This window comes from Kaistella jeonii, assembly GCF_000812865.1.
GTDB classification, from domain to species: Bacteria; Bacteroidota; Bacteroidia; order Flavobacteriales; family Weeksellaceae; genus Kaistella; species Kaistella jeonii.
Genome location: NZ_JSYL01000013.1, coordinates 1 through 57,671 on the forward strand (window position 1 = coordinate 1; position 57,671 = coordinate 57,671).

The 57,671-nt window shown below is 34.9% G+C and carries 53 protein-coding genes and 1 pseudogene (1 of these 54 running past the window's edge); 24 read left to right on the plus strand and 30 right to left on the minus strand.

Annotation, left to right across the window (positions count from 1 at the left end; genetic code table 11):
* From OA86_RS16045 to OA86_RS13295, 3 genes and pseudogenes are all read left to right on the plus strand, one after another.
* A pseudogene (locus tag OA86_RS16045) lies at positions 1-151 on the plus strand (IS982 family transposase); the annotation flags it as partial.
* Positions 152-193: 42 nt separating this feature from the next.
* On the plus strand, positions 194-565 hold the full coding sequence (locus tag OA86_RS13290; RefSeq protein WP_039354278.1) for a hypothetical protein: 372 nt from the start codon (positions 194-196) through the stop codon (positions 563-565).
* Positions 562-1,053 carry a hypothetical protein gene (locus OA86_RS13295; RefSeq protein WP_052257529.1) on the plus strand — a complete coding sequence of 164 codons (492 nt, stop codon included), beginning with the start codon at positions 562-564 and terminating at the stop codon, positions 1,051-1,053. The genes OA86_RS13290 and OA86_RS13295 overlap by 4 nt, the downstream gene beginning before the upstream one ends.
* Positions 1,054-1,090: 37 nt before the next feature.
* On the opposite strand, the gene mazG is transcribed toward OA86_RS13295, so the two are convergent.
* The 4 genes from mazG to ruvX form a co-directional block, all read right to left on the minus strand.
* Positions 1,091-1,858, minus strand: coding sequence for a nucleoside triphosphate pyrophosphohydrolase (gene mazG, locus OA86_RS13300; RefSeq protein ID WP_039354280.1), 768 nt, complete (start codon positions 1,856-1,858; stop codon positions 1,091-1,093).
* Between the two features lie 120 nt (positions 1,859-1,978).
* Entirely contained in the window at positions 1,979-2,539 is a 561-nt protein-coding gene (locus OA86_RS13305) for a DUF5606 family protein (RefSeq protein WP_039354282.1), read from the minus strand.
* A 46-nt stretch (positions 2,540-2,585) separates the two neighbouring features.
* Positions 2,586-3,158, minus strand: coding sequence for a peptide deformylase (def, locus tag OA86_RS13310; protein WP_039354285.1), 573 nt, complete (start codon positions 3,156-3,158; stop codon positions 2,586-2,588).
* The gene (gene ruvX, locus OA86_RS13315; RefSeq protein WP_039354287.1) at positions 3,155-3,571 is read right to left on the minus strand and encodes a Holliday junction resolvase RuvX; all 417 of its coding nucleotides are present in this window, start codon (positions 3,569-3,571) and stop codon (positions 3,155-3,157) included. The genes def and ruvX overlap by 4 nt, the downstream gene beginning before the upstream one ends.
* 111 nt (positions 3,572-3,682) lie before the next feature.
* On the opposite strand from ruvX, the gene OA86_RS13320 reads away from it, so the two are divergent.
* On the plus strand, positions 3,683-4,159 hold the full coding sequence (locus OA86_RS13320) for a SixA phosphatase family protein (protein ID WP_039354289.1): 477 nt from the start codon (positions 3,683-3,685) through the stop codon (positions 4,157-4,159).
* 174 nt (positions 4,160-4,333) lie between these two features.
* Here OA86_RS13320 and OA86_RS13325 read toward each other — a convergent pair whose 3' ends face one another.
* Entirely contained in the window at positions 4,334-5,884 is a 1,551-nt protein-coding gene (locus tag OA86_RS13325; RefSeq protein WP_039354291.1) for a serine hydrolase, read from the minus strand.
* A gap of 333 nt (positions 5,885-6,217) precedes the next feature.
* Here OA86_RS13325 and pyrF point away from each other — a divergent pair, with 333 nt between their 5' ends.
* The 4 genes from pyrF to OA86_RS13345 all read left to right on the plus strand — a co-directional run bounded on the left by pyrF (position 6,218) and on the right by OA86_RS13345 (position 10,070).
* Positions 6,218-7,576, plus strand: coding sequence for an orotidine-5'-phosphate decarboxylase (pyrF, locus tag OA86_RS13330; protein ID WP_039354293.1), 1,359 nt, complete (start codon positions 6,218-6,220; stop codon positions 7,574-7,576).
* Between the two features lie 165 nt (positions 7,577-7,741).
* On the plus strand, positions 7,742-8,668 hold the full coding sequence (locus OA86_RS13335) for an AEC family transporter (RefSeq protein WP_039354295.1): 927 nt from the start codon (positions 7,742-7,744) through the stop codon (positions 8,666-8,668).
* A 95-nt stretch (positions 8,669-8,763) separates the two neighbouring features.
* Complete coding sequence (locus OA86_RS13340) at positions 8,764-9,468, plus strand: DsbA family oxidoreductase (RefSeq protein ID WP_039354372.1); 705 nt, start codon at positions 8,764-8,766, stop codon at positions 9,466-9,468.
* A 101-nt stretch (positions 9,469-9,569) separates the two neighbouring features.
* Entirely contained in the window at positions 9,570-10,070 is a 501-nt protein-coding gene (locus OA86_RS13345; RefSeq protein ID WP_039354297.1) for a GreA/GreB family elongation factor, read from the plus strand.
* Positions 10,071-10,123: 53 nt separating this feature from the next.
* On the opposite strand, the gene OA86_RS13350 is transcribed toward OA86_RS13345, so the two are convergent.
* Positions 10,124-11,287 (minus strand): MFS transporter, encoded by a 1,164-nt coding sequence (locus tag OA86_RS13350; protein WP_039354373.1) that lies wholly within the window; start codon positions 11,285-11,287, stop codon positions 10,124-10,126.
* Positions 11,288-11,390: 103 nt separating this feature from the next.
* On the minus strand, positions 11,391-12,212 hold the full coding sequence (locus OA86_RS13355) for a DUF4846 domain-containing protein (protein WP_246008069.1): 822 nt from the start codon (positions 12,210-12,212) through the stop codon (positions 11,391-11,393).
* 129 nt (positions 12,213-12,341) lie between these two features.
* Here OA86_RS13355 and OA86_RS13360 point away from each other — a divergent pair, with 129 nt between their 5' ends.
* Positions 12,342-15,161: a gluzincin family metallopeptidase gene (locus OA86_RS13360; RefSeq protein ID WP_039354301.1), complete on the plus strand. Its 2,820-nt coding sequence runs from the start codon at positions 12,342-12,344 to the stop codon at positions 15,159-15,161.
* Positions 15,162-15,242: 81 nt separating this feature from the next.
* Here the strand turns inward: OA86_RS13360 and OA86_RS13365 are convergent, their stop codons facing one another.
* Both OA86_RS13365 and OA86_RS15420 read right to left on the minus strand, forming a co-directional pair.
* Entirely contained in the window at positions 15,243-16,025 is a 783-nt protein-coding gene (locus OA86_RS13365) for a T9SS type A sorting domain-containing protein (protein ID WP_039354303.1), read from the minus strand.
* Positions 16,026-16,179: 154 nt separating this feature from the next.
* Entirely contained in the window at positions 16,180-16,920 is a 741-nt protein-coding gene (locus OA86_RS15420) for a T9SS type A sorting domain-containing protein (protein WP_052257531.1), read from the minus strand.
* 151 nt (positions 16,921-17,071) lie between these two features.
* Between OA86_RS15420 and OA86_RS13375 the strand changes: the two genes are divergently transcribed.
* Complete coding sequence (locus OA86_RS13375) at positions 17,072-20,305, plus strand: DUF8818 domain-containing protein (protein WP_246008070.1); 3,234 nt, start codon at positions 17,072-17,074, stop codon at positions 20,303-20,305.
* A gap of 96 nt (positions 20,306-20,401) precedes the next feature.
* Here OA86_RS13375 and OA86_RS13380 read toward each other — a convergent pair whose 3' ends face one another.
* Entirely contained in the window at positions 20,402-21,646 is a 1,245-nt protein-coding gene (locus OA86_RS13380; RefSeq protein ID WP_052257535.1) for an exo-beta-N-acetylmuramidase NamZ family protein, read from the minus strand.
* Positions 21,647-21,650: 4 nt separating this feature from the next.
* On the opposite strand from OA86_RS13380, the gene OA86_RS13385 reads away from it, so the two are divergent.
* Both OA86_RS13385 and OA86_RS13390 read left to right on the plus strand, forming a co-directional pair.
* On the plus strand, positions 21,651-22,880 hold the full coding sequence (locus OA86_RS13385) for an ABC transporter permease (protein ID WP_039354304.1): 1,230 nt from the start codon (positions 21,651-21,653) through the stop codon (positions 22,878-22,880).
* A gap of 97 nt (positions 22,881-22,977) precedes the next feature.
* On the plus strand, positions 22,978-23,958 hold the full coding sequence (locus OA86_RS13390) for a PLP-dependent cysteine synthase family protein (RefSeq protein WP_039354306.1): 981 nt from the start codon (positions 22,978-22,980) through the stop codon (positions 23,956-23,958).
* Between the two features lie 162 nt (positions 23,959-24,120).
* Here the strand turns inward: OA86_RS13390 and OA86_RS13395 are convergent, their stop codons facing one another.
* From OA86_RS13395 to OA86_RS13410, 4 genes are all read right to left on the minus strand, one after another.
* On the minus strand, positions 24,121-25,407 hold the full coding sequence (locus OA86_RS13395; protein WP_039354308.1) for a glycosyltransferase family protein: 1,287 nt from the start codon (positions 25,405-25,407) through the stop codon (positions 24,121-24,123).
* A gap of 102 nt (positions 25,408-25,509) precedes the next feature.
* Positions 25,510-28,077, minus strand: coding sequence for a YfhO family protein (locus tag OA86_RS13400; RefSeq protein WP_039354311.1), 2,568 nt, complete (start codon positions 28,075-28,077; stop codon positions 25,510-25,512).
* A 57-nt stretch (positions 28,078-28,134) separates the two neighbouring features.
* Positions 28,135-28,359 (minus strand): hypothetical protein, encoded by a 225-nt coding sequence (locus OA86_RS13405; protein WP_039354313.1) that lies wholly within the window; start codon positions 28,357-28,359, stop codon positions 28,135-28,137.
* 67 nt (positions 28,360-28,426) lie between these two features.
* Positions 28,427-29,482, minus strand: a complete 1,056-nt coding sequence (locus tag OA86_RS13410) for a DUF6263 family protein (RefSeq protein WP_039354315.1) — start codon at positions 29,480-29,482, stop codon at positions 28,427-28,429.
* Between the two features lie 230 nt (positions 29,483-29,712).
* Here OA86_RS13410 and OA86_RS13415 point away from each other — a divergent pair, with 230 nt between their 5' ends.
* From OA86_RS13415 to OA86_RS13425, 3 genes are read left to right on the plus strand one after another with little or no spacing between them, the layout of a single operon-like run.
* Positions 29,713-30,360: a CPBP family intramembrane glutamic endopeptidase gene (locus tag OA86_RS13415; protein ID WP_039354316.1), complete on the plus strand. Its 648-nt coding sequence runs from the start codon at positions 29,713-29,715 to the stop codon at positions 30,358-30,360.
* Positions 30,361-30,403: 43 nt separating this feature from the next.
* Positions 30,404-32,416, plus strand: a complete 2,013-nt coding sequence (locus tag OA86_RS13420) for a M3 family metallopeptidase (protein ID WP_039354318.1) — start codon at positions 30,404-30,406, stop codon at positions 32,414-32,416.
* A gap of 45 nt (positions 32,417-32,461) precedes the next feature.
* Positions 32,462-32,662, plus strand: coding sequence for a YqaE/Pmp3 family membrane protein (locus OA86_RS13425; protein ID WP_039354321.1), 201 nt, complete (start codon positions 32,462-32,464; stop codon positions 32,660-32,662).
* On the opposite strand, the gene OA86_RS13430 is transcribed toward OA86_RS13425, so the two are convergent.
* Both OA86_RS13430 and panD read right to left on the minus strand, forming a co-directional pair.
* Positions 32,659-33,684, minus strand: coding sequence for a lysylphosphatidylglycerol synthase transmembrane domain-containing protein (locus OA86_RS13430; RefSeq protein WP_039354323.1), 1,026 nt, complete (start codon positions 33,682-33,684; stop codon positions 32,659-32,661). The genes OA86_RS13425 and OA86_RS13430 overlap by 4 nt on opposite strands.
* A gap of 21 nt (positions 33,685-33,705) precedes the next feature.
* Positions 33,706-34,056 (minus strand): aspartate 1-decarboxylase, encoded by a 351-nt coding sequence (gene panD / locus OA86_RS13435; protein ID WP_039354325.1) that lies wholly within the window; start codon positions 34,054-34,056, stop codon positions 33,706-33,708.
* Positions 34,057-34,444: 388 nt separating this feature from the next.
* On the opposite strand from panD, the gene OA86_RS13440 reads away from it, so the two are divergent.
* A complete protein-coding gene (locus OA86_RS13440) occupies positions 34,445-34,753 on the plus strand; it encodes an HU family DNA-binding protein (RefSeq protein WP_039354327.1) in 309 nt (102 codons plus the stop codon).
* 80 nt (positions 34,754-34,833) lie between these two features.
* Here the strand turns inward: OA86_RS13440 and pdxH are convergent, their stop codons facing one another.
* Positions 34,834-35,478: a pyridoxamine 5'-phosphate oxidase gene (gene pdxH / locus OA86_RS13445; RefSeq protein ID WP_039354329.1), complete on the minus strand. Its 645-nt coding sequence runs from the start codon at positions 35,476-35,478 to the stop codon at positions 34,834-34,836.
* Between the two features lie 53 nt (positions 35,479-35,531).
* On the opposite strand from pdxH, the gene OA86_RS13450 reads away from it, so the two are divergent.
* A complete protein-coding gene (locus OA86_RS13450; protein WP_039354331.1) occupies positions 35,532-36,080 on the plus strand; it encodes a YqgE/AlgH family protein in 549 nt (182 codons plus the stop codon).
* 144 nt (positions 36,081-36,224) lie between these two features.
* Here OA86_RS13450 and OA86_RS13455 read toward each other — a convergent pair whose 3' ends face one another.
* From OA86_RS13455 to OA86_RS13500, 10 genes are all read right to left on the minus strand, one after another.
* On the minus strand, positions 36,225-37,031 hold the full coding sequence (locus OA86_RS13455) for an aminotransferase class IV (protein ID WP_246008071.1): 807 nt from the start codon (positions 37,029-37,031) through the stop codon (positions 36,225-36,227).
* A 73-nt stretch (positions 37,032-37,104) separates the two neighbouring features.
* The gene (locus tag OA86_RS13460) at positions 37,105-37,491 is read right to left on the minus strand and encodes an START-like domain-containing protein (protein ID WP_039354336.1); all 387 of its coding nucleotides are present in this window, start codon (positions 37,489-37,491) and stop codon (positions 37,105-37,107) included.
* Positions 37,492-37,729: 238 nt separating this feature from the next.
* Positions 37,730-38,905, minus strand: a complete 1,176-nt coding sequence (locus OA86_RS13465; protein ID WP_039354338.1) for an aspartate aminotransferase family protein — start codon at positions 38,903-38,905, stop codon at positions 37,730-37,732.
* Positions 38,906-38,913: 8 nt separating this feature from the next.
* A complete protein-coding gene (locus OA86_RS13470) occupies positions 38,914-41,406 on the minus strand; it encodes a T9SS type B sorting domain-containing protein (protein WP_039354340.1) in 2,493 nt (830 codons plus the stop codon).
* Between the two features lie 140 nt (positions 41,407-41,546).
* Positions 41,547-43,286, minus strand: a complete 1,740-nt coding sequence (locus OA86_RS13475) for an OstA-like protein (protein WP_039354341.1) — start codon at positions 43,284-43,286, stop codon at positions 41,547-41,549.
* Positions 43,286-43,759, minus strand: coding sequence for a Fur family transcriptional regulator (locus tag OA86_RS13480; RefSeq protein WP_039354343.1), 474 nt, complete (start codon positions 43,757-43,759; stop codon positions 43,286-43,288). The genes OA86_RS13475 and OA86_RS13480 overlap by 1 nt, the downstream gene beginning before the upstream one ends.
* A gap of 70 nt (positions 43,760-43,829) precedes the next feature.
* A complete protein-coding gene (locus tag OA86_RS13485; protein ID WP_039354346.1) occupies positions 43,830-45,830 on the minus strand; it encodes a KUP/HAK/KT family potassium transporter in 2,001 nt (666 codons plus the stop codon).
* Positions 45,831-45,931: 101 nt separating this feature from the next.
* Positions 45,932-46,915: a pyruvate dehydrogenase complex E1 component subunit beta gene (locus OA86_RS13490; protein ID WP_039354348.1), complete on the minus strand. Its 984-nt coding sequence runs from the start codon at positions 46,913-46,915 to the stop codon at positions 45,932-45,934.
* Between the two features lie 114 nt (positions 46,916-47,029).
* Positions 47,030-47,449, minus strand: coding sequence for a DUF2147 domain-containing protein (locus OA86_RS13495; protein WP_039354349.1), 420 nt, complete (start codon positions 47,447-47,449; stop codon positions 47,030-47,032).
* 137 nt (positions 47,450-47,586) lie between these two features.
* Positions 47,587-49,509: an LTA synthase family protein gene (locus OA86_RS13500; protein ID WP_039354351.1), complete on the minus strand. Its 1,923-nt coding sequence runs from the start codon at positions 49,507-49,509 to the stop codon at positions 47,587-47,589.
* Positions 49,510-49,624: 115 nt separating this feature from the next.
* Here OA86_RS13500 and OA86_RS13505 point away from each other — a divergent pair, with 115 nt between their 5' ends.
* The 5 genes from OA86_RS13505 (at position 49,625) to OA86_RS13525 (ending at position 52,821) form a co-directional block, all read left to right on the plus strand.
* Complete coding sequence (locus tag OA86_RS13505; protein ID WP_039354353.1) at positions 49,625-50,368, plus strand: CDP-alcohol phosphatidyltransferase family protein; 744 nt, start codon at positions 49,625-49,627, stop codon at positions 50,366-50,368.
* Between the two features lie 64 nt (positions 50,369-50,432).
* Positions 50,433-51,197 carry a 3'-5' exonuclease gene (locus OA86_RS13510; protein ID WP_039354355.1) on the plus strand — a complete coding sequence of 255 codons (765 nt, stop codon included), beginning with the start codon at positions 50,433-50,435 and terminating at the stop codon, positions 51,195-51,197.
* Between the two features lie 19 nt (positions 51,198-51,216).
* Entirely contained in the window at positions 51,217-51,639 is a 423-nt protein-coding gene (locus OA86_RS13515; protein WP_039354358.1) for a putative signal transducing protein, read from the plus strand.
* 46 nt (positions 51,640-51,685) lie between these two features.
* On the plus strand, positions 51,686-52,294 hold the full coding sequence (locus OA86_RS13520) for a fumarylacetoacetate hydrolase family protein (RefSeq protein WP_039354361.1): 609 nt from the start codon (positions 51,686-51,688) through the stop codon (positions 52,292-52,294).
* A gap of 92 nt (positions 52,295-52,386) precedes the next feature.
* The gene (locus tag OA86_RS13525) at positions 52,387-52,821 is read left to right on the plus strand and encodes a universal stress protein (RefSeq protein WP_039354362.1); all 435 of its coding nucleotides are present in this window, start codon (positions 52,387-52,389) and stop codon (positions 52,819-52,821) included.
* 81 nt (positions 52,822-52,902) lie between these two features.
* Here the strand turns inward: OA86_RS13525 and OA86_RS13530 are convergent, their stop codons facing one another.
* Positions 52,903-53,136 carry a hypothetical protein gene (locus OA86_RS13530; RefSeq protein WP_039354363.1) on the minus strand — a complete coding sequence of 78 codons (234 nt, stop codon included), beginning with the start codon at positions 53,134-53,136 and terminating at the stop codon, positions 52,903-52,905.
* A gap of 42 nt (positions 53,137-53,178) precedes the next feature.
* On the opposite strand from OA86_RS13530, the gene OA86_RS13535 reads away from it, so the two are divergent.
* Positions 53,179-54,087 carry a DUF6427 family protein gene (locus OA86_RS13535; RefSeq protein ID WP_039354364.1) on the plus strand — a complete coding sequence of 303 codons (909 nt, stop codon included), beginning with the start codon at positions 53,179-53,181 and terminating at the stop codon, positions 54,085-54,087.
* A 5-nt stretch (positions 54,088-54,092) separates the two neighbouring features.
* Positions 54,093-54,677 (plus strand): DUF3109 family protein, encoded by a 585-nt coding sequence (locus OA86_RS13540; RefSeq protein ID WP_039354365.1) that lies wholly within the window; start codon positions 54,093-54,095, stop codon positions 54,675-54,677.
* Positions 54,678-54,854: 177 nt separating this feature from the next.
* On the opposite strand, the gene OA86_RS13545 is transcribed toward OA86_RS13540, so the two are convergent.
* A complete protein-coding gene (locus OA86_RS13545) occupies positions 54,855-56,189 on the minus strand; it encodes a trigger factor (protein ID WP_039354366.1) in 1,335 nt (444 codons plus the stop codon).
* Positions 56,190-56,383: 194 nt separating this feature from the next.
* A protein-coding gene (locus OA86_RS13550; protein ID WP_052257532.1) for a TonB-dependent receptor crosses the window boundary here: on the minus strand, positions 56,384-57,671 show its 3' portion. The gene runs 1,169 nt beyond the window's last position; 1,288 of the gene's 2,457 nt are visible here — the last part of the coding sequence; its start codon lies off the right edge, out of view; its stop codon occupies positions 56,384-56,386.

Below are 57,671 nucleotides of genomic sequence, written 5' to 3' on the forward strand. Positions count from 1 at the left end.
TCAATTTAAAATCAGAAATAATTATGCAAAATCTTTTAATGGTTTTAAAACCAGAATATTAAGTAAAATAACAGCATTAACATTTATCCAACTTGTAAACGTATTTGTCTTTAAAAGAAATATGAACAATATTAAAATCTCAATAATTTAATAATGCACTACGGGTTAACATTATATTTAAATACTTACAATCATGAAAAAAACGATATTACTGGTTTTCCTTTTACTCTTGGGATTAGTAACGCTATTTATGAGCAGTTCGGTGATTTTCGACTGGTTCAGAATTCGCGAAAAAGAAGGCAATTATGTTCCCGGAATAGTTTGGGCAAATCTAGTTTGCGCGATCCTCTATTTGATTGCTGCTTATGGAATTTTAAAGAATCAAACCTGGGCAAAAATGCCTTTAATAATTTCCTTAATTATTTTAGTCCTCGCTTACATTGGATTATTTATTCACATCAATAATGGCGGATTATATGAAACAAAAACGATTGGAGCCATGGCTTTCAGAATCGGAGTAACCGCAATATTTTTATTTATAACAACAAAAATTTTAAAAAAATGAAAAAGATTATTTTGTCATCAATCTTAGGATTAGCAATTATTGTCTCTTGTGAGAAAAAACAAGATGAACAGGCAGAAAATAACAAAACTACAACGGAACAAAAAGTTTCTGATGACCACGCAACCGATAATCATGAAAAATTAGATGAACATAAAGAAGGCGTAAAACTGGAGTTAAATAATGGTGCAAAATGGACCATGAATGCAGAAATGAAACCCTTCATCAACGAAATGGAAATTCAGATTAATGCATACAAACCAGAAAATGGTGATTATAAAATGTTGGCTACCAATTTGAGTGCTACTAATGACAATTTATTAAAAAGCTGTACGATTAAAGGAACTCCACATGATGTACTTCACTCTTGGTTAATGCCGCACATGGAAGAAATTGACAAATTGAAAAAAGCGACCGACAGAGAAGAAGCGAATCATATCGTTAAAGAATTGAAAGAATCTATGGAAAAATACCATAAATATTTTGATTAAAAAATTTTAGAATAAACCTTCAGAAAATTCTGGAGGTTTATTCGTTTTTCTTCGCTTCTTCCCAAAGTTCATCCATTTTCTCTAAAGATAAATCTGCTAGTTTTAGGTTTTGATCTAAAGCCAAGTTTTCCATTTTCTGAAATCTTGTGATGAATTTATTATTGGTTCTTTCTAAAGCGGTGTCGGGATTTATGCCTGAAATTCTCGCATAATTAATGAGAGAGAAAAAGACATCGCCCAATTCCTGTTCTTTTTTATCTAAGTCGGTTTCTGCATGAAATTCTGCTAATTCTTCATCAACCTTTTTCCAGGCATCTTCGGCATTAGCAAATTCAAATCCAATTCCTTTCACTTTATCCTGAATTCGATACGCTTTTATTAAACTTGGAGTTCCTTTGGTAACACCAGAAAGCACCGATTTGTTACCTTCTTTCAACTTCAGTTTTTCCCAGTTCTGTTTTACTTCTTCTTCATCTTTCACCTCAACATCGCCATAAATGTGAGGATGACGGAAAATCAGTTTTTCATTTAAAGAATTAATGACGTCTGCAATATCAAAACTATTTTTCTCTGACCCGATTTTCGCATAAAAAACAAGATGCAGTAAAACATCACCCAACTCTTTTTTAATTTCCAGCAGATCATCCTTCAAAATCGCATCTGACAGTTCATAAACTTCCTCTAATGTTAACGGCCTCAAAGTTTCTAAAGTCTGCTTTTGATCCCACGGACATTTTTCCCGCAGATCATCCATAATATCTAGTAATCGGTTAAAAGCTTCGAGTTGTTCTTTTCTTGAATTCATGAGTTGTTTGTTGTTGAATGTTGAATGCAAATTTAATTCAGATAAAAAATTGGTATAAACAAAAAACTTTGTCAAAGATTTAAACTTTGACAAAGTAATAATATTAATAACAAAAGGAATTTATCCCATTTTTCTATGCGTACTTTTCGGCGCTGACTTCGCAGATGAAGTTGCAGCTTTTACTTTCGGTGTTGCTACTTTTTCCTTCTTCGCAGCAGGTTTCTTCGTATCAATTATTTCAGATTTGGACTCATTTTCCGCAGGTTCGGTCATTTCAGGCTCTGATTTCACAAAACTGTCTGGCGTAATATATCCCGCTTTGTGCAAAATATTATACCACTGCGCTAATTTTTTAATATCCGAAACATAAACTCTTTCGTTATCGTAGTCAGGCAGAGATTCTTTCATCAGATCACGCAATTCAGCATCAGTCGATTTATGAGAGATTGTTTCCTTGTACTCGGTATTTTTTGCTACATTTTCGAAAACATCAAACAAAGGAACTTCTTTGTCAAATGTAAACATAGCGATATTGTCGAGCAAACTTACTTGCGAAGTATTTCCGATGCTCACTTTTTTCTTGGTTAAAACATCTTCAATAATGAACCCATTTTTCAACTGCGAAATTAATTTGTAAAGACCCGGTTTTCCCGAAATCGAAATTATTTTTTCTAACTGCATATGTTTAATTTTTTATTTAAATTTTATCTAATATTCTATAATTCTCCTACTTCGGAAATCTCATTTTATAATTAACGGAAACGTCACCCTGAGAAATTTTGACCAACTTACCTTTGACCAATTTTTTCTTTAATGAACTTAAATGATCGGTAAACAAAATTCCTTCGATATGATCGTATTCGTGCTGAATAACTCTAGCTCGCATATCAGAAAAAGTTTCGGTATGTTTAACGAAATTTTCATCAAAATATTCAATTATAATTGTTTCCTGACGTTTTACATCTTCGCGAACATCGGGAATAGAAAGACAACCTTCATTAAATTTCCATTCTTCGCCAGACTCTTCAAGAATTTTTGCGTTGATAAGCACTTTTCGAAAATCCTTTAATTCTTCTGCAATATCTTCATAATCCTCGTCTTCTGCAAGTGGGGAAAGATCGACGATGAAAAGGCGAATATCTAAACCAATCTGCGGAGCTGCCAAACCAATGCCATGAGCAGACTCCATCGTTTCGAACATATTCGCGATCAAATCTTTTAATCCAGAATAATTTTTGTCAATTTCATGACAGTGTTTTCTTAAAACTGCATCTCCAAATGCACGTATCGGTAGTATCATTTCTGTTTCTGTTCTAAAAAATTTTGCAATATAATGGTTGCACTTACTTTATCAATCAAACCTTTTTCTTCTCGTTTTTTCTTGCTTTTTCCACTTTGTGAAATAAAGAAAGATGCCATTTTAGACGTAAATCGCTCATCAAAACGATGAATTAAAATGGTGGGAAATTCAATTCTAAATTTTTCTAAAAATTTTAAAATGTCATTCTCAACTTCATTAAGGTTTCCTTTCAAATCTGTGGGAAGTCCTACTACAACAGCTTCGACAGTATTTTCGCTCATATATTTTTTCAAAAAAGTAAAAATATTTTTATTTTCCACTGTTGGTAAACCGCTCGCAATAATTTGAAAATCATCAGTTGCTGCAATCCCGCAACGTGCTTTTCCGTAATCAATCGCAAGTATTTGTCCCATAATCTGCAAATTTAAGAAAATTTAGTTAACTGATTTTGACCCAAAGTGTAATTTTTTTACCCAACATCTAAAAATAATCTTTAATTTTAATTATTCAAAAAACTTCGCAGAATGAAAACACTAATTCTTGTTCGCCACGCCAAAAGTGATTGGCCCGAAAATACTGATGATTTCGACAGACCACTCGCTGAAAAAGGTCTTCACGATGCGAAGAAAATGTCACACTTTTTGAAAGCAAACAATATCATAATCGAAAAATTCTTGTCGAGTCCAGCTTTACGCGCTTTAAGTACATGCGAAATTTTTAATCAAGTTTATGAAATAGAAATCGAAACAGATCGGAAACTTTACAATGCTTCGGAAAAGAATTTTGAATCTGTAATTTTTGGTTTGAATGATGATCTGAATTCCGTTGCACTGTTTTCGCATAACAACGGCATTTCGAATTTTGCCAACTCCATGTCGGAAGATTTATTTATGTTCCCAACTTGCGGTGTAGCAGGATTTCAAATAGATTGCGATTCGTGGTCTGAATTTGAAAACGCCAAAAAGAAACCAATCTTTTTTTATGAACCGAAGAAGATCTAATTGTTTATTAAAACCTTGAAAAAAATTGATTTTAGGCTGAATGAAACAAAGTGGAACGAAGCATCTCTTTAACTTCGATATTATTCCTCCATCAGAATGACAAACTCAAGCAATGCATAAAAAAACCTCATCAAAGTGGATTTGATGAGGTTTTTCATTATTATTTAAAACAAACTAATTCTTTCTATGCAAATCTAAATCTCCAAAGTCAAAACTGAAATCAGTCACATCAGAGATCGGTTTTAATTTCATTCCTGTTGCTTTTCCGTTTTCATCTAAATTAAAATTCACGAAAGCATCGGCATCATAACTTCTGTCATCCCATTTTGCAATCATCACATTGGATGAATAAGGTAAAAGTTCACCTTTCAATCTCGGCGAATTTTTACACAAAATACGGAAAGTATTTCCTTCTTTTGAAATGGTAACCTCACCGAACCAAGGATCAGTGTAAGTTCCAACAATTTGGTCGTTTTGAATTTGGCAGTTTTTATCTTTTTTGAACGCGTCGGATTTTGCAAAAATTTCTTTCTTCCCTTTTTCGTAATCTGCATTTACTTTGGTCATTCTATCGCCATAGGTTTTGAGCCAGTCTTTTTGCGGCATTCCCAAATAAGAATCTTTTACGGTGTTCGTAATTGAACTGAAAGCTGCTCCACTTTGTTGATTAGTTAGAACAATAATTCCTAATTTCATGTCTGGAATTAATGTAAACTGTGTCACCGTTCCAATTAGTCCACCGGTATGATAAACTTGTTTGTGCCCTTTAACATCCGTTAAAAACCAACCTAATCCATAACCTCCGAAATTTGAATCGTAGGGATTTTTCAAAGCAACAGGCGTTGAAATTTGCAAGTTCCAAAGCTGTTGAATTTGTTTATCTGTCACCAATTTTTTACCATCTTTCGTTGTAAAGCCATTCATGAGGAATTCTGCCCAAGTTGACATATCTTTAATATTACTGAGAATTCCACCAGCTGCGTTTGCAGTTTCATTCCAGTCGTGCGGAACTGCGATCGCTTTTCCGTCAACCGGAGCGTGAGCATCGATAATATTAGAAGAATTAGCCGCTTTTGCGTGGCTGTAACTTCCGTAGCTGGAAGTCATTCCGACCGGTTTTAGAATTCTTTGTTCGATAAAATCTGCCCAACTTAATCCCGAAACTCTGTGAATTATTTCACCTGCCACGATAAACATAATGTTGTTATATTCTAAAGTCGTACGGAACGAATGATCTGGTTTTAAATATCTCACGTTGCGAATAATGTCGTTCACAGAAAGACTTCCACCTTCTGGAAAAAACATTAAATCTCCCTGTCCTAAACCAAGACCAGCGCGATGTGTAATCAAATCTTTGATAGTTATTTCCTGAGAAACATAAGCATCATTCATTTGAAATTCAGGAATATATTTAGAAACTTTATCGTCGAACTTTAATTTTCCTTCATCTGCTAACATTGCCAAAGCTGTTGCTGTAAAACCTTTTGAATTAGAAGCGATTCCGACCAAAGTTTCATCGGTCATTTTTTGATTCGTGGTCAAAGATCTTACTCCAAAACCTTTGGAGTAAATAACTTTTCCATCTTTTACAATTCCGACGGAAATTCCGGGAACATCGAAAGTTTTTAAAGTGTTTTGAATAAGTTCATCGAGTTTCTTTTCGTCGACTTGCGAAAAAGCGAAGAACGAAATAAGGATTAATAGGAATGATAGTTTTGCTTTCATTGTTTTAAACTGTTTTTTCAAAGGTAGAAATTTTTGAATTGTTTTTTTTAAATATTCATATCAAAAAAATTTAATCTACAAAAACACCAATTAGCCATACAAATAAATTTTAGTTATTATTTAATTTAAAAACCGATTTCAATTTTACAAAATTAGTCGCACCCCAACTTGAACGGAGCTCTTTTTGTAAAAGCACTATCGTTTCAAGACGAAACCGCCTCTACAAAAAAGCGGGAGTGGAAGGTGGAAAAGGGGCCCAAATAAAATAAAAAGTAGGCTTGCTGATTTAGGTTTTCAGTATTAAAATCTTAACTTTGTAATAAAGTAAAAAGTATGGAAACTAAGAAAGAATTTTTTCTGGAGTGTTACAAACTCGGCATCATTAAATTTGGAAGATTTACCCTGAAATCAGGGATTGAAAGTCCTTTTTATGTGGATTTACGTCCGCTTGCTTCCGACCCAAAAATTTTGAAATTACTCGCCAATTATCTGTTGGATATGCTTCCGCTGGATAATTTTGACTTGATTTGCGGCGTTCCTTATGCGGCTCTTCCCATGGCGACTGCAATGTCTTTGGAGAGTTATATTCCTTTAATCATCAAAAGAAAAGAAGCCAAACAGCATGGCACCAAAAAAATGATTGAAGGTATTTTCACAAAAGGTCAAAATTGTCTTTTGGTGGAAGATGTAATTACTTCCGGAGCTTCTTTGTTGGAAACGATTCCCGAAATTGAGAATGAAGGAATTACAGTTTCCGATATTGTGGTAGTTTTGGACAGACAACAAGGTGGAAAAGAGATTTTAGAGCATAACGGATTCCGTGTTCATACGCTTTTTACCATTTCTGAAGTTTGTAAAATGTTGAAAGAGGAAGGTCATTTAACCGATGATGAGGTGGAAAGAATCAACGATTTCCTTGCCGGAAACGTAGTGAGATTTGAAGAAGAAAAAAGACTTTCTTACGAAGCAAAATTAGACATCTGCGACCATTCTGTGGCTCAGAAATTATTGCAAATTGCGATTGAAAAAAAATCGAACTTAATTGTTTCAGCTGATGTAACTTCTACTCAAGAATTATTGGAACTTGCTGAAAAAGTTGGTCCACATATCGTAGCTCTGAAAACACACATTGATATTTTAATGGATTTTGATTCTGACGAAACCATTTTACCTTTAAAAGATTTAGCTACAAAATATAATTTCCTCTTAATGGAAGACCGCAAATTTGCCGACATCGGAAATACACAGGAATTACAGTTCTCTTACGGAACTTACAAAATTTCACAGTGGGCAGATCTGGTTACGGCGCAAGTTATTGCAGGTTATGAATCGCTCGACTGTTTTAGAAATGTTGGTGTTGTCGCTATTATAGGAATGTCTTCAAACGGAACTTTGACGGATGCGAATTACAGAGAAGAAGCCACGAAAATTGCTTTGTCTCATCCCAATGTTTTTGGCGGCGTCTCTCAAAATAAAATTCCAAACGAATTGCTTTTATTTACACCCGGAATTAATTTAGCCGATGCTGGCGACGGAAAAGGTCAACAGTACAATACACCGGAACATGCTTTCACCCAACTGGAAACCGATTTTATTATTGTAGGAAGAGGAATTTATAGATCTGATGACGCTGAGAAATCTGCATTGAGTTATAAGATTGCGGGTTGGAATGCTTATGAAGGAAGTTTGTAAACCAACTTAAAAACACATTAATTCTTGCAGATTGAGCAGATAAACTCAAAAAAATTGCTCAATCACTTGAACCTGCGTTAAATTTGAAATCTTCATTATTGTTTTATAATTCATTAAAATTTTGCGGTTCTCACCTCTTATAAATTTTTTAAATAAAATTAAGATTTGTCTAATTTAATTTTACTTTTTCTCTGTTTATTTCTGGGAATTTTTCTTAGAAAAACTAAACTCTTCCCGGAAAACGGTCATTTAGCGCTGAACTCTTTTGTTATCAACATTTCTCTTTCTGCCTTGTCACTTTATTACATTCCGAAAATCATCCTGAACTTTCAGGTGATTTTTCCCGTTATGGTTCCGTGGCTCAATATTTTTTTAGCCTTTCTATTTTTTACATTTTTAGGCAAGAAAATGAAATGGTCGAAAACATTGATCGGCGCCTTAATCATATGTGCAGGATTTGGAAACACTTCTTTTGTGGGCATTCCTTTCATTCAGTCTTTGTATGGCGAAAGTGGTTTAAAAACCGTAATGCTCGTCGATCAACCCGGTTCTTTTGTAGCATTATCAACCTTAGGAATTACGTTTGCTAATTTTTATTCTGGAGGAAAAAATTCGGTACCTGATATTCTGAAAAAGATTTTAAAATTCCCACCATTTATCGCCTTTTTAGTTGCTGTTTTATTAAATTTAATGAGCATTCAATTTCCGTTAGTAATTGATGATGTATTCGCAAAATTAGGAGCAACAACAGTTCCGCTCGCTTTGGTTTCTGTTGGAAGTCAACTCAAATGGCAAAAATTAGAAGAAGAACAAAAACCTCTATTTTGGGGACTTTTATTTAAACTCATTCTATTTCCCGCCGTAATTTTCGTCCTCTATTTTATTCTTCTGAAACAGAGAGGTGAAATGATTGAAATCGCTTTTTTAGAATCTGCGATGGCTCCGATGATCACTGCAGCAATTATCGCTTCGACCCATAAATTAGAACCGAAACTCTGTAATTTAATGATCGGCATCGGAATTCCACTTTCTCTTGTAACGCTTACTTTATGGTATTTGTTGATGAAATATTCAGGATTATTGATGATTTAAAAGCCACAAATTGATACAGACGATCTCTTCTTACCTTATATCAATGTTTAAAGATTTCAAGATTCGTATCTTTGATTTTACAAAATAAAAAAGTTATGAAAGTAGATATTTGGAGTGACATTCGTTGTCCGTTTTGTTATGTTGGAAAAAAGAATTTTGAAAAAGCTTTGGACCAATTTCCAGAAAAGGAAAACATCGAAGTGACTTGGCACAGTTTTCAACTTGATCCCGACATGAAAACGCAACCTGAAAAAAATTCTTTAGAATATTTTTCCGAGAGAAAAGGAGTTTCTGCAGAGCAGGCAAAAGGAATGTATGAACATGTTTACAAAGCGGGAAAAGATGCCGGGATCGAATTTAATTTTGACCATCAAAAAGTGGCAAATTCTTATCGTGGACATCTTCTCTTACAATTGGCAGCCTCGAAAAATTTAGCCAACGAAGCAGAAGAAGCTTTATTTAAAGCGCAATTAATCGAAGGAAAAAACATTGATGATGAAGCGACTTTAATTGAAATCGGTAAATCAATTTCTTTAAATGAAGAAGATATTAAAAACGCTTTAGTCTCCGATGAATTCGCAGCACAAGTTTCAAAAGATATGATGTTGGCTCAGCAAATGCGAATCAGCGGCGTTCCGTTTTTTGTGATTAACGATAAATATGGAGTTTCCGGCGCACAACCTTCACCAGTTTTTTCTGAAGTTTTGGAGAAATCCTGGGAAGAATTTTCTGCGGGAGATCAAGGTTTAAAAATTATTCACAGCGGAGAAAGTTGCGATGTTGATGGAAATTGTGATTAATGATCTCTAATTAAAATTTTAAAACTTCTGGAATTCATTTTCAGAAGTTTTCTTTTTTATAAATGGAATTGTAATTGCTTTATTCATCTTAAATAGAAATTATGAGCCGAGGATTTGTAAAAGAAGATGATCAGGAAGAAGTTCCTTTAGTTCCACCAAGAGCTGATTTGCCGGCAGGAACAGAAAATTTTGTCACCCAAAATGGAATGGATTCTTTGGTAGAAGAAAAAGAAAATTTATTACGAGACCAGGAAAATTTAGATTCGTCTCAGGAAAAAGAATATCGAATTTCTTTCAATCATATTAATGCTAAACTTCAGCTCTTAAATGAGAGAATTACCTCTGCAAAAATCATTGATCTGAAAAAACTTCCGCAAGATGAAATTCATTTTGGCGCAATGGTTACTTTTAAAAATATAACCAATAATTCAACCCAAACGTTTCAATTGGTTGGTGTTGATGAAGCCAATATTTCAAAAGGAAAAATATCTTTTACTACGCCTTTAGCTAAAGCTTTGTTGCATAAAAAAGTTGGGGAAAAGGCAATTTTAAAATTGGGAGAAAAGGAAAATATTTTTGAGATTTTAAAGATTGTTTATTAAATTAAAAAAAATCTTTATCAATTCATTTCCATCATCAACGAGAAAACATAATTCTAAACTGTTCTCTTACCTGTCAACAATTGCACAATCAAAATAATTCCGGAGAACACCAAACCAACCACCGAAACGCCGGTCCAGCTATAATAATTCCAGGCTAAAGAACCTAAACTTGTTCCTATCGCTCCACCGATAAAAAATCCTACCATATAAATCGTATTCACGCGGTTTCTGGCTTCGGTATTTCTGGAAAAAACAATATTCTGATTCGTAATATGAACAGATTGAACTCCTAGATCGATTAAAATCACTCCGATAATTAAGCCTATAACCGAGTGCGATGACACCAAAAAGATGATCCAGGAAAGAATAATAAGAACAGCGCCCAAAATAATTAATTTGCTTTTCTCGACGCGGTTATTCATTTTTCCAACGACCGTTGCGCCCAATGCTCCCGCAATTCCGAACAAACCAAAACCGCCCGCAACTGCACTTCCGTAACCGAAAGAATCTTGCATCAGGAAAACCAAGGTCGTCCAAAACGCGCTCAAACTTCCAAAAGCTAACGCTCCGCGCAAAGTTGCCAATCTCAAAGTCGGCTCTGTTTTAAAATAGAACCAGAGTGATTTCATCAGTTTCGCGTAACTCTCTCCAAATTTGGGTTGAATTAAAGGCAATTTTGCATTCAATAAAAAGAAAAGCAAAGTCATCAAACCTGCAGCACTAAAGAAAACACTGCGCCATCCGAAATATTCGCCGACTAATCCGCTCAAAACCCGACTTCCTAAAATCCCTATCAGTAAACCACTCATTACAATACCAATGGCTCTTCCGCGACCTTCATCGTCGCTTAGATGTGCAGCCATTGGAACAAATAATTGTGGAAGTGTAGAGGTAAAGCCGATCAGAAAACTGGTGACGATCAATAAAAAAATCGATTGTGATAAAGCTGCACCTAAAAGAGAAACTATCAAAATCAGAAAATCAATTTTTACAATTTTCATATTGCTGATCTTATCTCCCAACGGAATAATAAACAGCAAACCCAGTGCATAACCAATCTGCGTAGAAAGTGCCACATTACTGACTTGAGAATCTGTTACATTTAAACTCGAAGCAATATCGTGCAGTAAAGGTTGGTTATAATATAAGTTCGCAACTACCAAACCCGCGGAAATACTCAGCAGATAAAGAAGTGAATTTGGTAATTTATTTGGCATTTGGAGATCATTATGAAGACCGCCAAAATTAAAATTTTCCACAGAAAATAAACGACTTTAGCAATCGTATTATGTTATGATGTTCGATTTCAAAATCTATCATTTATTTTAGAGCAAGAAATCTTTTAATAGAAGTCGGAGTGAATATATATTTCGCAGTCACGGTTTTGGGTGCGTTCACATCCAGCTCATACCACGGTGATATATTTGAATTAAGCGGATTTCTTAAAACATGAATATCCTGCGCAGGCATAAAACTTTCAGCCAAAAGATAAAGTTTTTTCCCAGAACTGTTGATCGCAACTCCCACTATAATTACAGAATGACCCGGACTTCCCGGTTTTATTAGAAAATCACCGGTCTTGATCTGCGAATTTTGAAGAACGGAAACTGATTCTTTATTCAAAGAAATCGTTCCCGCATATCTAAAAATAATATTGAGATATTTTCGAAAATTTTCATAAGAATCATCAATTTTTCCTGTCTTATGAAAACTGACGCGATTATTTATTTCTTTGGTGCGAACTCCTTTTTTAAAATCATTCCAGGCGAAAAATTGACCACTCGTAAATTCGAAACCTATTTCTTCAAATCGTTTTTGAGACCACAGATATTCGGAGTACAAACGGATCCAGGCATCTGCACATTGCTGCAAATCTTTTTCACCAACATCAATTTTGAGAATGGCGACATGATTATTTTGTTTCTCAATCGGGACCGCATTATAGTTACGCACCGGAAAACTGGGCGGATAAAGGGGGAAATTAACCAAATATTCACTGAAGCTTCCGGGCGTTTCTTTTGCCCAGAAAAAACCTTTCGGCGGTGTAAATCGAGTACGGATCGTAGATTTACTTTCGTCAATGATCATGAGTTGAGTCGTCTCAATAACTTGAGAAAAAGCAATCTGGAAATTCAGAAACATCAACAAAAATAAAAATTGGTAAAATCGGATCAATATGAAATGTTTACTCAAAATTAACTCTATTTTTGAAATAAATTTAATTAATAATTGTTTAGATAAAACATCATTATATTTGATCTTGTTTAGAAAATGAAAAGATTATTGCTGGGGATTTTACTGATTATCAATTTTGTTGTGGTTTCTGCACAACAAGATTCTATTTACATTAATGCTAAAGTTTCCGGATCCAAAAAAGAGTTGACGGTAAATCAAGAAATCACTTATTACAACAATGGTTCAGCAGATCTTTCTCAGATCAAATTATTGAACTGGATCGCCGCTTACCAAAATAGAAATACAAAACTCGTAAAGCGACAATTGGAAGACCGAAAAAACGATCTGTATTTCGCGAAACCCAATGAACTCGGATCTTTAATAAATTTAGAAATTAAAATCGGAGAAAAAGCAATATCTGTAAACGACAGTTCAACGGAAAATATTTACATTCAACTTCCGAACAAGATAAAACCTGGAGAAAAAGTAGAAATTGCACTTCAATATATTTTGAAATTGCCTGATGAAAAATTTGCAGGTTATGGCAGCGACGGAAAAAAAATAACGCTGAAGTATTTTTTTCTTGTTCCAGACGGTTTTGAAAATCAGGAGCAAAGTCCAAAAAACTTTATGGATATTGAAGAAAACCAAAGTCCGAATGTTTACTGGAAAGTAATTTTAGATATTCCTGTGAACTACTATTCCCAAAGTAATTTAGCCGAAACCGCACCCAATTATTTTGAAGGAAAATTAAACATCGATCCCGAATTTGTGATCTCAGAAAATCATTTTACGACTATTTCTCCGAAAGTGGATGCAAAAAAAATTGATATTACTTTCGGATATCCTTTAACGGAAAGCGAAAAACAAAATCTGGAGTTCTATCTTCCATTACAACTTAATTTCATTAAAAGTAAGATTGGATTTCTACCTTCCAGGATTTTCATTAGTGAGAAATTCAGGAAAAACGAAAATTTCACAGGTTTGGAAGATCTTAAATTCTTAAAGTTCCGGTACCAGCTTTTTACAGAATCGCAAAGAAATGATCTCAATTATTTCAGCATTATTTCTAAAAACGTAGTCGAACAAGCGACTGTCTTCGAGAAAAAACAGGATCACTGGTTGATGAACGGTTTGAAAACTTATCTCGAAATTCAATACATTGAGCGTTATTATAAAAACGAAAAACTTCTGGGTCAATTACCGGAAAACATCAATATTTTTGGGTTCAAACCTTTAAAATTATTCTATGCTTCAAAGCTGAAACTTTCTGAAAGATATGGTCTGGCTTATCTCTATATCTTGACGAAAAATCTGGATCAGAAAATTGCAGAACCTTTTGAAGATTTGAGCAATTACAATGCAGCAGCAATCAGTCATCTGGAAATGGGAAGTTTATTTTCATTTGTCGCGGCAAAAATGGGACAGGAGAAATTTGATGATTTTGTCACCCAATATTTACGCAAAAATGCCCATCAACACATCGATAAGAAAAAGTTTTTAGATGAATTGACTTTAGCTTCAGGTTATTCGTCAGATTTCCTGGAAAACTTTCTTCAAAGAAAAAACCGAGTCAATTTTAAACTGAAAAGATTTAAGAAAATTGGTGATGAATTTCAGGTAAAAATCGCAAAAAACACTTCGCAACAGATTCCCTTTAAAATAGAAACGATTACTAAAACGGGAGAGAAAAAGGAATTCTGGTTTGATACCAACGATTCTAAAACCGATGTGATTTATACCATTCCTCAATCGAATGCTGCAAAAATCGTGGTTAACGACGAATATATTTTCCCGGAAAAAAACTTTCGGGACAATTATTTATACACAAAAGGCATCTACTCAAATACAAAAAAGATAAAATTGAAACTTTTCCAGGATATTCCAAATCCGGAATTCAATGAAATTTACCTGAATCCACGGTTGAGTTTCAATATCTATGACAAAGTTTTACTTGGACTCAATTTTAAAAACTCATCTTTATTTGAACGAAAATTTAATTATTCATTTACGCCCTATTTTAGTTCAGGAACAGGACAAATGACCGGTTCGGGAGCAATCTCCTACTCTTTTCAACCTGCCGAAAGCTTCTTCCGAACTTTAGATATTGGTGTTTCTGGCTCCTACTTTCACTACGATTATGATTTATCTTACCGCAAATTTGGCATTTTTGCCAACATCAATTTCGCCAAAAATCCGAGGAGTGATATTGGTAGAAGTTTGGGTGTTTCTTACAATTTTTATGATAAAGATCTGAATCCAATGATGATTGCACAAAACGAATACCAAAAATATAACATGTGGAGCATTGGTTACGGCTACTCGGATCGACAGTTGATTCACGAAAAGTATGCAAGTGCAAATCTGCAGTTTATGGAGGATTTTCAGAAAATTTCGGGTGAAGCTTTTTACCGCTGGGAATATGCAAAAGATAAAAAATTGAGTTTGCGGTTTTTCGGTGGCTATTTTCTGACCAATAAAACAAAAAATAATCTTTTCGATTACGGGATCTCAAAAGTTTCCAATTACTCTTTTTCTTACGGACTTTTAGGACAAAGTGCAACAACGGGATTGCTTTCCCAGCAGTTAATTTTGGCAGAAGGTGGCTATAAATCTTATGTTGGAAATACGGCAAATCAGTGGATCACTTCCATCAATCTGGACTCTCATGTTTGGCGCTGGTTTAATCTTTATGCTGATGCGGGAGTTTACAAAAGCAAATCTCATGATCCACAATTTATTTGGGATTCCGGCGTGAAAGTAAAAGTTATCCCCGATTTTCTGGAGGTTTATTTCCCCATACAAAGTTCATTAGGTTTCGAACCTTCCTTTAAAGATTACGGGCAAAGAATTCGTTTTACTTTGGTTTTAAATTTTAGTGCAATTACCAACTATTTAAGTAGAGGATGGTTTTAAAGCTAGAAGATGGGAGTTGGGAGCTACTTAATATAAAAAAAGCCGCTTAAAAAAGCGGCTTCATATTGATAAGAGATGATCTTATTTTTTCATTACTTTTCTGCTCACTTTCGCAGAACCATTGTCAACAGTTACAATATAAATTCCTTTAGTTAAAGAAGAAGTATTGATTTTGTCTCCGCTGTTAATTCTGTTTGAAGAGATTAATTTACCATCTGCAGAAATAATGTTTACCGTTGCTCTTCCTGGAAGAGTTACTAGCAATTCATTTCCTACAACAGTATTCATTTTCACCTCACTGTCGTAGCTTTTTACATCAGTTACAGCCATTGTAGCTTTATCTTGAAAAAGAACATCGTCTACATAAACAACACCACCGTTATTGGTTGCGCTTTCACTGTAAACTCTAAATCCTGGTCTCGCCACCGTTGCTCCTGCAGTAGGCATCGCTTCAGCAGTAAAGAAAGTCCATGCTGGTGAATCAACAGAAAAATCTGCTGCTTGAAGTGGGTTGCTTCCTAAATCAGCAGTATTTCTAAACTGATTCCAATACTTAAATTTTGCATTTGGAGTATTGTCTAAATACCATCCAGAAAATACGTATGTTTTTGATACATCGATAGTAATATCTGGAGTAGGATTAACAGACTTGTTACCAGTTGCAGCTGTTGGAGCAGTGATTCCAATAGCGAAGTTACCCGAATGTGCATTTGCACCAGTTCCTTGAACGACAGTAATTCCTGTCACGAAATAGCCATCAGGAGCACCTGCTGTCCAACTTTCGAATCCTGGATTAGGAATTAAATTTTGAGCGCTCATAAGAGCCACTGCAGAAACACCTAAAATTGTAAAGATTTTTTTCATTGTATTAAAATTTAAATTTGTTATAAATTTGGGATTGTAAATTTACGCAATTTTTGACATAAATATCGGATAACCAAGTATATTTAAAAAATATAAAAAAAGGAAGCCTATTTAACTAAAAATAACCTTCCTTTCATATAATTAAATCAAAAGATTATTTTTTAATAATTTTTTGAGAAACCACTTTTCCGTTTACATTACCTGTAACGATATAGGTTCCTTTTGTTAAAGTTGAAACATCTAAAGTTGTATTTTCATTTACAGAAGCAGTTTTTACAACCTGTCCGTTCATGTTTACAACCTGCACGTTTCCTTTTGAAGAGAAAATAATTGAATTACCAACTACAGTATTTTTTACCAAGTTTGCTTTGGTAGCGTTTACATCACCTACTGCCATTACTGGTTTAACTCTATAAGTTACTGTAAAAGATGGAATACGCAATTGAGTATTACTTGTTCCTGTTGCCAGTACATTTTTGAAAGATAAAGAAGTACCAGCAGTTAAGCCTTCAACATTATAAACCGAACCTGTTAATGGCATTGCTACAGATGTTCCAGCGTCAACACTATAATTTACTGGCGGAGCAAAAGCTGCTGTAGTCGCTGTAAAAGTTAAGCCTGTTATCTCATATCCAGAGGCAACTGAAATAGTAACTGAATTACCGTCTCCCGTAGTTCTGTCAGAGTAGATTCTTACTGCTGCAGGTGTTGCAGAATAAAAAGTTGGTGACTGTGCTGAAGTTCCTTTTGCAGTAACAAAAGATAAATTTGAATCAATGGTTCCTCCAACTACTTCAGTAGCATTTGTACCTGAAAAAGTGTAAGTAACCGTCGTTTGAGCGTTAACACTTGCAGCTACAATGACAGCTGCGAATAAAGAATAAAGTTTTTTCATAATAGAAATTTTAAATAATTAATAATTTATAGTGCAAAAATACAACCTTTTTTACTAATATCATAATGATAACATTAACTAATTGTTAAATGTTTAAAAATACTTTTAAATATACTTTTTCGTTATTTTTACAGACTCTTTTAAAACAGATTTGGCGAGAAAAATATATTTTTTAGTCTTCATTATTTCAGCATTAAATTTATTTACTGCGCAGATTTTTTCGTGGAAAAACCCCAATATTCCCGCCGATTCCACAAAAAAGGATTCTATTCTTGCTGCCCGTATTGATAGAGATGTATTTTCTAAAGACACGCTGGATTTTATTAAAACTCAAAATAAAATTATTGTCGATGAAGGGGTTTTGGTGAAAAATCCGCGATCTAAGATCTTGGGTGATCTTAATTCTAAAGGTTCCATCATTCGCGGAATTACCTTTGGAAATAATCAGGGTCAAAGTGTTCAAAGTTCAATGGACTTACAAATCTCAGGCAAGCTTTCAAATGACGTTTCTGTGTTGGCTTCAATTTCAGATCATAATTTGCCTATCCAAGCAGATGGCTATACACAGACATTAGAAGAATTCGATAAAATTTACCTTCAGCTAAATATTAAGGATCGCTCCATTCTTCGCGCGGGACACCTGGATCTATTGGACGACAGAACTTATTTCGGCAGGTATCAACGGCGAAGTATGGGTTTACAATTTCAAACCAATTTCGGAACTGAAAAGAAAACATATGTAGATATTTCCGCGGGAGTTGCCCGCAGCGAATTTCACAGAATTCGTTTCCAGGGAATCGAAGGCAATCAGGGACCTTATCGACTGAGCGGTAAAAATGGCGAACAGTTCATCACCATTATTTCAGGTTCTGAACAGGTTTTTATTGATGGGATTTTAATGAAACGCGGTGAAAATCAAGATTACGTTATTAATTATAATACAGGAGAAATTACTTTTACGAGTTTCCGGCCGATCTTCAAACAGAACTTCATTACGATCTCCTACAATTATGCGAATCGAAACTATACCAGATTTCTCGTTACGGGAGGAATTCAGCATGAAAGAGAAAAAATGAAATTCGGTTTTAACTGGTTTCTGGAAAATGACAATAAAAACGCGCCACTTTCTTTAAATCTAAGCAAAGAAGACGAGCAAATTCTTGCCAGTGCAGGAAACAATCCCGAGCTCATGTACGCACCATCCGGAACGGTTACAGAATTCGATGTGAATAAAATTTTGTATCAACTTATTACAAATCCCAGCGGAAATTATTACGAATTCTCCAGCGATAAAGCACAAACTTTGTATCAGGTTGCTTTTACTTATTTCGGTCAGAATTTGGGCGATTATCAAGTTAAACAAACAACAAATAATGGTCGGGTGTTTCAGTATGTCGGTAATAATATGGGAGATTACCGGGCAGTTCGAAAATTACCCGCTCCGCAAAAAACGCAGGTCTTTTCTGCGAATTCTGAATTCTTATTGAAAGATGGAAAAATTGGTGCTGATTTTTCTTTGAGTAATTATGATGTGAATCTGTTTTCTTCTAAAGATTCCAACCAAAATATCGGTTATGCGGGAAGAGTTTTTGGAAATAAAACATTTACCAAAAACAATTGGAAAGGGACGCCTAGCTTTGAATTTCAGCATATCGATTCGCAATTTCATATCCTGGACCGAATTAATGATGTCGAATTTTCCCGGGATTTTAATCTGGTTCAGGAGTTTAATCAGATTACCCAAAACCGATTGATCTTTAGTTTTTTAAACAACTGGAAAAACCGTTCTTTCCTTAATTATAAGATCAATTATTTAGACGAAAAAAACTCTTACAAAGGAATTAAAAATGATCTCGATTTTGGCTTTCTCACGGGGCGATTCAGCACGAAAGGAAATTTTTCTTACCTCGACACCAAAGCGACTTTTCAAAACACAAAATTTGTAAGAAGCGGCGTTATTTCTGAATACACGACCAAAAAAGGAAGTTGGGGAATTGGCGGAAATTTGGAGCATAATGTAAAAACTTTCAATGAAACACAGCAACTCGATGTGAGCAGCTTCAGTTGGAAAGAAGTATTTCTTCAGAAAAAAGTTGGTGATTCGACAAGAACAAAATTATTGGCTAAAGTTTATTTCCGGCAAAATGATTCTGTTCGAAACAACGCCTTAGAAAACATGAATCATATTTTGGGAATCATGGTTGAAAGTCAAATCATTAAAACTGAAAAAACCACGTTGAATGCTCTAATTCATTACCGTAAATTTTCTTATCAAAACCAGGATGTTTCCGCGAAATTTAATCAGGATTTTGTGGTGGGAAATATTTTATACAACCAGCAATTATTCAGAAACGGGATGCGTTTGCAGGCATTTTATGAACTTGGAAATGGTCAGGAAGCGCAGCGTGAATTTCAATATATAAAGGTTACTGACGGTCAGGGAATTTACAAATGGACTGACTATAACGGCGATGGAATTCAGCAACTCGATGAATTTGAGATCGCAGAATACGTAGATTTAGCGAAATATATAAGAGTTTATACGAACACGGTGAAATATATTCCTTCCAATAAAAATAAATTACAACTGGCTTTATTTGTGAATCCATCGGTTGTTTTCAACTCCGAAAATAAATTTCTGAAACGCTGGAATTTTAATATTTCCCTGAATTCTCAAAATTCATTCTACAAAAAAGATCAGGTTCTTGTTTTGAATCCTTTTGAAAAAAATAAAGATCAAATTCTGAAAAACCAAAATCTGCTTGCTTCCGCACAATTTAATCCGACCGACAAATCTGGTTGGAACGGGAATTATCGGTTCATCGCGAATGATAATTTGATCAACGCCAATTTTAGTAATGAAGAGAGATCGCAAACATCTAATTTTCTGAACGTAGGTTACTGGTTTAATAAAGATTTCCGCATCGACTGGGAAAATTCAGTTCATCAGATCCAAAACGCTTCTCAACTTTTTAAATCCCGGGATTATATTCTGAATAATTTTGAAACGAAACCAAAAGCAACTTATAAATTTACAGAAATGCTGCAGGCAGAATTTTCTTCAGCCTTGCGACAAAAAGTGCGGAAAGATGGTGAAGAACTTTTGAAAACTCTTGATTTAACGGGAAGTTTACAGTGGGACTGGAAGAAAACGTCGCTTCGTGGGAATTTCTCTTTCATCAATAATGATTTCACTGGAAATAATTTCTCGATCGTGGGCAATCAAATGCTTGATGGTTTAAAGCCTGGAAAAAATCAGGTTTGGTCTGTATTTCTGCAACAATCTGTGAATTCTTTTATCCAGCTCAATGTTAATTATGAAGGCAGAAATTCGGGAGAAAGAACAATTCACATTGGATCAATGCAGGTTAAAGCTAGTTTTTAATAGCTCTTAAAAATGGTAAGTTTTGGCTAAAGCCATTGATATTTATATTGAAAAGCGGGCTAAAGCCCGCTCCTATTGATTCTTCCAAATTGAATCTTATAATTCATAGCTTATTTTTAATGACCCCGCTTTTAATTGCTTTTCCAAATCTTCATAAATAATATACTTCGCTCTGATCTTCTGGAACTTTTCCAAATCGCTTTTCCATGAATTTTTTATTTCACCTGCAGATTTTCCCGCAACGATCTGCTTTCTCAATTCGTCACTTCCAACTAATTTATCGAAGAACAGATTTTTTAAAAAGAAATCTTGGGTTGGATTTTTATAGTTTTTATAAGCTTTCAGCAACCAGTCAATATTGAGTTCCCTTAGATCTAAATTCTTTTCCGAAAGATTTTCGCCATAACATAATTTGCCGTTCAAGAAAGGATCTTTCGCACCATAATTTGGTTTAGGAGTAAATTGATAGGGCAGATCTTTCGTCCAGGGACTGCCATAAATTTGGAAAGGTAAATCGGTCCCACGTCCCACGGAGACTTGCGTTCCTTCAAAAAAACACAAACTTGGATAGAGATTAATGGCTTTATCATTGGGCAGATTTGGGGACGGCGCTGCAGAAACTCCATAACGCTGCTTTTTATGATAATTCTGCATTGGGATCAAGGTATATTTTGCCTGAACACCATTTTTTAACCACTTTTCACCATTTATCATTTTTCCATATTCACCGATTGTTAATCCATAAATGACAGGAATTTGATGCATACCGATAAAACTTTTCCATTGATCTTTCAAAACTGGTCCATCAATATAACCATCTTGCGGATTCGGACGATCCAAAACAATAATTTCTACATTGTTTTCAGCGCCGGCTTCCATGACATAAGTTAAAGTGGAGATGTACGTGTAAAATCTCACACCAACATCTTGAATATCGAAAAGAATAATATCGATCCCTTTCAACTGTTCCGGTTTCGGTTTTTTATTGTCGCCATAAAGAGAAATAATTGGAATTCCTGTTTTGGTATCTACTCCATTTTTCACGTGTTCACCGGCGTCTGCGTCACCACGAAATCCATGTTCAGGCGCAAAAATAGTTTTGATCTTAATATTGTTTTTTACCAGAAAATCGACGAGAAAAGTTTTGTCTTGCAAAATTCCTGTTTGATTGGTAACGATCGCAATCGTTTTATTCTGAAGCAAATTAAGATACAATTCTGATCGGTCGGCGCCGGTTTTGAAACAGTTTTTTCCTATATTCTGCGCTGAACTCATTTGGCAAAAACCAAAATAAATTAGCACAACTAGAAGTAAATCTTTAATTTTGAGCATTAAATTCATCCGCTTGAAATTTCCGTTATATTTTTCCAAAAAAATTGCTTTTTCCAAAGATAATAAAAATAATCTGTCACGGATTATCGTATTTATTGGTCGCCTTTCTGTAGCGCTTGGCGTCATCGTTTCGCTTATCACCGTTTCTACAGGATTGGGTTCTAAGAAAGCCATCAAAGAAAGAATGGCTGATTTTTCTGGACATATTTCGATCAAATCAAAGCAGTCGAATAATTCTTATAATTCCTCGGTCCTCAATACAGATGGTTTTCAACTGAAAAAAATAAAAGCGCTTCCCGATGTTGCTTCTACGCAGAGCTATGTTTCTGTGAGCGGTATTTTGCGCAATGAACATAATTTTGCCGGAATTATTTTTAAAGGAGTGGGCAAAGATTTCGATTCTGCAAGATTCAGGAAATTTATAATCGCGGGAAAAGCTCCTGTTGTTACAGAAAAAGGGTATAATAACGGTATCTGTATTTCTCAAAAAATCGCAAATGATCTCCATCTAAAAGTAAAAGACAGTATTGTAGCGATTTTTTCCAAAGAGAATCAAAGTCCGCTTTACAGAAAATTTGAAGTTGTTGGAATTTATAAAACCGATATCAAAATGATTGATGATCTCTTTATTATAGGAGGAATTAATCATGCCCGAAAAATTCAAGGAATGAAAAACACTGAAATAGGTGGTGTTGATGTATTTCTAAAAAATATTAATTATATCGATGAAGATGCCCCCAAAATTGATCAACTTGCCGGTTACAAAAATTACACGATAAAAGCCACAGATGAATATCCTCAAATCATGGATTTTATCGCTATTTTTGATACCAATATTGCATTGATCATTATCATTATGATGGTCGTGGTCATCATTAATATTGTGATGGTACTTTTAATTTTAATTATTGAAAGAACGAATTCTATTGGAATGTTGAAGACTTTAGGGGCGAGCAATGGTCAGATCCGCGCAATCTTTATCAATTATACTTTAATGATTATGATTCCTGGACTGGTTTTCGGAAATCTTATTGGACTTGGTTTTCTGCTGCTCCAGAAATATCTCGGCATCATTAAATTAAATCCCGAAAATTATTATCTGAGTGTTGTTCCGGTCGATCTGAATATCTTTTACATTCTCGCCATTTCTTTGGGAATCCTTTTGGTTTCGGGTATTTCACTTATTTTACCAAGTTATTTGATCAGTAAGATCTCTCCTGTCAAAGCCATCAAATACAATTAACTTTTAAAATTATATCTTTGCAAATTCGTAAATATATCAATAAATATTACGATATCTTCAATCCCATCAATAACAAAATTATTCTATAAAAATATTTATGAAATACGCACAAAATATTCTTGAAACCATAGGAAATACACCATTAGTAAAACTAAATAAAGTTTTAGGTGAAGATTTCCCCGCTTTGGTTTTAGCTAAAGTAGAAACCTTCAACCCCGGAAATTCTGTAAAAGACAGAATGGCCGTGAAAATGATCGAAGATGCTGAAAAAGACGGAAGATTAAAACCTGGCGGAACCATTATCGAAGGGACTTCCGGAAACACTGGAATGGGTCTGGCTTTGGCGGCAATCGTAAAAGGTTATAAATGTATTTTCGTAACCAACTCCAAACAATCGAAGGAAAAATGTGATATTTTACGAGCAGTTGGCGCAGAAGTAATTGTTTGTCCGACCGACGTAAAACCAACAGATCCCCGTTCTTATTATTCGGTTTCTAAAAGATTAGCTGCGGAAACAGAAGGTGGATGGTACGTTAATCAATACGATAATTTATCAAACAGAACTGCTCACTATGAATCAACAGCACCAGAAATCTGGGAACAAACGGACGGTAATTTAACACATTTTGTTGCCGGAGCGGGAACAGGTGGTACCATTACAGGATGTGGAATGTATTTTAAAGAAAGAAATCCCAATATAAAAGTAATAGGAATCGATACTTATGGATCGATTTTAAAAGAATTCCACGAAACGGGTGAACTTCATCCAGATCACGCTTATACCTATATTACGGAAGGTATTGGCGAAGATATTATTCCCGAAAATTTTGACATGTCGATCATTGATCATTTTGAAAAAGTGACGGATAAAGATGGCGCCATTTACGCAAGAAAATTAGCAAAAGAAGAAGGAATTTTTTGCGGATATTCTGCGGGAAGTGCGATGGCGGCTTTAGTTCAGATGAAAGATCAGTTTACAAAAGATGATATCATTGTCGTTTTGTTGCACGATCACGGCTCCAGATATGTTGGAAAAATCTACAATGATGAGTGGATGAAAGAGCAAGGTTGGTTGTAAAAGTTTTTGGGCGTGTCCCTCACAAAAAAAAGAGCAAAATAATATTTTGCTCTTTTTTTTGTGAGGGACGGTCTTCGGCTCCCAATCTTTGTAATTGGAGCGGCGGCTTCGCCGCCGCTCCAATTACAAAGGATTTACGCCTACAACCTCACGCAAGTTTCGCTACAAAATATCAGTCAGTTTTCTAGTGAGATTTTTTCGGGAGAACTGCTCAATATTTTTCGTGTTCGAGGTTAATTTACCCGTTTTCCAGTCCATATATTTTGATAGAATAAAATCCTTCACCAGATCGGAATCATCATACGTAAAATGTTGACCGGCTTTTGTTTCGCTCAGAATTTTCTTCACATCGCTGTTTTTTGGCCCGAAAGAAATAATTTGATTTCCCGTCGCCAAATACTCAAAGATCTTTCCCGGAATAATTCCTTCCGAAGTTTCCTGTGGAAAATTGGTGATCAGGAGCAGATCTGAATTTAGCATCTCTGCATTCGCTTCTGAATGAGAAAGATATCCCAGATTCAAAATAGAATCTTTCAAACTGGAATTTTCTAAATTCTCTAAAATCTTATCATCAATTCTACCAACAAATTTCAATTCGAAATCTTTTTTAAAACTCCTCACCTCAGTCAATAATTCATTCAAAACACTCCATAAAACTTCAGGATTTCTAAGCTGCTCCAAAACTCCAATATAACTTAGAGTAAATTTTGAATTCTTTTTCTCAACCTCTTCCTTAACCTCACCTCGATCAAATCCATTCGAAATACAAAACGCGTTCGCTCCTTTCGCTTTAAAATTCTCCGCATCAGAATAACTTGTCGCTAAAGCAATATCTGCCTTTTTTAAAACATTTGCCTCCAATCTTCTATGCTTTAAATCTGCAAATTTGGTCAGTTTCAAATGTTTATAATAAGAAATTTCTGTCCATGGATCCCGGAAATCAGCGATCCATTTTAAGTTTGGAAATTCTTTCTTCAACTCCAAACCAATTAAGTGCATGGAATGCGGTGGTCCGGTTGTTACAAATGCATCAAACTTATTTTCCTTCAAATATTTTTTTAGAAACTTTACCGAAGGTTTCACCCAAAAAACACGGGCATCAGGAATAAAGAAATTTCCGCGCACCCAAATGGAGAGTTTCGATTTCCAGCTTTGATTTTTTCCTACATCGAATTGTCCAGCTTTAAACTTTTTATTGTCTTTGCCAAAAAATTCTGCAATTTGATAAGGTTCCCAAATTTTGGTTTTAATGATCTCCACATCACTTGAAACCTCTTGAGATAAACTCTCGTCAACAATCGGGTAACTCGGATTTTCTGGAATAAAAACGGTAGGATTCCAGCCAAATTCCGGTAAATATTTTACAAATTTTAACCACCGTTGAACTCCTGGTCCACCTGCAGGCGGCCAATAATAGGTTATGATTAATATTTTTTTGTCAGGTTTCATTTCATTGTAGGGACAAGTCGTGAATTGTCCAAAAAACCGAAGGTTTTTAATTGATTATTTATTTATACAATCCGATTATTGAACAATTTATATTGAAAATTTTCAATTTTCGGACAGGTCGCGACCTGTCCCTAAGGATTTGCGATACATGAAATATATTCCGCCTAAACTCAATAATAAAAACAACGCGAAACAAATCATCGAAATTAATTTTCCTCTTGCGATCACATCTGGTGCGAAAATCATTTTTATGGTATGATTTCCGGCCGGAACATGGACTGCTCTTAACAAATAATCAGCTTTGATGTAAGGAACTTCTTTTTCATCGACGAACATTTTCCAGCCTTTTGGATAATAAATTTCGGACAAAACTGCCAGTTGTGGTGTTTTCGACTGCGTTTTAAATTCAAGTTCGTTCGGTTGATATTTGGTTAAATTCAAAAATGCGGTTGAATCTGCGGCAATCTGTTTTCCGTCGAAATATTTTTTATCATCTTTTGAAATGATGGCGACTTTCTTCGTATCAACTTCCCCGATTTGTTTAATTTCTTCATTGGGAGAATTCACGAATTTTATGTCAGAAACAAACCAGGCATTTCCATTCGTTTGTGGATTTGTAACGGCTTCAGGTTTTTCTTCATCACCAAAGATCATGTATTTCGCGTTGAGCATATTTAAAATTCTCGGCACCTTTACAGAATCAATTCTCCCAAAATATTCATTAATGATATCATCGTAACGGCGAAGTTTTACTGCATGATAACCGCCAATAGAAGATTTGAAATAGGAAGTATTGGTCTCACTGAATGTTCCTAAAACCTGATTGTAAATTCGGTAATGCGTTTTATCTTTTTCGGCAATAGTTTCTAAAGTTTTATTGATATTAGCATTTGCAAGAAGCGACTGCAAATTTTTATTATCGCCTACTTTCTGCATGAGTAATTCAGAATTTTCGGTTTGAAAAGGATTTTCAGTAAAAGTCTTATCAATGAAATTATCATTGTTCAAATATCTTTTATTAACACTCCACAAGTCAAATAAACTTACCAAACCAATAACGATGATCACTACATTCTGACTGTTTTTTTTCTTTAAACTCAAGAACAAAAGAGCAGCTGCAACGGCAACATAAACGATTGCTTTGATCGCATCAATTCTAAACATTTTAAATCTTTCGTCCACCAAAAAATCTAAAAGATAAGGCGGAAGATAAGTTTTCTCGGTGTCGGTATGAAAACCTAAGATCGATTTTCCGAAGATAATCAACAAAAAAGTAATGCCTAAAACAGAAGCACTTACATAAGTTAAGATCTTCTTTTTGTAATCTTCTGTCAAAATATTTTCCGTCGAAGTTTCGGTTTCTTCATTTGAATTAAAGAAACGGTAAAGACCAAGAATGGCGATCAAAGGGAATAATAATTCGACCACGACCAGAATTGAACTTGGCGCCCGAAATTTATTATAGAATGGAACAAAATCAATAAAGAAATCTGAAAGCACCATAAAATTACTTCCCCAAGCTAAAAATACAGTGAGGATCGAAGCTCCTAAAATCCAGTATCTGTATTTTTTCCAGCCAAAGAAAAACCCCAAGATCGCGAGGAAACAAACGATTGCTCCTTGATAAGCAGGACCAGAAGTTCCTGGTTGTTCGCCCCAATAAGTTGGACTTTGGAATGCTTTCCTGATATTATTAACTTCATCTTGAGATCGCGCGTTGTTTTGAACCAAGTCACTCACTTTTTCCATTATCTTTTCGGAACCTTCCTCATTGCTAGAACCGCCCATTAATCTTGGAATAAACAGGTTTAACGTTTCCATTTTGCCGTAACTCCACATCAACATGCTTTCTTTGTCCATCCCCGATTTTTCGGAGGAATGCGTGTCATTATCCAAAATTTGTTTCCCACGAACCGTTTCTGTGATGTACTCCGAATTCGCCATAATTCTTTGGGAATTCATACCCACTCCAAGGACAAAAGCCAAAGCTAAAATCCCGGTCGATATTCCAAAATGTTTCCAGTCTGTTTTCCCCTGAAATGCACGGATTAATTCGGAAAGGAATAAAAATCCGAGTGCAATAAATAAGTAATAGGTCATTTGGGGGTGATTCGCCGCGATCTGCAATCCCATAAAAAATGCGGTAACAATAAAGCCGACCACATATTTTTTACGGATATACACTAAAAGAATTCCCGCTAAAAGTGGCGCAAAATAAGCAACAGTCTGAATTTTACCATTATGTCCCGCAGCTAAAGCTATATAAAAATAAGTAGAAAGCCCGAAAAAAGTGGCGCCCAAAAGTGCGTATTTCCAGTTTTTGACGACAACCATTCCGAGGAGGAAAAAGCCAGCAAAAAGGAGAAAAATGTAATTGGCTGGTTTGGGTAAAAAATTCAGGATCTCATCTGCTTTCTTAATGATATCACCTTTGAACTGCGCTCCCATTTGATAAGTCGGCATTCCGCCAAACATAGAATCGCTCCAATATGTTTCTTCCCCATTTTGAGCTCTGTAATCCAACAATTCTTTTGCGCCGCCTTTATATTGTACAATGTCGTGCTGAAAAAGTTGTTTTCCCGTGAGAACAGGATTGGCGTAAACCAAAGCCAGGATCACGAAAGCCAAGATGCTTCCAATGATGAAAATGAGTTTTTTATTTTTCGACATATTAAGTTTTCAGTCTATAAAAAACCTTTCGAATCTTAAAAATTCGAAAGGTCATTGTTATTTTTTTGTTTCGTTGTTCTCTTTAATTTCTTCGTAATCTACCGTTTCTGCATCCCAGTTGATCCTTGAATCTAAATTCTTCTTCGATTCTTCAGCACTTGATTTCTGTGGATTGTCCGGCTTCGGAAACTTATAAAAGGATGCAAAAAACATCCGCTTTAAAATATTCCAAAGAAAAAATATAATGATGGTTGTTATTATTATTTCAAAAATAAATTTCATAAAGTTGAAAATTAGTTACAAACAGAAAGTTATTTAGGATCACTCACCGTCTATCATCCATTGCTTATTATTTAGCGGGATTTACAATTACCGTTGAGTTAGAAACGCTTTTCATAGTCTGTGTTTGTTTCCCATCAGATAGCGTTTCTGATTGCGAAGTTTTCACCGCGATATTTTGATTTTTCACCCAACCTGTTTTTTGATCCAGGGCGATCGTACCGTTTTGCGTTAATTCAGAACTCATACTTCTTGTAACTCCTTCCTGAGTTTTTTTGTCAGATTTGCGCGGAATTCCACCGGAAACTCCAATATTAACTACTCCATTTTCAACACTTTTTATAGTATAATTGGTTGAAAGTTTTATTTTGCCATCTGGAGTTGCGTTTTCCGTCTGCGTCCATTTTTCCCCAATTTTCGCTCCTTTTGCAGGAATTAAATTTAAATTTTTAGTGAACTGGTCTTTCAAAACTTTTTCATTAAAGCTTCCTTTGAAACTTTTTAGAAAAGCCTCTTTTTGTTTCGCATCTTTAATTACACTTCCAACAGAACTTGCAACTTTCGTATAAACAGGCTCAAAACCAGTAATTGAAATCACTTTTCCGTTTTCAGTCATTTTCATATTGAGTTTATTTCCGACCAAACCTTTGTTCACTTTCCACATCATTTTCAGCTGATCTTCTTTGGGTTCAGCCAATTTCGTATCAACAACGATCGATTTTCCGTTGGCATTTTGAGAATTTTTTTTGCCTAACAGATCGATGGTGATGTCGTAAATTCCCTTATCAAAATTATCGACGGTGAAGGTCATTTCATCAGTCGTTTCACTGGTTCCACTTTGTGTTTTTCCATCAGGAGCAGTCATCGTTTGCACATCTTTCTGGAAAGTCGTCAAAGGATAAGTTTTTCCCTTTTCCAGTTTAAAGGTTTGCTTATAAACACCCGATGAATCTTTGATCGCCATCGTTTCAACCGGCTGTTCAACCGTTTTTGTGGAATCGACTACGGGAACTTCAACCGAAATTGTTTTCCCCGTCGTTGGATCTACTTTGGTGACGGTTTTCGTTTCCTTTTTACAAGAAATTAGAGCTATAGAAAGAAGCGCAATTGCAGTGAATTTTTTCATTAAATAATTTTTCTTTTTTGAATTTTTGTTCTTAATAAATTCCTTTATTTTTGGTAATGAACGACAAATTTAAGGTAATTATTTCTGTTGGTTTCAAACATTATAATTATTTTAACAATCTTTAAAAAAATAGAAAGTCAGACTCATTCATTTTCTACATTCTCAGGATATTATTGATCTGTAACAAACTATTCATTAATGTTACGAATTAGAAAAATAAATTCACCGCTATGAAAGAAAATAAAAAGAAAATTTTTGGAATTATTCTAGTTGTTTTCATTGTAGCAATGTCGCCACTGGCCACCAAAATCTTTGAAAACAGGCTTTCTTTCACTCAAGTTATGATCCTTTCCCGACTTTGGCAATGGACAGGATTATTGCTCCTATTCTATTATTGCAGAAAGATATTAAAGGAAAAAATCATCATCTGGAAATCTGAAAAAAAAGGAATCTTATTCTACTTTATCTCTATTATTGGAATTCTGGCAGCATTATTCGGAATGATGGTTTTAATACATCTACTTCATTTACCGAAGGAAAACAGCCCAAAACTTTCGCAGCTGATGAATGCGGTAAAAAATAATGTACCGCTCATTTTTTTAATTACTATAACCGCAGGAGTTGTGGAAGAACTTTTTTTCCGCGCATTTTTACAAACAAGAATTTCTATGCTCACTAAAAGCAATTTATTTGGAATTTTTACAAGCACACTCATTTTTGCCCTAGCTCACTACGCTTACGGAACCTGGATCAATATGGTCGGTCCTTTTTTAATCGGTTTGGTATTTGCAGTTTACTATTCGAAATACAGAAATATTGGTGTTTTAATCTTCGTACACTTCATCTGGGATTTCTACGCACTTTACACTGCTGCATAAACATCAATCAAAATTTCTTAAATTTGTCTCTTTAAATAAATATATGAATCCACTCTTAAAAGCATTCGATACCCAGTATAATTCTGCGCCTTTTACTGAAATTAAAGAAGAACATTTTCTTCCCGCTTTTCAGGAATTAATTAAAACTTCCGAAAAAGAAATCAATGAAATTGTTGAGAATAAAGATGAACCCACCTTTGAAAACGTGATCGAAGCTTTGGCTTTTTCCGGCGAACAGTTAGAAGTTGTTTCCAGTATTTTTTTCAATCTGAATTCTGCCGAAACCAATGATGAAATTCAAAAAATCGCACAAGAAGTTTCTCCAATTTTAACTGCATATTCTGCCCGAATTTCCCAAAACGAAAAGCTTTTTGATAAAATTAATAAAGTTTACACCGAAAAGGAAAAATATAATCTCAACGAAGAACAGCAAATGCTTTTGACGGAAACTTACAAAGGTTTTGTAAGAAGCGGCGCCCTTTTAAATGAAACGGAAAAAGAAAAATTCAAAAACATAAGTATTGAATTGTCGAAAAAATCGCTTCAGTTTGGACAAAATGTCTTGGCGGAAACGAATAACTATTTCAAACATATTACGGACGAAAAAGATCTGGCCGGAATACCGGAAGCTATTTTGCAGCAATATCGGGAAGAAGCAAAAGAAAGAAATTTGGAAGGATTTGTGGTGACTTTGCAATACCCAAGTTTTTTGCCTTTGATGACTTACGCCGAAAACCGCGAACTTCGGAAAGAACTGGCTTTGGTAAACGGAAAAAAATCTTTTAATAATAATGAATTCGACAATCAGAATTTGATCAAAGAAATCATTCAACTTAAACAGGAAAAAGCGAAACTTTTAGGTTATACATCTTACGCAAATTATGTCTTGGAAGAAAGAATGGCAAAAGAACCTGGAAAAGTAAAAACTTTTTTGAATGAACTTTTAGAAAAAGCAAAACCTTACGCCGAAAAAGAAATCGAAGAATTAAAAAAACTCGCAAAAGTAGACGGAATAGAAGAAATGGAAAGTTACGACCATACGTTCTACGCTGAAAAATTACGCAAACAAAAATTCGATATTGATGATGAAGAACTGAAACCTTATTTTCAATTAGAGAAAGTTCAGGCCGCCGTTTTTGGTTTAGCGGAAAAATTGTTCGGTTTGACTTTTATTGAAACGACCGCAATTCAGAAATATAATGATGAAGTAAAAACCTTCGAAATTTTTGAAAATGGCGAATTTAAAGCACTTCTTTACGCCGATTATTTCCCGAGAAAAGGAAAAAGAGCCGGAGCGTGGATGACAAGTTTTAAAAATCAGTTTCAAAAAAATGGTGAAAATCACCGTCCACATATTTCTGTCGTGTGTAATTTTTCCAAACCAACTTCAGATACTCCGAGTTTATTGACTTTCCAAGAAGTGACAACGCTTTTTCATGAATTTGGTCATGCTTTACACGGCGTTCTGGCGAATACAACTTATCCAAATCTTTCGGGAACTTCTGTAAAATGGGATTTCGTAGAACTTCCGTCTCAGTTTTTAGAGAATTATTGTTACGAACCTGAATTTCTGAAAACCTTTGCAAAACATTATCAAACTGGAGAAATTTTACCGAATGAAAAAATTCAGAAGATCTCAGATTCCAAAAATTTTATGGAAGGTTATCAAACGATGCGACAAATTGGTTTCGGACTTTTAGACATTGCTTATCACACCGATTCGGACAAAATTGGCGACGTCAAAACCTTTGAAGTTGAAGAAACGAAAGCCACCAATCTTTATCCGAGCAATCCTGAAACGATCATGAGCACGAGTTTCTCTCACATTTTTCAAGGTGGATATTCGGCGGGATATTATTCTTATAAATGGGCCGAAGTTTTGGATGCAGATGCTTTTCAATATTTCAAAGAAAACGGAATTTTCAATCCGGAAATCGCGGCAAAATATAAAGTTTTATTGTCATCTGGAGGAACAAAAGATCCGATGGAACTGTACAAAAATTTTAGAGGAAGTGAGCCGAAAGTGGAGAGTTTATTGAAAAGAGCTTTTGGATAATCTTATATATTTAAACCTTTATTGAACTAAAAAACACAGCAAAATATGTTATTAGCGATTTTATTACCATTTTTATCTTTCATATTTCGGGGCAAAATACTGACAGGAATCATCTGTTTCCTCTTACAAATCACGATCCTTGGCTGGATTCCGGCTGCAATTTGGGCAGCATTATCTTTAAGCAATTCAAGAGCGGAAAAACGAAACAATAAATTAATTAAAGCAATCCGCGAAAATGGAAATTAAGATTTTCTATTTTTTGCCAAAATAGGAATGGAAATTATTCCAAGTACGATCATGATGACCAATTGCATCGTGTGAGAAATAAAAGCGTAGGAAAGACCGACTTCTCCACCTTCTTCCGGGTTTTTTCCCATTGAAAGGAATAAGGCCATAATTCCGAATTTTAAAGCCAGATGAAACGCGCCAATTCCGCCCGAAGCTGGAACCATCATTCCCAAAGTTCCGACAACGATGATGAAAAATCCATCTGCGATCGTAAAATTTGAAGTTTCAGGAAGTGCAAAACAAACCAAATACGCTGCTAAATAATAGCAGATCCAAATGGCAAGTGATAATAGAATGAATTTTCCTTTTTGTTTTAATTTGAAAATTGAGGTTAAACCGTAAAAAATTCCTTTTCCGAAATTAACTGCCTTTTGATAAATAGGAAATTGCTCCATTTTTTTTCTCAGCGCAAAAAATACTATCAATAAAACAGCTGCAATTCCTAACAAAATAAACCATTTAGAATTTGAAGTGCTTTCAGCAGTTTTACTTTTTTCTTCTGTAACGTATTGATAGAAAGCTAAAATCGCTTTGTATTTAAAAATTAAAGTCAGACCTAAAAAGCCTCCCATACAAATTAGATCGACTACCCTTTCCAAAATGATCGTTCCAAAAGATTTTTCCACAGGAACTTTTTCAACACCAAAAAGAGCTGTTGAACGAGCCAATTCACCACTTCTTGGAATGGTAAGATTCATTAAATATCCAAAGGAAATCGTCCAGAAAGCGTTTGAATTTGAAATCTTATAACCCATCGGTTCAAGTAATAAATTCCAGCGAATCGCGCGAAACCAATACGCCAAAATCCCAAAAATTGAACCTGCGAAAACCCAGAAATAATTTGCTTTTGCGAAATAGCCTGCAATTTTTTTGAATTCCATTCCTTTTAAAGCCAACCACATAAAGAACATAGCAATTCCTAAAGAAACTGCGATGGTTAAGAAGGTTTTAAAAGAATTTGGTTTTTTGATTTCTTCCAAAATTGAGGGAATTTTCAGAAATTAGGTAAGAAGGTTGGTTTTTTCGTCGGGGAAAATAATTTTGGGTTGAAAAGTTTTTGCTTCCTCTGGAGTCATCTGCGCGAACGACATGATAATAATAATATCATTTTTTTGAACTCGTCTTGCAGCAGGACCGTTCAAACAAATTTCACCTGATTTTCTTTTCCCTTTGATAGCATAGGTGTCGAACCTTTCGCCGTTGTTCACATTGACAATATAGACTCTTTCGCCCACTATAATTCCCGAAGCTTCTAACAGATCTTCGTCGATTGTGATGCTTCCTATATAATTAAGATCGGATTCTGTAACCCGAACTCTGTGAATCTTAGATTTAAAAACTTCAATTAGCATGGCGCAAATTTAATTATTTTAATCAAAACAACCGTAAATATTTTTTTTGTTAATGCATACTGTTAATATCCACTGCGACAATCATCTGCTGCTATTTAAGTTTAATCCAAAATAAAATCTGTTATCATCTAAAAATGAATACAAAATTAAACAATTCATAATTTTAAATATGAGAATACAAAATTGATAATTATTCGATTGATAAAGGGTTTGGCACAATTTTAGCACTCCAAAACGTCGCATATTGGTATGAGCTTCAATTTAGTAGTTTCTGTTAATTCGGAGAAATTTATAGATTTTCTGTTAAATATTTGGAAAACATTTGCACAATATGAAAAATGTTTTATATTTGCTTTGATAATGATACTAACTTAAATAATTAATAATTATGAACAAATCAGAATTAATCGACGCTATCGCAAAAGACGCGAGCATTACAAAAGTTGCTGCAAAAGCTGCTTTGGAATCTTTCATTTCTAACGTAACCTCTACTTTGAAAGAAAAAGATGGTAAAGTTTCTTTAGTTGGATTCGGGACTTTCTCTGTAGCAGATAGAGCTGCTAGACAAGGAATCAACCCTGCAACTAAAAAACCAATTCAAATAGCTGCTAAAAAAGTTGCTAAATTCAAAGCTGGTGCTGATTTATCAGGAGCGGTTATGGAAAGTATGACTGCGACAACAAAAAAGAAGAAATAATCTTTAGATTATTTTCAAAAAAATCAAATCCCGATTCCTCGGGATTTTTTTTGTGCTATAAATTATTCGAACAGCCTTCTTTAAGGAGCTAATCGGGAAATCTTCCAGTCAAAATTAGCCTGAAGTTCGTAGATTATTCTGTCGTGCAAACGGTTCGGGCGACCCTGCCAAAATTCAATTTCATAAGGTTTCGCAATATAACCGCCCCAGTTTCTTGGACGTGCAATTTCTTTATCCTGATATTCTATTTCCAAATTTTTTAGTTTTTCTTCTAAAAAATTACGGTCAGGAATGATTTGACTTTGAGGAGAAACAGCAGCTCCCAATTGACTTCCTTTTGGTCTTGAATGAAAATAGCCATCACTCAAATTCTCCGGGATCCTTTCCAAGTTGGCTTTGATGATAATTTGTCTCTCGAGATTAGGCCAGAAGAAATGCAGACATGCTTTGTGATTGTTCTCGATTGCTTTCCCCTTCCTACTCTCGTAATTGGTGTAGAAAATAAAACCTTCCCACGTGTAAGATTTCAACAAAACCATTCTGGTTCGTGGACAACCATCACTTTCTAATGTTGAAATTGCCATCGCATTGGCTTCAGAAATATTTGCGCTTTCCTTCGCATCTACAAACCAATCCCGAAACTGCTCGATCGGGTTTTCTTTTATTTGATTTTCAAGAAGTTGGGACTTTTCATAAACTTTTCTATTGTCGTGCAAGTTTTCCATAAAATTTTTTATTACATTTGAATATAGGTTTTTCTATTAGTCCTGCAATTCAGATGAATCATTCATACAAAGGTAAAATTTTAATTTCCACTCCGGATATTTCGGGAGATATATTTTCACGCTCAGTTATCCTGATTGTTGACCATAATGAAAATGGTGCTTTTGGACTCATCCTTAATAAAAGAAATACAAGAATGAGCGACAGATTGCTTCATATTTTCGGTTTCGCAGTTGAAGTCTATGAAGGTGGTCCGGTAGAAAATGATAAAATTTTCTTTATCAACAAAGGGAAAAAAGTCACCGAAAATTTCTCTGAAATAAACAAAGAATTTTATCTCACTGAAGACATCGAAAATGTAGTAACCGGACTGATCGATGAACTCATTTCTGTAGATGAAATAAAGGTTTTTTCGGGCTATTCAGGTTGGGGAATTCATCAGCTGGAAGATGAAGTAAAACGAAAAATGTGGACTGTGGTTGATGTTTATAACTTAGATTACACTTTGCCGAACGATCAAACGCTTTGGAAAAATATCATGCAAAACCTGGGTGGCGAATATTTACTTTGGGCAAACGCGCCTGAAAATATTTCTATGAACTAGATGAATAAAACAATCACAAAAATTTAACAAAACTTTAATATTTCGCGGTATAATTTAAAAATATTTTAATCGTTATACCTGAAGAGATTAAAATACAAAAACCCGCTAAAGGACTTAAAAGGTTGTTTCGCGGGTTTGTCAATTTCAGGCGAAACTGCCTTTCCATTTCTCAACGATTTCTGTAAATCGAGTTTTATCAAACGTTTTATTTCTGATTTTTGTAACCGAAAATAGACCTTTATCATCTGATATCATTAAAATTTCTTCAGATTTTTGAGACTCGAAAGCGATCATTTCAGATTCCTGAATTTCAGCCAGAATATTTTTGTGAATGAATGTGACGAAATTTTCCATGAGCGGAGAAATATAAGCACCTTCCGTTGTCTTTGGAATTTTTATAACATTTCCTTCCAGAAACAAAAGGTTTCCGAAAATACTTCTTGCAATTCTTTTGTTTGGATTAAGCAGAATAACATCGTCTAAGTCATTTTCCTTCGCATAAATTTCCGAGTAAATATTCTCTGGACAATGTGTATGAATCGTACTTAGAAAATTGGTATTTACGTTCACTTCTTTAATGAGATCCATTTCACTTTCACCCTGAATCGCCAGAACATCGTCTAACTCTTTTACTTCAAAATAAAAAGAAACCGCCGACTTTTCCAATGAATTCTGATCAACGTCCCGATAAACTAAAAAGTGAATAATTCCATCTGAAATTCCTTTACTGATAATTTTCTCCTGAAAAAGATTCTGAAAAAATTCCAACGTATAAGAAAGTGGAATATTCATCCGCATTTTCCGCATCGAAGCCATGAGGAAAAAATAACATTCCTCTGCCATGATCAATTCACTATTGCGCACGAAAAAAGAAACCTTTACCGCATCACCAAAGAGGAATGCACGATTTCTAGCCTGAAAATTTTCTGAAGTTACAATAAGCTGTTCCAAAATAATTCTGAATTTAGTATAAAAAAATAATGAACGAGAAAATCGTTCATCATGTTATTTCGTTAAAAAAATTTTATGTTGCGCCTAATTTAAGTCTTAGGTTTTCGATCAAATTCTCCCAGTATAATTGGTTTTCTACCTCATCACCTGGATCACAAAAATCAGTAATAATCAGAGCCAGATCATCGGTAATATCATCAATTACAATCGTCATTTCAAAATAGTTTTTGCTGCCTTCATCCTCTTCCCAACGGTAACGGACAAAACTTTCCGGCTTGTAACGAATAAGCGTCGCTTTTTCACCAGGACCACCGTTCCAGGTAAAGTAAAAATCATCTCCTTTTTCTATCACGTCATCAGCAAACCACTCAGAAAGTCCTTCTGCACTTGCCATATATTCGTATAAAATCTCCGACTGACAGTGCATTGGAAATTCGTATTGCACTTTCGTTTTCGCCATAAAGCCTCCTATTTTTAATGTGTCGCAATATATAAATTAATTTCTGATTTACGCAACATATTTTACCGAAAGCAATAAATTTTCAGGAGCAAACAAGTGGCATTTTCTCCGAAAACTCCTCCCGCTGTCCACTATATCCCCGATTTAGAAAAATTAGTTTACACAGCATGATATTTATCATCGGGGAATGCCGTTTCCATCGGGGCTAAAATAAAAAGTGTTTTGTTTTCTAAGATTTTTAATTCTCGTTTAACACCTTAAGGATAATCTCACAACCTTCTCTAATTTCTTCTAAAGATAAAGTCAATGGTGGCGAAATTCTTAAATATTCATTTCGGTATAATTGCCAGAAAACAACCAAACCCCTTTCCATGCAGCGTTTCGCAACGTCTAAAGTAAATTCTGGCGAACCCAGATTTACCGCCAACATCAAACCTTTGCCGTTGATGTTTTTAATTTTCGGATGAACGAGCAAATCACGGAATAGCTTTTCTTTCTCATCGATTTCATTCATCAAACCACTTTCTAAAACTTCTTTTAAAGTCGCATAACTTGCCGCTGCAATCAAAGGATTACCACCAAAAGTTGTAATGTGACCCAATTTTGGGGAGTGCGAAAGTGAGTGCATAATTTTCTCAGAACTCATAAAAGCTCCGACCGGAACGCCGCCTCCCATTCCTTTTCCCATGACTAAAATATCGGGAACGATTCCGAAATGTTCGAAAGCAAATAATTTTCCTGTTCTCCCAAATCCTGGTTGTATTTCATCTAAGATCAACAGCGCGCCAACTTCTTCGCAGCGGGCTTTCAGTTTTTTCAGATAATCATCATTAGGAACTAAAAATCCTGCTGCACCCTGAATGGTTTCGAGAAGAACACATGCTGTTTTCTCCGTAATTTTTTCTAAATCTTTATCTTCATTAAAGTGAATAAAACTCACCATCGGCAACAACGGACGAAATTCACGTTTGTGATATTCGTTCCCGGAAACGGACAAAGCACCGTGCGTATTTCCGTGGTAAGAATTGTGGAAGGAGATTATTTCTTCTCTTCCGGTATATCTTTTTGCCAACTTCAGAGCGCCGTCGATTGCTTCTGCGCCAGAATTTACGAGATAGGTAACTTCTAAAGGTTCGGGTGTAGAATCAGCTAAAAGCTTGCACAATTTCACAGGCATTTCCTGAGCGTATTCGCCGTAAACCATGACGTGCAGATATTTTTCTGCCTGCGTTTTGATCGCGTTAACGATTTTTGGGTGAGAATGTCCGAGCGTATTTGCAGAAACTCCGGCCACGAAATCGAGATATTTCTTACCGTCTTTTCCATAGATGTAACTTCCCACCGCTTTTTCTACTTCGAAACCTGCGGCAAATTGCGTTGTTTGTGCTTGATATTTAAAGAAATCGTGTTGCATGTTAAAATTTAATTTCTGTTTTGCAAAAGTATCCACATTTGTTTTATAACTGGCATTCCGGTTCTGGGATTATTCCAAATAATTACCGCCCAGTAAGTATCAGTAGGTAAAGATTTCTTAAAATTGTCTTTTCCGGACCATTGGTAATTGGTGATGGGTTGATCGGGCTCAAAAACCTTTTTACCAAATCTGTCAAAAATCTGTAACTGCGTAATATTATAACTTTTTAATTTTGAAAAATCCCAGTAATCATTAACTCCATCACCGTTTGGGGAAAAGAAATTCGGAAGATCTATGTTGTTTGACAATGACAGCAAAATTATTTCTTTTACAATATAGCAGCCGGAAGGTGCTGAAATTTTTAAATATACTTTTCCGAGAGTTGTTTGAAAAGAGCTGGGTGAAAAAATGATTTTGGTTAAGGCACTATCTTCATAAAAATCATATTGATTATTATCCAGATTAATAATTACTTTGGTGAGATCATAAGTGGCAGTTCCATTATTTTCAACAACTGGATATATTTCATTAATTATTTCTGCAGTGGGTTTCAGGTTAACGAATACGGTAGCTTTAACTGTTTCACACAGTCCGTTTGTAGCATTACAAATTCTATAAACAAAGCGATCATTCCCGGAAAACCCCTCATTTGGAGTATATTTTAAAGAAAAATTATTGATGGTAACAACTCCATTGAAAGGCTGACTAAGAATTTCTAACTTCGCAACTGCAGTATTTTGGTTGGGCGCCGAGAATGTAGGTGTAATTTCCAAAGTATTGCAAATAGAACCGAAATCTTTATTAATAACAGTGTAGGGACAATTGACAACAGTAATACTGTTTGTAATGTATTTCAAACCTGAGTAAGTTAAAACACAAGTGTAATTTCCTGGTTGAGCAGGTACAAAAGTTTCGCTATTCGCGCCGGGAATATCCACGCCGTTCAATTGCCATTGAATAAGATCAAAATCGATATTATTGAGAGACAACAACATGCCTTCTTCTATACAGTTTCCATTAACGGTAATGACAGGATCGTTGCTGTAACTCACGACACTTCCGGCATAACCGGAATATTCTACCCCTTCGATCTTATTAATTCCTCCAACAAAATCGATGTTTAAACTTTTATCAGACTCGATGATTACATTTCCTTTTAAATTTTGTACCGTATTATATTTCCACCTGGGTTTACTGGTAATATCGGTTCCACCGGAAACTACATTCCCATTAACCTTTATGTTTGCGTTTTTCTCTGATTTAATGGAGATTTTACTTCGCATATCAATCGTTCCCAACTTATCAACACTGGACAGTACGACCGTTTTTAACTGATAATCTTTATCTAATGGATATGATAGAAGCATTGCACTTGAACTGCCAACTCGCGGCACATAACCTCTTGGATCTTTGGGCTTGTCGTGAAAAGTAGCGAGTAGTTGATAACAGTAAATGGGTTTATCGGATCTGATGAGCATCGCAGAAGTTGGTATTTTTCTTCCCTCCTCATTGGTAAAGTCCGGTTCATTACTATTGAGATATTTGTTATCTTGATAAGGACCAATATAATGCTGACCTTTGTTCAAAGTTTGAAAGGGAACATTTTCATTATTAAAAAATAACTTCGTATTGTCTTCTGTGGCAACGATCAGCGATTTTTCCATATAAAAATTACCGGCTGACATTCCATTTACTAATAAGTATTCTTTGCCAATTCTATTTACGGGAAGGTTTTGATCTATATTGAGACTGCCTTTTATATCTAATCCTGCATCCTGACTCAAAAAATTACCATTGGAAACAACAATTGGTTTATCAGAAGTCACTGTAGCACCGATGAGATTAGGGTCATAAAAATCATTAAAGCCATCGATAGGTGCATAATTATCTCTTTTCAATGCTGCTACGATATAGGACTGATTTTTATTGAGCGTGATGTTGATTACATCCTGTTTTGAACCATCAGTAAAAACGAGACCTTTGCTGTAATTCTTTATTTTGATATGCGTATCATCAGCATAAGCCATAAAACTTGCCTGATAATTAAAACTGTACGTGCTGTTATCATAAATGATATTTTGATCATTTACAATGAAAAAAGATTTTCCTAAGGCTGTTTTACCTTTAGAAGAAATGATTTCTGTATTGGTACCGTAAAATTTTAAATGAGCATAGAAACTATTTTCGCCAACCAGATGCAAACCTGCATTAAGATTTTTCATCGTATCTGCTATATTGTCAGCCAAAACAGCACCTATTTCATTTCCCAAATTGTATTCTACAGGATTATTTTTACTCAAGACGACCGTTCCAATAACTTGGTCGGCATTATAAATAAATACTTTAAATGGGGTGATTTTATCAGTGGATAAGGAAACGACAGCGTTGCTAATATCACCACCTGTTTTGTAGACTGGCGGAAACCAATGTTCTAAATCTAGTTGGGCTTTTAAGTGATTTTGTATGAATAAAAAAATTATTATTAAAAATATTTTTTTCATATAAATTTATTTACAACTCAATAATTTGATATTACTTTTAATATGAAAAAATATAATTTATTACTAATTATTTAAGAAGCTTGTTAAATATAATCGCAAGCTTAAAAGTTTTTCTGATCGACAACAAAACTTACTAAAAATTATTTACGAACCCGCTTTGGTTTCTTCGCTTCCTCTTTTGCTTTGGCATCATCGATGGTTTTCCGGGCAGCATCAAAGAGCGTATCGTCTGATTCATATTTTACTTCTTCATATGCTGGAGAATCCAGAAAAATATCCTGCCATTTTCGAAGTCTGTCTTTAGTATTCCAGTTAAAATCGGGGAAAAATCTTTTCTCGCGCGCAATTTGACTCATCGGATAAATATCGGTATTTGCACCGATGTTGCAGGAAATGACCTGAACTTTTCGATCTTCAAAAAGCGCTTCAATGGTTCCACACGTTGATAACGCAACACCGATCCGCTCTACTTCTTTGGTCTTTTCGTTCGGCTCATCTGCATAAGTAATTGCCTGTGCATTCCCGATTACTTTTGCGAGATTCACTTCATTATTCTTGTAGTAAACAGTCATCAATTTTCCCTTGACCTGATTGAATTCATCTTTTTTATTCAGAGAATCTGCTTTGGTTATCGCGAACGCATTTCCGATCACTCTCAAGGAATCAATAAACTCATTTTGGGTATCGAAATAGGCTTCTATTTTGTCACCCGTAACTTGTTTCTCTCCACTCCAGGCGATCGGTTTTCCGAAAAGATTCATGATTCCGTCGGTTTCATTAAAACTTAAAGAATCTGCTCTAACCTGAATATTTGATTTGAACATTCTGGATTTTTTATAAGCTCGCAGAAAACTTTTTTTCTTTAGCGGATCTTGAGTGTCGATCTTTTGATACGCCAAAATTCTTTCTGCGGAAAAATACATTGAATCCTTCTCTAAAATTTTCACTGCATAAGGTTTATCAGTCATCATGGCAGAATCTTTTTTCTCAAAGATCTCACCGTAACCCCCTTTCATATATCGCTTTTCCTGAGGATCACGAAGCGTTACATTTCCTTTTCCTGTTCCAAATCCGGTGATTTGATTGAAGTAAAGATCATCGCCAGTCAAAATTTTACCGTTGTAATTAATGCGGGAATTTTTCTTCAGATATACTTCTTTGGAATTCATATTATAAGTTCCTTTTTCAGTATAGATCTGATTGGCGCTATTTTTTTTATTAATGATGGTTGTTGGACCGTTGAAAGTTGCCGTATTGGTGTTTTGGTTCTGAATGATATTCACGCCTTCTACGGTGTATTCAGCGTTATCAATTTTTACATTTCCGGTAAAATCGATCAAACGACTTGTTAAATCATAATTTGCCGATTTGGTATACATCACATTTCCATCTTTGGAAATAGTTCCGCCGGTATTGAAATAAGCATTGTTTGAAAGGCGGTCGTAGTAGAGCGTTTCAGTTTTGATGGTTTGTCCGGGATCGGTAAGAACTACGTTTTTACGCGCAATTCCTTTTTGTGTATTTCCGTCGTATTCCATTTCACCGGATGTAATTACAGAACCATCGGCATTTTTCAGCGTAACATTTCCGATCGCTTTAACGAAATTTTGCTCCCGATAGAAAATTACTTCATCAGCAGTAAGCGTTGAACCTTGATGCAGAAACTGAACATTACCGGAAAAAAAAGGGTTATCGTCGTATTTACCTTTTACGATCCCAAAAGTGTCGGAGTGAATCAACTTTACCTTTTCACCCTGCGTTTTAGCATCATTATTCTGGTTAAAGAATACATCTTTAACTACAGGAACTTTGGGTTCTGTAGGAATTTGCGCAAAAATAGTGGCACTGATGAAGAGAAAAAAAACGAAAAGATATTTCATTAATTCTTTTTGGTTCCATAAAAATAGAGTGAGTGTGAAGCAATATCTACACCAAAAGTACTTTCGATGGCATCCTTAATTCCCTGAATTCTGGGGTCACAAAACTCGATGATCTCTTCGATTTCTTTGTCAGATCCTTTTTTATAAATGACCAAATGATCATGCTGTTTATCGAAATAGGATTTTTCGTAGGAAGAAGAAGTCAGTGTTTTCTCCCCAAACTGATGCTTTCTGATCAGTCCTGCATCCAGAAAAATTTCGATGGTGTTATAAATGGTCGCCTTGGAAACATGATATTTCTTCTGCATCATCAAAAGATAGAGATCATCTACATTGAAATGATGTTCCATCGAATAAATTTCTTCTAAAATCGTGTAGCGTTCAGGTGTGTTTCTAAAACCTTTATCCATCAGATATTGTCTTAGAACGTCCTTAATTGTTGTGATATTTAGCTCTCTATGATTGGCTTCCATTAAAAATTATTAGGTACAAATTTATCGAATTTTAAATTAATGCCTTTTGCACCATTAAATTAGAATTTTCCTATTTTTCAGAATTATAATGTCTGAAATTTACCAGTTGTATTTTTTTGTTAATAACCTTTTGATCCAGTATTGGTGCAGATTCTACCACTACATTATGAGACGAAATTCCCCACGCTTTGAAGTCATCGCTGCCGATATATTTCACAAAATTGTAAATATTGAGTGTAATTTTCTCCTTCACCGTCAACAAAGTATCGTTGATATAGGTGTTATCGATGATCACATATTTTAAATCTGGCGGAATATTATGCGCTCTCAACGACGGATGACTGCTTCGGGTAGGAATACTTCCCTCTTCCATCATGTCTGCCAAAACATCATCGAAATAATCATTGATTCTTCTGTCGATCTTAAATCCGAGCAAGAAATTAATTCGATAAATGGTTCCAGGCATAATTTCATCTACATTATATTTAAAAGTAAAAGGATCTTCCTGATTGATAATATTTAAGATAAAATAGTGATCTGCTCTTTTCGGTTGTTTTCGCAGAATTGAATAAATTATTTTTGCTTCTACCTCATCTTCTCTTTTCGCACGACTCAAAAATGCAAGATTGGTCGCATATTTGGGAATGGTTTCGTCGAGTTTTAAATCTTTAATAATTGAAACATACTTGCTCAACTTCACAAATTTGATGAATTTTGTTTTGATCAATCGTCCGTTGTACCATGCGTACATGCATACACCGATAAATCCTGCCAAAACGACTGTGATCCATCCTCCTTCAAAAAACTTAATCACATTTGCGCTGAAAAAACCAAGCTCGATTGATAGATAAACCAATCCGAAAGCTAAAATTATAAATTTATTGATCCGTTTTTTATATAACCAGAAAGCAAGTAAAACTGTAGTCATCAACATGGTTATTGTGATTGATAAACCGTAAGCAGCTTCCATTTTCCCGGATTCTTTAAAATGTAAAACCACGATCAGACATAGTATTAAAAGGCCCCAGTTGATTTTGGGAATATACATTTGACCTTTCACCCCGGAAGGATAATCGATCTCCTGATTGGGCCAAAAATTGAGAGACATTGCTTCAGAAAAAATAGTGAACGATCCCGTAATCAAAGCCTGACTTGCAATAATTGCTGCCGCTGTTGCTATGATAATTCCGGGGATCAGCATCCATTCCGGCATTACACCAAAAAAAGGATTTATACCACCGTTGTGAACGAGATCATAATTTTTTAAAACCCATGCACCTTGTCCAAGATAATTTAAGATCAGCATTACTTTCACAAAGATCCAGCTTACTCTAATATTCTTTGCCCCGCAGTGACCAAGATCCGAGTACAACGCTTCTGCTCCTGTCGTACAGAGAAAAACGGCCCCTAAAATAACGATCGCACTTGGTGAATGCACGATTAATTTGTAGGCGTAATACGGATTAAATGATTTTAGAATACTTAAATCATCCACTAAATGTGACAATCCTAAAGCACCTAAAATTAAGAACCAAATAACCATTACAGGACCGAATAATTTACCGATAGAATTCGTGCCGAACTGCTGCACTGTAAAAATCACAATTAAAATGACAGACGTAATCGCTACAACTGGTGTATGCGGATTATATATTTTCAGACCTTCAATTGCTGAAATCACAGTTAGAGAAGGCGTTATAACACCATCTGCAACTAATGCGGATGCGCCGATCATCGCAATGAGATAGAGCCAGCCTTTTTTAATATTTTTGATGAGAGAAAAAAGTGCCAAAATTCCGCCTTCACCTTTGTTATCAGCACGAAGCGCGATCATCACATATTTCACGGTAGTTTGTAAGGTGAGTGTCCAAATGATACAGGAAAGTGCACCTTCGATATATTCATCGAACGGCATATTACCACCATTAGTTCTTGCGTTCACAATGGCTTTCATTACATAAAGAGGAGATGTTCCGATATCGCCGAAAACGATGCCGAGAGAGACTAAAACGCCAATCGTGGTGAGTTTTCGGGTATTAATATGTTGACCTCCTTCAATTGTTGCAGACATTCAATAATATTTAGGATGCAAATTTAGATTAAAAACCAATTCTGAAATGATTTTTTGAAAAAAAAACTAAAAAAAAACTCTCTTTCGAGAGTTTTAATTTTTTATGCTTTGATGTACATGGCATTTTTAATTTCTTCCTTCACTTTCTCCAGTTTCGGGAACCATTCTGCGAAAAGAGCAGAAGAATATGGAGCCGGCGCATCGGGAGTGGTAATTCTCTTGATCGGCGCATCTAAATAATCAAATGCTTTTTGCTGAACCATATAAGTAATTTCTGAAGAAACCGAACCAAATGGCCACGCTTCTTCTAAAATAACCAGGCGATTTGTTTTCTTCACCGATTCGATCACGGTATCAAAATCTAATGGCCGAACCGTACGAAGATCGATCACTTCTACAGAAATACCTTCTTTTTCTAAATCTTCAGCGGCTTGTAGCGCCAATTTCATAATTTTTCCAAAAGAAACCAAAGTCACGTCTTTTCCTTCTTTTTTAATATCTGCTTTTCCGATCGGAAGATAATATTCTTCTTCAGGAATTTCCATTTTGTCACCATACATTTGTTCAGACTCCATGAAAATTACCGGATCATTGTCTTGAATTGCGCTTTTTAAAAGGCCTTTCGCATCATAAGGATTTGAAGGAACGATCACTTTTAAACCAGGAATATTGGCAAACCAACTTTCCAAAGCTTGAGAGTGTGTTGCTCCCAATTGACCTGCAGAAGCGGTTGGACCACGGAAAACGATAGGACAGTTCCATTGACCACCACTCATCTGACGAATTTTCGCAGCGTTATTGATAATCTGATCAATTCCTACCAAACAAAAATTAAAGGTCATATATTCTACGATCGGTCTGTTTCCGTTCATGGCAGAACCAATTGCGATCCCTGTAAAACCAAGTTCAGCGATCGGTGTATCGATTATTCGTTTTGCACCAAACTCATCTAACATTCCTTTAGAAGCTTTGTAAGCGCCATTATATTCTGCTACTTCCTCACCCATCAAATAGATAGATTCGTCTTTTCGCATCTCCTCACTCATTGCCTGCGCAATCACTTCTCTAAAAGTATATTCCTTCATAATAGATTGAAAAATTAAAGTACAAAAGTAAAGATTTTTTCGCAAACCATTAAACGATACGCACAAAAAAAAGCAACTCTTTCGAATTGCTTCTGTTCAAAATTTAATTTGAAATTATTTTACCTGATACCAGGTTTGGCTTCTTCCGATGAATGAGAATCCGATAAATCCTCTAACATTTAGTTTGTCACCATCTTTCGTAATAGTACATTTATAAGTTTTTCCTGTTTTTGGATCAGTGATCGTACCACCGGTAAATTCATTACCATCTTTTTTCATGTCGCGGATCACTTCCATTCCTAAAATTGGTTTATTCTTTCTGTCATCTTTACAATCGATGCAATTTGCATGTTCAGGTTTGATGAGAAGTTGAACCACTTTTCCGTAATATTTACCATCGGCTTTTTTGGAAATTTCTACGATAGATTTTGCCTGTCCCGTTTCGTCGTCAATGGTTTTCCATTTTCCTTCGATTTGAGCATAAGAAAGTGTTGCAAACATAAGCGCAACGAAAGAGAAAATTATTTTTTTCATTTTTAAAATTGTTTTAATTTTTAGTTGGATAAAAGTAACTAAAAAAAGTTAAATACCAAATTATTAATTATTCTTAGCATACTTTACAAAATAGATACCACAAAGTTAAAAATCAAAAAATTATTGAAGTAATAAACCTAATTTAGTTTTCTATTGATAACGCGATCCATATAATCTTGATACCAGGCTTTACCTTTTAACTCTCCCAATTTTATTTCTGGCGTATTCACTTTTCCCAGAAGATTATTCTGATAGCCTAAATCTTTGAAATCATAGATCCCTGTAAAATTTTTACCATCAAAAAGATAAATGTAATTACCGATGATAAACTGCTCTACTCCACTGGAATTCACGATAATTGATTCTTCATTTTTATCTGAAACCAAACTTCTGCCCCAACTTCTTATTTTTTTATTATAGCCCATTAAATCAGCTAAAGTAGGATAAATATCAATTTGTTGTGCCGGACTTGTAATTTCACCTTTCAAATTATATTTCGGATTCGGCGAATAAAACAAGATCGGAATTGCAAAACGGTTCATTGCTTTTTCATATTCCGGATACCCAGTCTGATTCGTATGATCAGCAACTAAAACAAAAATAGTATTGTTATACCACGGCATTTTCTTCGCCGTTTCAAAAAACTTTTTCAGTGAATAATCAGTATAACCGATCGGTTCGTCAATTTCTAAAGGACCTTTTTTAAATTTTCCCTGGTATTTTTCCGGAACTTTAAAAGGATGATGCGACGAAACTGAAAACAAAGTCGCCATAAAAGGAGATTTTTTCCTGTTCAAAGTATTTGCAAAAAACTGGAAAAAGGGTTCATCCCAAATCCCCCAAATCCCATCGAAATCAGCATCGTTGTTATATTCTGTCTTCCCATAATAATGTTTGAAACCCAAAATATTTCCAAAGCCCAGAAAGCCCATCGAACCATTCGGAGCACCATGAAAGAAAGAAGTGTCATAACCCATTTCATTGGAAATAGAAACTATAGACTGAATTTTTTGATTGGAATAAGGTGAACTCGTAAAAGCATCTTTCAAACTCGGAATGCCGGCAAGAACCGAACTCATTCCGTGGATCGACTGTCTTCCATTTGCAAAAGCATTCGTCGCAATTAAACTTTGAGTCGCCAAACTGTCGAAAAAAGGAGTGTAAGAAACAAAGTTTTTAATGTTGGTATTTTTGTTAAATGCACCGGAATATTCTTTACCGAAACTTTCGAGAATAAAAATAACGATATTCGGTTTGGGTTCTACATTTTCCCGAACATACAATTTATAAGGTTTGATGTTCTCATCAATGAATTTTTGATCTACAAAGTGAACTTCTTTAAAATTATTGGTATCAATGGTTCTGAAAAAGGAGAAAACGCTGTTCAAAACAACATTTGCCTGAAGAGGATTTTTCACAAAGCGATTCGCATCTACCAGATTAATCGGTCGTGTTGAATGTTTGAAATCACCGCGAATTCCGCCCACGACCAACGTAGCAATAATGCATAAACTAACGATCGAAGAGATGAAATAGACTGCTTTTTTTTCGGGTTTGAATTCTTCAACTTTTACTTTTTTATAAAGGAAGATCCAAAAAATCATCATGACTACGAACCAAAAAATAACAAATGGATGTTCTATAACCGAAAGAATGAATATTTTTCCTAAATTATTTTCATGCTGTGCGACGTTCATAGCAGCCGTTGTTAGGCGCGCCTGGGAAAATTTGTAATAAATAAAATCACCGAAATTCATTCCATAAGCAATTCCATTTGTAATAAAGTAAAGGTAAAATAGAAATTTTTGGTAAACCTTTTTGGTATTGATAAGAACAGGGATCAAACTCAAGAGAATAAAAAGCGAGTTCACGTACAAAATTGCTGTGGTATCAAAAGCAAATCCATGGAAGGAAATGCTTAAATAGTCTGAAACAGAATCGATTTTGATGAGATCCTTATTAAAAAACCAAAATAAAAAACGCGCGATCTGATAGAAGAAATACGCCAAAAATATTCGGTAAAAAAGGGTGAAGAGTTCCTGTAATCTTATTTCTTTCATGAAATTGATTCAAAATTAGGGTACAAATTTACATTAAATTCACCTTTCCTTATTAATTCGTTTTTTCATTTGTAATGCTAACATCAATTTTAATAAAAACCTTACTTTTGCTCTTATGAACTTTATTAAAAATAATCTCGCAAACGCTTTTACGCTCGCCAATTTATTTTCCGGCAGTATTGGTGTGATTCATTTAATTACGGGGAATTATAAGATTACTGCTATTTGTATTATTCTATCTTTAATTTTAGATTTTTTCGACGGATTTATTGCAAGAGCGTTGAAATCGAATTCTAATTTAGGAGCACAACTCGATTCTCTTGCCGATATGGTGAGTTTTGGTTTGCTTCCCGGAATTGTGATGTATAAAGCATTAGAACCTTTTGGAAACCAATTATTCGGAATTGAACTTCCTTTTGATATTAAATATTTTGGGTTATTTATCACCGTTTTTTCCTGCTTAAGATTGGCGATTTTTAATTTAGATGAAGAACAAACTTATTATTTTAAAGGTTTAAATACGCCTTCAAATACAATTTTAATCTTTGGAATTTTCTATCTTTTAAATGTTTATGGTTCAAGACCAATGGAATCGTCGTCTAAATTTTTACTTTTTATTTTTGAATATATTGATTTATTTTTACTCGCCTTAACCTTCATTAGTTCTTGGCTTTTAATAAGTCCAATAAAAATGATTGCCATGAAATTCAAATCGATGAAATTAGAAGATAATTATCCGAAAATCGCTTTATTAATCGGATCAATTTTAATTTTAGCAATTTTCAGAATCGTGGGAATTCCACTTGTCATTATTTATTATATCTTGATCTCCATTATTTTTCAGAAACAACTAAAATAGATGTTAGAAGTTAGATGAAAAAGTCATCAAATCAACTCATTATCAAATTTTCAAATTAAAATAAATGAATTTAAAACTCCATAAACCGCTTTGTATTTTTGATCTTGAAACTACCGGAATCAGTGTTGCAAAAGATCGAATCGTAGAAATTTCTATTCTTAAAGTGAATCCAGATGCGTCGCGCGAAAGCAAAACCTGGCTCGTAAATCCTGAAATGTTTATTCCAAAAGAATCTACAGCTATTCACGGAATTACTGACGAAAGAGTTAAAGACGCACCAAAATTTAAAGAAATAGCATCAAAGGTTTTAGAAATGATTTCAGGCTCCGATCTGGGCGGATTTAATTCAAACCGTTTTGATGTTCCGCTTTTGGCCGAAGAACTTTTGCGTGCAGGGATCGATTTTGATTTAAGTAAATTCAAACTTGTAGATGCTCAAACAATTTTCCATAAAATGGAACCTCGGAATTTGACTGCCGCTTATCAATTTTATTGCAAAAAAGGTTTAGAAAATGCGCATTCTGCAGAAGCCGATGTTTTAGCAACGTTTGAAGTTTTAGACGCACAAGTTGGACATTACGATGAACTTCCAAATGATATTGCGGGTTTAAGCGAATTCTCTTTCCACAATAAATTTGCTGATCTGGCCGGATTTATCGCTTTTGATGAAGATGAAAAAGAAATTTTCAGTTTTGGAAAATACAAAGGACAAAGAGTAAAAGACGTTTTTCAAAAAGATCTGGGTTATTATGGATGGATTCAAAATGCTGATTTTCCTTTGTACACCAAGAAAATCCTGACAGGAATTCAGTTAAGAAGTAAATTTTAAATTCTGTAAATACCTCTTTATGGCATCACTTGTTAAATTTAAATATTACACCAACAGTCTTGAAGCCAATCGCGACAAGCAGATCTTAAAGAATAATGGTCTCGAAAGTTTTATTGCCAATGAACAAACCATTCAGTCAGACTGGCTTTTGTCCCAAGCTTTGGGCGGAATTCAACTTCAGGTTTTTGAAGATCAAAAAGAAAAAGCAACTGAAATTTTAAAGAATTTCTTAGAAAACGAACATACTTCCTTAGAAGTTGAGCATACGATCTCGAATCCTGATTTCAATTTTACCTGTCCGAAATGTGGATCAAATCATTTGTACCGCGACGAAAATCCCGGTGGATTGTTTGGTGTTTCGCTATTGGTATTAGGATTTCCGATCAAGGCTCCGAGTCATCTTTACCATTGCTATTACTGCGATAATGAATTTCAAACTTAAGCTTTAACAATAGAAAAAACTCAATTTTAAAAATATTTATATCGCTATGAAAATAATTTGCATCGGCCGAAATTACGCTGAACACGCCAAAGAATTGGGAAATGAAATCCCGGAAAATCCCGTTATTTTTATGAAACCCGACACGGCAGTTCTAAAAAAAGGCAGCGATTTCTATATTCCTGAATTTTCAAATGACATTCATTACGAACTGGAAGTTGTTTTGAAAATATCAAAAGGTGGAAAATATATTCAGGCAAAAAACGCCGATAAATATTATGATGAAATTGGTTTGGGAATCGATTTCACAGCGAGAGATCTTCAAAGCAAATTAAAGGAAAAAGGACTACCGTGGGAACTGGCGAAAGGTTTCGATGGCAGCGCAGTGCTATCTGACTTCTATAAAAAAGAAGATTTCGACATGAAGAATCTTAATTTTTCTTTATTAAAAAACAAAGAAAAAGTTCAGGAAGGTAATACTTCAATGATGCTTTTTTCTCCGGAAAAAATTATCGAATTTGTATCGCAATATTTTACTTTGCGGGTAGGAGATTTAATTTTTACCGGAACGCCAAAAGGAGTTGGTAAAGTATCAGAAAATGATATTTTGGAGGCTTTCCTCGAAGATAAAAAAGTTTTTGATCTAAGAATTCAATAAGGCTCAAAAAACAAAGCTAATACCTGATTTAAGACACTTCTTTTTTTACTACGGAAAAAATACCGTAACTTTAGTCAACAAAATTAAACACCATGGTTAATATTATTTTACCTGTAGATTTCGGAGATTCTACTGAGGATTTGCTAAAAGGAGCAATAAAATTCGCAAAAGAAATCAAAGGCAAGCTTTGCCTGATTCATGTTGCACCTGCAGACATTGGTTTTGCAATTGGCGATATGGGATTTCAATATTTCCCCGAAGTGGAACATAATGAAATCAAACAAGAACTTTTAAGTCTTAATAATCTTCAACAACGTATTTTAGCAGAAGGCGTTGATTGTGAACATTTGCTGAAACAAGGTATCGCGGGAGATATTATTTTAGATTTTGCAAAGGAAAAAAATGCAGGATATATGGTGATGGGTTCCCACGGAAGAAGCGGAATCTATGACGTATTTATAGGAAGTTTGACCAAAGAATTAACTCGACGCGCAACCATTCCAGTTTTGGTAATTCCTGTTCACTAAGCACCTGCAATTTTTAAAAAAAATAAATCCCGAAATTATTGCAATTTCGGGATTCTTATAATAAAAATAGGTATCAATTATTTAACTCTCCTTTTTATAAATTTTTGGGTCGTAGTATGGAAAATGACCTTCTGTAGGAGAATGATATTCTCTGTCTTTGTTATTGCCTAGCGTAGAGATCAAAACATAGCACCAATAACAGAATACTGTAGTTGCTGCGAAGAATAAAATCCAGTTTACAAAATTTCCCGCAAAATCAAAAAAGCCGAAAGACCATTTGAAAAAATCACTTATTAACAGAAATATAGACGTCATTATTTTCCTTTTTTAAATTAACTTTGTACAAATTTATAAAAAATGTTTCGAATACTTTCAAAAGAAAGCAATATTTTTTCAATACCTGTTTACATTGGCGTTCTTCTCTTAATTGTGATCGGATTCAACTTTCTCGATTTCAATACCTTAGATCTTTTTTCGGCGATCATTACTTTTGCAGGAATTGCTCTGGGTTATTTCTGTTTTAATGCGATTGCGCTCAATTATCAAACACATCTTCCTTTATTTTTATATACGGTTATTATTTTCTCCTTATATCTTGGTGACCTGGATATTGGTATCGCTGTTTCGCTTTTTACCAATTCGATCATTCTACTGCTTTTAACGAATATCGATATGGTCGTTCGGAAAAATTCCTATATTTTGGTAGGGGCGATTTTAGCCATCAATTTTATTTTTCTACCAACAACCTGGCCGATGACGCTTTTTGTAATTCTACATATTATTGGGACTTCAGATAAAGTCGGGTTGCATTTCTTCCGTTTGATATTTGGAATATCTCTAATTGCAATGTCTTATTTTGGAATCGCTTATTTTTTAGGAATGAATTCCTGGAATCCGGTTTATTTTCCTTTTGGTCAATTTGAAATCTCCAAACATCTTATAAATCTGATCTGGCTTCTGCCCATTGGCTTACTGTTGCTTCACGCAGTGATGGATCATTTCAGGAATTTCAATCAAAAAAGTCCGACAAGTAAATTTAAATATACTTTTCTATTGATTTTTTCTTTAGCCCAATTAATTACCATTGTTCTATATATGGGAAATCATTACGAATACTTACTTTTGCTCGCGCTTCCTACTTCGATAATAGTAAGTAGAATGCTCAAATTTCTGCCCACATACTGGATGAAAGAAACGGGACTTTGGTTGATTATTTTCTCTCTCGTCCTTTTCAAACTCGCCAATTATTTCAAATTTAATATTTAATAACAATGATTCAAATTGAAGATAAATTAATTTCTGAAGATGTTTTTTCTGAAGAATTCGTGTGTAACCTCAGCAAATGCAAAGGCGCATGTTGCGTAGCGGGAGATGTTGGAGCTCCTTTAAATAAAGCCGAAACCATAATTCTTGACCGAATTTTTGACCAGGTAAAACCCTATTTACGTCCGGAAGGCGTTAAAGCTCTGGAAGAGCAGGGAACTTGGGCGATTGACCCTCAAGATGGCGATTATGTAACTCCAATGGTCAATGGAGCAGAATGCGCTTATGTAATTTTTGATGAAAAAGGAATTACGAAATGTGGGATTGAAAAAGCCTACGAAGACGGCGCCGTAGATTGGCAAAAACCGATTTCCTGCCACCTTTATCCGATCCGTGTAGATGAATACAGAACTTTTACGGCATTTAATTACCACAAATGGGAGATCTGCAACGATGCCTGTATTTTAGGAAAAGAGCTAAAGGTTCCTATTTATAAATTTTTAAAAACCCCTTTGATCCGAAAATACGGCGAAGATTTTTATATAACACTTTGCAATGCAGCCGATGAATGGAAAATCGAATACGGTTCCTAAATTTCCTAACACAAATACTACGAATGTTCTCACAAATTTCACCATTCATTTTCATCATTAAAACTTATACAGATTTCAAAATAGTCTTTTTTGTGAAAAATATTTGAGTCACTTATGTTTAAGTCAAAAAAAATCCGTCTCATTGCTGAAACGGATTTTGTTTTTATTAAAGTAAAATTACTTTTTCAATTCTTCTAAAAACTCGTCGTGAGAGATTTTAGTTTCTTTTTTAGTGGCTTTTTCTAAAATTACATCTTTCAACTTAGCCATACCAACTTCTGAAGAAATCTGACGAACCTGCTCCGGATCTTTCAACATTTCCACAGCATATTTTTGAACTTCATCATCACCTAAATGGTGAATTCCGTAGATCGCTAACTGATTTCTTACCAATTGTTCTGCTTGTGATAAAACGTCAGAATACTCTAATTTAACTTCGTTGTCGTTCATCAATTTACCTTCCAAAATCTGGTATTTCAATTGATTTTTTTCAGCTTCCAAAATTTCTTTAGCCTGGTTTTCATCATTAATGTTTGCATTGCTGTACATTAACCATTTTACCAAAAATGCTTCCGGAAGTTTCACTTCTTCTTTTTCGTTGATCTGCTCCAAAACTTTGTTTACGAAATGTACATCTGCATTTTGCTGAAAATATTCATCCAACTCAGTTTTCACTTTCGCTTTCAGTTCTTCTTCAGATTTCACAGTATCTTTTCCGTACACTTTATCGAATAGATCCTGATTCAATTCAGCTAAGTTCAAACCGAAGAAATCTTTTACTTTCACTTCGATCTCGTTGTGATGTAAATGCTCAACTTCTTCTGCATTGAAACTTAATTCCTTTGCCAACTCTTCGTTCGCAGCCAGATCAGCTTTTGAAACTTTCACTGATTCGTCTTTTTTCAAAGATTTCACCAATTCGAAAGCCACTTTTTTAGTCGCATCGATCGTGATATTTTTTGGTGCGTGCTGGTGTTCTCCTTCTGCTCCTTCCTCAACAACCTGGCTGATCTCTAAAGCGATGGTAGAATCCTCTGCGATCATATCTTGCGGAACCTGCTCAGCAAAACGCTTCTGCATGTTCTCGATACTTTGTCCGATCTCTTTGTCAGAAGCTTCTACCTTGTAGTGCGGCGCTTCATATTTAGAAAGATCAATTTTGAATTCTGGTTCATAACCTACTTCAAAAGCAACAGACAACTGTTCTGCGTTGTGATTTAATTCTTCAACAGGTTGCGGAACCGGCTGACCAACCAATCTGAAATTATTATCGTTAATATAACCGTTCAAAGCTTCAGAAACCTGTTTGTTGATCTCTTCAAAAGCAATACCTGCTTCATATTGTTTTCTCACCATGCTCAATGGCACTTTTCCCTTTCTGAATCCGGGAACTTGTGCATTTTTCGCAAAGTTGTGCAATTGCTTTTCAACTTTTTCTTTGTAATCCGACTTATCTAATGTAACGGTAAGTAAAGCACTTACGTCGTCATGATTTGTAGCTGTAACGTTCATTATAATTAATTGAAATTTTAGGTTGCAAAAATAGGAATTTTTTTTTAAAAGTTGAGGACGATAAAATGCTAATAAACGTTAAAAATCAATTGATAAGCTTAAATTTTGGAAAGTTGCAACCTGAATCAGGTTACGGAAAAGTAAAAAGTGTTTACGAGTCACGCTTTCCTCCTTAAATTTTACCGTCCCCAATTTTAGAATGTTTTGACCAGTTTGAAACTGATGTTTCTGCCCATGTTGTAAATGCCAAGATGTCCGTTGGGCGACGATGAATATTCCTCGAAATATTTTAATCTGCTCAAATGATCCTGATAGGCAACATCAAATAAATTATTTGCCAGAAAATAAACATCAACAATGTTGGCGCCATTTCTGTCTTTTAAGGACGTTCCAAAACCAAGATTAATGAGAGAATAACCTTTCGTTGGCGTTTCTGTATCGTCATAACTGTAAACTCTGTCCTGCGTTGCCGTGTACTGCAACTGCAATTTTAAAAATGTTTTAGAAAATAGATTTGAATTTTCCAGCAGATCATAACGCAGTTCTGAAACTAAACGAAATGGAGGCATCTGCGGTACATATTTATTGTCATTATTTCTTTCGGCGCCGGTAAAACTTTTATTGTCCCCATAGATCAAAGAGGCAGAATTTTCGAAATGTAAATTTTTAATGATATGAAAATCAATATTACCTTCTAAGCCGTAGAGTAAAACTTTTCCCTGCTGGAATTTATAAGTTGGGTATTCCTGACCACCGTTTTCACTTAAGATATCAGTTCCGTCTGCATTCTGTAATCGGGTGTTATAGATGTAATTACTGATCTGATTAACAAATAAACTGGTTCCAATATTCAAAACCTTGGAGGAATAAGTTCCACCGAAATCTGCCTGACTACTAAATTCTGGTTTAAAGGCAGAATTCCCAATTTGGAAAAATCCTGTTCCCGGATGAACTCCGTTTGCAGAAATCTCCGAAATATTCGGGGCTCTGTAACCACGTGCCAGATTGGCTTTTAAAGACCAGCTTCTGTTGAAAATATAACTTCCACCCAAACTTCCCGTCACGCCATCAAAATTGGTAGAATAATTACTAAAAGGCTGGTCTGCACCCACTCTATCATTTCCGTAAACCGGTTCGTCAAAACCACTTACAGGATTAGTTTTCGTAAATAATTCATCATTTTTAAATTTCCGGTGGTCGTAACGGATTCCACCTGCTAAACTCAATTTCTCCCAGTCTTTTTTAATGGAAATAAATCCACCCAGATCAAACTGGCTGTAAGAAGGGATCACAAATTCGGTTCCGCTAAGAACATTATTATTTTGATTCATCCCATTTACCCCAAAAACGATTGCCCATTTATCAAACTCCGGCAAATAATATTTTAAATCATAATTGAAGGTATTCAGTTTTAAAAACAATCCGGGTGTATCTTGATAAGGTTCTTCTGGATGACTGAACTCCCTTCTGCGGCTGCTTTGG

Bases quoted from the DNA above. Each gene is read 5' to 3' on its own strand.
- OA86_RS13380 (WP_052257535.1), bottom strand. From the start codon at position 21,646: ATGAATTTAATGCTCAAAATTAAAGATTTACTTCTAGTTGTGCTAATT.
- OA86_RS13345 (WP_039354297.1), top strand. From the start codon at position 9,570: ATGAGCCGAGGATTTGTAAAAGAAGATGATCAGGAAGAAGTTCCTTTA.
- OA86_RS13480 (WP_039354343.1), bottom strand. From the start codon at position 43,759: ATGGAAGCCAATCATAGAGAGCTAAATATCACAACAATTAAGGACGTT.
- OA86_RS13535 (WP_039354364.1), top strand. From the start codon at position 53,179: ATGTTTCGAATACTTTCAAAAGAAAGCAATATTTTTTCAATACCTGTT.
- OA86_RS13520 (WP_039354361.1), top strand. From the start codon at position 51,686: ATGAAAATAATTTGCATCGGCCGAAATTACGCTGAACACGCCAAAGAA.
- OA86_RS13410 (WP_039354315.1), bottom strand. From the start codon at position 29,482: ATGAAAAAATTCACTGCAATTGCGCTTCTTTCTATAGCTCTAATTTCT.
- OA86_RS13305 (WP_039354282.1), bottom strand. From the start codon at position 2,539: ATGCAGTTAGAAAAAATAATTTCGATTTCGGGAAAACCGGGTCTTTAC.
- OA86_RS13340 (WP_039354372.1), top strand. From the start codon at position 8,764: ATGAAAGTAGATATTTGGAGTGACATTCGTTGTCCGTTTTGTTATGTT.
- OA86_RS13470 (WP_039354340.1), bottom strand. From the start codon at position 41,406: ATGAAAAAAATATTTTTAATAATAATTTTTTTATTCATACAAAATCAC.
- OA86_RS13360 (WP_039354301.1), top strand. From the start codon at position 12,342: ATGAAAAGATTATTGCTGGGGATTTTACTGATTATCAATTTTGTTGTG.
- OA86_RS13415 (WP_039354316.1), top strand. From the start codon at position 29,713: ATGAAAGAAAATAAAAAGAAAATTTTTGGAATTATTCTAGTTGTTTTC.
- OA86_RS13355 (WP_246008069.1), bottom strand. From the start codon at position 12,212: ATGTTTCTGAATTTCCAGATTGCTTTTTCTCAAGTTATTGAGACGACT.
- OA86_RS13510 (WP_039354355.1), top strand. From the start codon at position 50,433: ATGAATTTAAAACTCCATAAACCGCTTTGTATTTTTGATCTTGAAACT.
- OA86_RS13500 (WP_039354351.1), bottom strand. From the start codon at position 49,509: ATGAAAGAAATAAGATTACAGGAACTCTTCACCCTTTTTTACCGAATA.
- OA86_RS13465 (WP_039354338.1), bottom strand. From the start codon at position 38,905: ATGCAACACGATTTCTTTAAATATCAAGCACAAACAACGCAATTTGCC.
- OA86_RS13490 (WP_039354348.1), bottom strand. From the start codon at position 46,915: ATGAAGGAATATACTTTTAGAGAAGTGATTGCGCAGGCAATGAGTGAG.
- OA86_RS13395 (WP_039354308.1), bottom strand. From the start codon at position 25,407: ATGAAACCTGACAAAAAAATATTAATCATAACCTATTATTGGCCGCCT.
- OA86_RS13545 (WP_039354366.1), bottom strand. From the start codon at position 56,189: ATGAACGTTACAGCTACAAATCATGACGACGTAAGTGCTTTACTTACC.
- OA86_RS13485 (WP_039354346.1), bottom strand. From the start codon at position 45,830: ATGTCTGCAACAATTGAAGGAGGTCAACATATTAATACCCGAAAACTC.
- OA86_RS13475 (WP_039354341.1), bottom strand. From the start codon at position 43,286: ATGAAATATCTTTTCGTTTTTTTTCTCTTCATCAGTGCCACTATTTTT.
- OA86_RS13320 (WP_039354289.1), top strand. From the start codon at position 3,683: ATGAAAACACTAATTCTTGTTCGCCACGCCAAAAGTGATTGGCCCGAA.
- OA86_RS15420 (WP_052257531.1), bottom strand. From the start codon at position 16,920: ATGAAAAAACTTTATTCTTTATTCGCAGCTGTCATTGTAGCTGCAAGT.
- OA86_RS13450 (WP_039354331.1), top strand. From the start codon at position 35,532: ATGAATCATTCATACAAAGGTAAAATTTTAATTTCCACTCCGGATATT.
- OA86_RS13365 (WP_039354303.1), bottom strand. From the start codon at position 16,025: ATGAAAAAAATCTTTACAATTTTAGGTGTTTCTGCAGTGGCTCTTATG.
- OA86_RS13540 (WP_039354365.1), top strand. From the start codon at position 54,093: ATGATTCAAATTGAAGATAAATTAATTTCTGAAGATGTTTTTTCTGAA.
- OA86_RS13505 (WP_039354353.1), top strand. From the start codon at position 49,625: ATGAACTTTATTAAAAATAATCTCGCAAACGCTTTTACGCTCGCCAAT.
- ruvX (WP_039354287.1), bottom strand. From the start codon at position 3,571: ATGGGACAAATACTTGCGATTGATTACGGAAAAGCACGTTGCGGGATT.
- OA86_RS13515 (WP_039354358.1), top strand. From the start codon at position 51,217: ATGGCATCACTTGTTAAATTTAAATATTACACCAACAGTCTTGAAGCC.
- pdxH (WP_039354329.1), bottom strand. From the start codon at position 35,478: ATGGAAAACTTGCACGACAATAGAAAAGTTTATGAAAAGTCCCAACTT.
- OA86_RS13525 (WP_039354362.1), top strand. From the start codon at position 52,387: ATGGTTAATATTATTTTACCTGTAGATTTCGGAGATTCTACTGAGGAT.
- mazG (WP_039354280.1), bottom strand. From the start codon at position 1,858: ATGAATTCAAGAAAAGAACAACTCGAAGCTTTTAACCGATTACTAGAT.
- pyrF (WP_039354293.1), top strand. From the start codon at position 6,218: ATGGAAACTAAGAAAGAATTTTTTCTGGAGTGTTACAAACTCGGCATC.
- OA86_RS13325 (WP_039354291.1), bottom strand. From the start codon at position 5,884: ATGAAAGCAAAACTATCATTCCTATTAATCCTTATTTCGTTCTTCGCT.
- OA86_RS13295 (WP_052257529.1), top strand. From the start codon at position 562: ATGAAAAAGATTATTTTGTCATCAATCTTAGGATTAGCAATTATTGTC.
- OA86_RS13460 (WP_039354336.1), bottom strand. From the start codon at position 37,491: ATGGCGAAAACGAAAGTGCAATACGAATTTCCAATGCACTGTCAGTCG.
- OA86_RS13400 (WP_039354311.1), bottom strand. From the start codon at position 28,077: ATGTCGAAAAATAAAAAACTCATTTTCATCATTGGAAGCATCTTGGCT.
- OA86_RS13425 (WP_039354321.1), top strand. From the start codon at position 32,462: ATGTTATTAGCGATTTTATTACCATTTTTATCTTTCATATTTCGGGGC.
- OA86_RS13495 (WP_039354349.1), bottom strand. From the start codon at position 47,449: ATGAAAAAAATAATTTTCTCTTTCGTTGCGCTTATGTTTGCAACACTT.
- OA86_RS13440 (WP_039354327.1), top strand. From the start codon at position 34,445: ATGAACAAATCAGAATTAATCGACGCTATCGCAAAAGACGCGAGCATT.
- OA86_RS13420 (WP_039354318.1), top strand. From the start codon at position 30,404: ATGAATCCACTCTTAAAAGCATTCGATACCCAGTATAATTCTGCGCCT.
- def (WP_039354285.1), bottom strand. From the start codon at position 3,158: ATGATACTACCGATACGTGCATTTGGAGATGCAGTTTTAAGAAAACAC.
- panD (WP_039354325.1), bottom strand. From the start codon at position 34,056: ATGCTAATTGAAGTTTTTAAATCTAAGATTCACAGAGTTCGGGTTACA.
- OA86_RS13405 (WP_039354313.1), bottom strand. From the start codon at position 28,359: ATGAAATTTATTTTTGAAATAATAATAACAACCATCATTATATTTTTT.
- OA86_RS13390 (WP_039354306.1), top strand. From the start codon at position 22,978: ATGAAATACGCACAAAATATTCTTGAAACCATAGGAAATACACCATTA.
- OA86_RS13290 (WP_039354278.1), top strand. From the start codon at position 194: ATGAAAAAAACGATATTACTGGTTTTCCTTTTACTCTTGGGATTAGTA.
- OA86_RS13350 (WP_039354373.1), bottom strand. From the start codon at position 11,287: ATGCCAAATAAATTACCAAATTCACTTCTTTATCTGCTGAGTATTTCC.
- OA86_RS13530 (WP_039354363.1), bottom strand. From the start codon at position 53,136: ATGACGTCTATATTTCTGTTAATAAGTGATTTTTTCAAATGGTCTTTC.